The organism is Streptomyces sp. NPDC088732 (genome assembly GCF_044751205.1).
Taxonomy (GTDB): Bacteria; Actinomycetota; Actinomycetes; order Streptomycetales; family Streptomycetaceae; genus Actinacidiphila.
Map to the genome: position 1 here is coordinate 511,956 of NZ_JBIVLI010000003.1, position 48,814 is coordinate 560,769.

35 protein-coding genes and 2 pseudogenes (1 of these 37 running past the window's edge) are annotated in these 48,814 nt (G+C 71.7%); 15 read left to right on the forward strand and 22 right to left on the reverse strand.

All coding sequences use genetic code 11. The annotated features are described in order from the left end of the window. The 5 genes from ACIP9H_RS07715 to ACIP9H_RS07735 all read left to right on the forward strand — a co-directional run. Window positions 1-7,553 carry the final stretch of a non-ribosomal peptide synthase/polyketide synthase gene (locus ACIP9H_RS07715; protein ID WP_401958106.1) on the forward strand. The gene continues 14,290 nt to the left of window position 1, outside the view, so 7,553 of the gene's 21,843 nt are visible here — the last part of the coding sequence; the start codon falls outside the window, past its left edge; it ends in the stop codon at window positions 7,551-7,553. Continuing rightward, on the forward strand, window positions 7,550-7,756 hold the full coding sequence (locus tag ACIP9H_RS07720; protein WP_401582296.1) for an MbtH family protein: 207 nt from the start codon (window positions 7,550-7,552) through the stop codon (window positions 7,754-7,756). The genes ACIP9H_RS07715 and ACIP9H_RS07720 overlap by 4 nt, the downstream gene beginning before the upstream one ends. A gap of 83 nt (window positions 7,757-7,839) precedes the next feature. Next, window positions 7,840-8,220, forward strand: a complete 381-nt coding sequence (locus ACIP9H_RS07725) for a hypothetical protein (RefSeq protein WP_401958109.1) — start codon at window positions 7,840-7,842, stop codon at window positions 8,218-8,220. A gap of 235 nt (window positions 8,221-8,455) precedes the next feature. After that, window positions 8,456-9,046 carry a DUF1062 domain-containing protein gene (locus ACIP9H_RS07730; protein ID WP_401958111.1) on the forward strand — a complete coding sequence of 197 codons (591 nt, stop codon included), beginning with the start codon at window positions 8,456-8,458 and terminating at the stop codon, window positions 9,044-9,046. 558 nt (window positions 9,047-9,604) lie between these two features. Beyond that, window positions 9,605-9,943 (forward strand): YciI family protein, encoded by a 339-nt coding sequence (locus ACIP9H_RS07735; RefSeq protein ID WP_401582304.1) that lies wholly within the window; start codon window positions 9,605-9,607, stop codon window positions 9,941-9,943. Window positions 9,944-9,999: 56 nt separating this feature from the next. Here ACIP9H_RS07735 and ACIP9H_RS07740 read toward each other — a convergent pair whose 3' ends face one another. The 5 genes from ACIP9H_RS07740 to ACIP9H_RS07760 all read right to left on the reverse strand — a co-directional run bounded on the left by ACIP9H_RS07740 (window position 10,000) and on the right by ACIP9H_RS07760 (window position 17,036). Then, window positions 10,000-11,076 carry an iron-siderophore ABC transporter substrate-binding protein gene (locus ACIP9H_RS07740; protein ID WP_401582305.1) on the reverse strand — a complete coding sequence of 359 codons (1,077 nt, stop codon included), beginning with the start codon at window positions 11,074-11,076 and terminating at the stop codon, window positions 10,000-10,002. A gap of 82 nt (window positions 11,077-11,158) precedes the next feature. Next, the gene (locus tag ACIP9H_RS07745) at window positions 11,159-12,946 is read right to left on the reverse strand and encodes an ABC transporter ATP-binding protein (RefSeq protein ID WP_401958116.1); all 1,788 of its coding nucleotides are present in this window, start codon (window positions 12,944-12,946) and stop codon (window positions 11,159-11,161) included. Next, window positions 12,943-14,625: an ABC transporter ATP-binding protein gene (locus ACIP9H_RS07750; RefSeq protein WP_401582309.1), complete on the reverse strand. Its 1,683-nt coding sequence runs from the start codon at window positions 14,623-14,625 to the stop codon at window positions 12,943-12,945. The genes ACIP9H_RS07745 and ACIP9H_RS07750 overlap by 4 nt, the downstream gene beginning before the upstream one ends. A gap of 138 nt (window positions 14,626-14,763) precedes the next feature. Next, entirely contained in the window at window positions 14,764-15,828 is a 1,065-nt protein-coding gene (locus tag ACIP9H_RS07755) for a biotin/lipoate A/B protein ligase family protein (protein WP_401582311.1), read from the reverse strand. Between the two features lie 125 nt (window positions 15,829-15,953). Next, on the reverse strand, window positions 15,954-17,036 hold the full coding sequence (locus ACIP9H_RS07760) for a helix-turn-helix domain-containing protein (RefSeq protein ID WP_401958120.1): 1,083 nt from the start codon (window positions 17,034-17,036) through the stop codon (window positions 15,954-15,956). A 228-nt stretch (window positions 17,037-17,264) separates the two neighbouring features. Here ACIP9H_RS07760 and ACIP9H_RS07765 point away from each other — a divergent pair, with 228 nt between their 5' ends. Both ACIP9H_RS07765 and ACIP9H_RS07770 read left to right on the forward strand, forming a co-directional pair. Beyond that, window positions 17,265-21,224, forward strand: a complete 3,960-nt coding sequence (locus tag ACIP9H_RS07765; RefSeq protein WP_401958122.1) for a S8 family serine peptidase — start codon at window positions 17,265-17,267, stop codon at window positions 21,222-21,224. 264 nt (window positions 21,225-21,488) lie between these two features. After that, the gene (locus ACIP9H_RS07770; RefSeq protein ID WP_401582409.1) at window positions 21,489-22,646 is read left to right on the forward strand and encodes a lectin; all 1,158 of its coding nucleotides are present in this window, start codon (window positions 21,489-21,491) and stop codon (window positions 22,644-22,646) included. Between the two features lie 61 nt (window positions 22,647-22,707). Here ACIP9H_RS07770 and ACIP9H_RS07775 read toward each other — a convergent pair whose 3' ends face one another. Then, complete coding sequence (locus ACIP9H_RS07775) at window positions 22,708-23,736, reverse strand: LLM class flavin-dependent oxidoreductase (protein WP_401582317.1); 1,029 nt, start codon at window positions 23,734-23,736, stop codon at window positions 22,708-22,710. 85 nt (window positions 23,737-23,821) lie between these two features. Then, a complete protein-coding gene (locus ACIP9H_RS07780) occupies window positions 23,822-24,328 on the reverse strand; it encodes a molybdenum cofactor biosysynthesis protein (protein WP_401582320.1) in 507 nt (168 codons plus the stop codon). A gap of 169 nt (window positions 24,329-24,497) precedes the next feature. On the opposite strand from ACIP9H_RS07780, the gene ACIP9H_RS07785 reads away from it, so the two are divergent. Next, window positions 24,498-25,259 carry a polysaccharide lyase family 7 protein gene (locus tag ACIP9H_RS07785; RefSeq protein ID WP_401582323.1) on the forward strand — a complete coding sequence of 254 codons (762 nt, stop codon included), beginning with the start codon at window positions 24,498-24,500 and terminating at the stop codon, window positions 25,257-25,259. A 42-nt stretch (window positions 25,260-25,301) separates the two neighbouring features. Here ACIP9H_RS07785 and ACIP9H_RS07790 read toward each other — a convergent pair whose 3' ends face one another. Beyond that, a complete protein-coding gene (locus ACIP9H_RS07790; protein ID WP_401582325.1) occupies window positions 25,302-25,967 on the reverse strand; it encodes a maleylpyruvate isomerase family mycothiol-dependent enzyme in 666 nt (221 codons plus the stop codon). 535 nt (window positions 25,968-26,502) lie between these two features. Between ACIP9H_RS07790 and ACIP9H_RS07795 the strand changes: the two genes are divergently transcribed. After that, window positions 26,503-30,270, forward strand: a complete 3,768-nt coding sequence (locus ACIP9H_RS07795; RefSeq protein ID WP_401958126.1) for a S8 family serine peptidase — start codon at window positions 26,503-26,505, stop codon at window positions 30,268-30,270. 139 nt (window positions 30,271-30,409) lie between these two features. Here ACIP9H_RS07795 and ACIP9H_RS07800 read toward each other — a convergent pair whose 3' ends face one another. After that, complete coding sequence (locus ACIP9H_RS07800) at window positions 30,410-30,895, reverse strand: GNAT family N-acetyltransferase (protein WP_401582330.1); 486 nt, start codon at window positions 30,893-30,895, stop codon at window positions 30,410-30,412. Between the two features lie 376 nt (window positions 30,896-31,271). Here ACIP9H_RS07800 and ACIP9H_RS07805 point away from each other — a divergent pair, with 376 nt between their 5' ends. Continuing rightward, the gene (locus ACIP9H_RS07805; protein ID WP_401958130.1) at window positions 31,272-33,176 is read left to right on the forward strand and encodes a hypothetical protein; all 1,905 of its coding nucleotides are present in this window, start codon (window positions 31,272-31,274) and stop codon (window positions 33,174-33,176) included. 55 nt (window positions 33,177-33,231) lie between these two features. Here the strand turns inward: ACIP9H_RS07805 and ACIP9H_RS07810 are convergent, their stop codons facing one another. Together ACIP9H_RS07810 and ACIP9H_RS07815 are read right to left on the reverse strand one after the other, a co-directional pair. Further along, the gene (locus ACIP9H_RS07810) at window positions 33,232-33,855 is read right to left on the reverse strand and encodes a TetR/AcrR family transcriptional regulator (RefSeq protein ID WP_401582333.1); all 624 of its coding nucleotides are present in this window, start codon (window positions 33,853-33,855) and stop codon (window positions 33,232-33,234) included. A 54-nt stretch (window positions 33,856-33,909) separates the two neighbouring features. After that, entirely contained in the window at window positions 33,910-34,398 is a 489-nt protein-coding gene (locus tag ACIP9H_RS07815; protein WP_401582334.1) for a carboxymuconolactone decarboxylase family protein, read from the reverse strand. 91 nt (window positions 34,399-34,489) lie between these two features. Between ACIP9H_RS07815 and ACIP9H_RS07820 the strand changes: the two genes are divergently transcribed. Continuing rightward, entirely contained in the window at window positions 34,490-35,470 is a 981-nt protein-coding gene (locus tag ACIP9H_RS07820) for a pirin family protein (RefSeq protein ID WP_401582336.1), read from the forward strand. A gap of 494 nt (window positions 35,471-35,964) precedes the next feature. Here the strand turns inward: ACIP9H_RS07820 and ACIP9H_RS07825 are convergent. Together ACIP9H_RS07825 and ACIP9H_RS07830 are read right to left on the reverse strand one after the other, a co-directional pair. Then, a pseudogene (locus ACIP9H_RS07825) lies at window positions 35,965-36,378 on the reverse strand (ISAs1 family transposase); the annotation flags it as partial. 64 nt (window positions 36,379-36,442) lie between these two features. Next, window positions 36,443-37,963, reverse strand: a complete 1,521-nt coding sequence (locus ACIP9H_RS07830; RefSeq protein ID WP_401582339.1) for an MDR family MFS transporter — start codon at window positions 37,961-37,963, stop codon at window positions 36,443-36,445. A 259-nt stretch (window positions 37,964-38,222) separates the two neighbouring features. On the opposite strand from ACIP9H_RS07830, the pseudogene ACIP9H_RS07835 reads away from it, so the two are divergent. From ACIP9H_RS07835 to ACIP9H_RS07845, 3 genes and pseudogenes are all read left to right on the forward strand, one after another. Beyond that, window positions 38,223-39,464, forward strand: a pseudogene (locus tag ACIP9H_RS07835) (ISAs1 family transposase). A 237-nt stretch (window positions 39,465-39,701) separates the two neighbouring features. Beyond that, window positions 39,702-41,039, forward strand: coding sequence for a dsDNA nuclease domain-containing protein (locus ACIP9H_RS07840; protein WP_401958135.1), 1,338 nt, complete (start codon window positions 39,702-39,704; stop codon window positions 41,037-41,039). Beyond that, a complete protein-coding gene (locus ACIP9H_RS07845; protein ID WP_401582343.1) occupies window positions 41,036-41,608 on the forward strand; it encodes a hypothetical protein in 573 nt (190 codons plus the stop codon). The genes ACIP9H_RS07840 and ACIP9H_RS07845 overlap by 4 nt, the downstream gene beginning before the upstream one ends. On the opposite strand, the gene ACIP9H_RS07850 is transcribed toward ACIP9H_RS07845, so the two are convergent. From ACIP9H_RS07850 to ACIP9H_RS07890, 9 genes are all read right to left on the reverse strand, one after another. Then, window positions 41,557-42,843 carry a hypothetical protein gene (locus tag ACIP9H_RS07850; protein ID WP_401958137.1) on the reverse strand — a complete coding sequence of 429 codons (1,287 nt, stop codon included), beginning with the start codon at window positions 42,841-42,843 and terminating at the stop codon, window positions 41,557-41,559. The two genes, ACIP9H_RS07845 and ACIP9H_RS07850, sit on opposite strands and share 52 nt — an antisense overlap. Further along, window positions 42,843-43,481: a GTP cyclohydrolase I gene (folE, locus tag ACIP9H_RS07855; RefSeq protein ID WP_401958140.1), complete on the reverse strand. Its 639-nt coding sequence runs from the start codon at window positions 43,479-43,481 to the stop codon at window positions 42,843-42,845. The genes ACIP9H_RS07850 and folE overlap by 1 nt, the downstream gene beginning before the upstream one ends. Window positions 43,482-43,533: 52 nt before the next feature. Next, window positions 43,534-44,280, reverse strand: coding sequence for a 7-carboxy-7-deazaguanine synthase QueE (locus ACIP9H_RS07860; protein ID WP_401958143.1), 747 nt, complete (start codon window positions 44,278-44,280; stop codon window positions 43,534-43,536). Then, window positions 44,277-44,690, reverse strand: a complete 414-nt coding sequence (locus ACIP9H_RS07865; protein ID WP_401958146.1) for a 6-pyruvoyl trahydropterin synthase family protein — start codon at window positions 44,688-44,690, stop codon at window positions 44,277-44,279. Before ACIP9H_RS07865 ends, ACIP9H_RS07860 begins: the two co-directional genes overlap by 4 nt. Window positions 44,691-44,754: 64 nt before the next feature. Then, window positions 44,755-45,984, reverse strand: a complete 1,230-nt coding sequence (locus tag ACIP9H_RS07870) for an acyl-CoA dehydrogenase family protein (RefSeq protein WP_401958149.1) — start codon at window positions 45,982-45,984, stop codon at window positions 44,755-44,757. Between the two features lie 121 nt (window positions 45,985-46,105). Then, entirely contained in the window at window positions 46,106-46,663 is a 558-nt protein-coding gene (locus ACIP9H_RS07875) for a GAF domain-containing protein (protein WP_401958152.1), read from the reverse strand. Then, the gene (locus ACIP9H_RS07880; protein ID WP_401958155.1) at window positions 46,660-47,265 is read right to left on the reverse strand and encodes a GTP-binding protein; all 606 of its coding nucleotides are present in this window, start codon (window positions 47,263-47,265) and stop codon (window positions 46,660-46,662) included. Before ACIP9H_RS07880 ends, ACIP9H_RS07875 begins: the two co-directional genes overlap by 4 nt. Continuing rightward, window positions 47,255-47,632, reverse strand: coding sequence for a DUF742 domain-containing protein (locus ACIP9H_RS07885; RefSeq protein WP_401958157.1), 378 nt, complete (start codon window positions 47,630-47,632; stop codon window positions 47,255-47,257). Before ACIP9H_RS07885 ends, ACIP9H_RS07880 begins: the two co-directional genes overlap by 11 nt. Further along, a complete protein-coding gene (locus ACIP9H_RS07890) occupies window positions 47,629-48,108 on the reverse strand; it encodes a roadblock/LC7 domain-containing protein (RefSeq protein WP_401958160.1) in 480 nt (159 codons plus the stop codon). The genes ACIP9H_RS07885 and ACIP9H_RS07890 overlap by 4 nt, the downstream gene beginning before the upstream one ends. A 392-nt stretch (window positions 48,109-48,500) precedes the next feature. Here ACIP9H_RS07890 and ACIP9H_RS07895 point away from each other — a divergent pair, with 392 nt between their 5' ends. Then, window positions 48,501-48,722 carry a hypothetical protein gene (locus ACIP9H_RS07895; protein WP_401958162.1) on the forward strand — a complete coding sequence of 74 codons (222 nt, stop codon included), beginning with the start codon at window positions 48,501-48,503 and terminating at the stop codon, window positions 48,720-48,722. Window positions 48,723-48,814 lie beyond the last annotated feature (92 nt).

Here is a 48,814-nt window from a genome sequence, read left to right on the forward strand (position 1 = left end):
GCGCCCTCGACCGCGCCGCGCTGGAGGAGGCGCTGAACGACCTCGTCGCCCGGCACACCACCCTGCGCACGGTCTTCCCGGCCGTGGACGGCGTGCCGTACCAGCACGTCCTGGCCCCGGAGCGGGCGCGTGCGACGCTCGTCGGCGCCGCTCGGGACGAGCTGCCCGGGATCGCGGCGCGGCCGTTCGACCTGGAGCGTGAACTCCCGCTGCGCGCCGCCCTGTCCGCGACAGGGCCGGACGAGCACGTGCTGCTCCTCGTCCTGCACCACATCGCCACCGACGAGTGGTCGGACCGGGCCCTGCTCACCGACCTCGGCGCGGCCTACGCGGCGCGCGCCGCGGGCCGGGCCCCCGAGTGGGCACCGCTGCCGGTGAGTTACGCCGACTACACGCTCTGGCAGCGCGAGCTGCTGGACCAGTCCGGCGACAGCCTGCTCGCCCATTGGACGGAGACCCTGCGCGACCTGCCCGAGGAACTCGCGCTGCCCACCGACCGGCCGCGTCCCCAGGAGTCCTCGCACGCCGGCGGCACCGTCGGCTTCACCGTCCCGCCCGAGGTGGAACGTGCCCTGCGGGCGCTGGCCCGCCGTGAGGGCGCCAGCATGTTCATGGTTTCGCAGGCCGCCGTCGCCGCCCTGCTGCACCGCCTCGGCGCGGGCGACGACATCCCGCTCGGCTCTCCCGTCTCCGGCCGCGCCGACGAGCGGCTGGAGGACCTGGTCGGCTTCTTCGTCAACTCCCTCGTGCTGCGGACCGATCTGTCCGGCGACCCGGACTTCGCGGAGCTGCTGCGCCGGGTCCGGGCGACCGACCTGGCCGCGTACGAGCACCAGCACCTGCCCTTCGAACGGCTGGTGGAGGCCCTCAACCCGGCCCGCTCCCTCGCCAGGCACCCGCTCTTCCAGGTGATGGTCGTCCACCTCGCCGAGCGCGGCGGCACGCCCGTGCTGCCGGGCCTCACCGTCCGGCCGGAACCGGTCGGCCAGGACACCGCCAAGTTCGACCTCGGCTTCGACTTCGTCGAGCAGGGCGAGGGCAACGGCATCCAGGGCTGGATCGAGTACAGCGCCGACCTCTTCGACCGTCCGACCGCCGAGCTGCTCGCCCGGCGCATGGAACGCCTGCTGGAGCAGGTCGCTGCCGATCCCGGACGGCCGGTGGGCCGCATCGAGACGCTGGACGCGGTGGAGCGCGTCCGGGTGCTGGAGGAGTGGAACGCCACCGCTCACCGCGCGCCCGGGATCACCCTCCCCGAGCTGTTCCGCGCCCAGGCGGCGGCCACCCCGGCCGCGACCGCCCTGCTGGCCAACGGCTCGGCGGTCACCTACGCGGAGCTGGACGCCCGCGTCGAACGCCTCGCCCACGCCCTCGTCGGCGCGGGCGCCGGACCGGAGTCCACAGTGGCCGTGGCGCTGCCGCGCTCGGCCGCCCTCGTCGTCACCCTGCTCGCGGTGCACCGCGCGGGCGGCGCCTATCTGCCGCTCGACACCGGCTACCCGGCGGAGCGGCTGGCGTTCATGCTGGCCGACGCCCGACCGGTGTGCCTGGTGACGGCGGACGGCGTGGCCCTGCCGGACACCGGCGCGCCGCGCCTGCTGGTCGGCACGGACGGCTCGCCCGCGGCCGGCGCCGCCACGGGCCCGCTGCCCGCGGCGTACGACCCGCGCCACCCGGCGTACGTCATCTACACCTCCGGCTCGACCGGCCGCCCCAAGGGCGTCGTCGTGCCGCAGGAGGGCATCGTCAACCGCCTGCTGTGGATGCAGGACGCCTACGGCCTCACGCCGGACGACCGGGTGCTGCAGAAGACGCCGTCGAGCTTCGACGTCTCGGTCTGGGAGTTCTTCTGGCCGCTGATCACCGGTGCGACCCTCGTCGTGGCACGGCCCGAGGGCCACAAGGACCCGGCCTATCTGGCCGAGTTGATCCGGACCCACGGCGTCACGACGGCGCACTTCGTGCCGTCGATGCTGCGGGCCTTCCTCGACGAGCCGGCCGCGGCGGGCGCCACGGGGCTGCGCCGCGTGATGTGCAGCGGCGAGGCGCTGCCCGCGTCGCTCGCCGCCCGCTGCCACGAGGTGCTGGGCGCCGCGGAGTTGCACAACCTCTACGGCCCCACCGAGGCGTCGGTCGACGTCACCGCCCACGCGGTCCCCGCCGGCGCGGCCGCCGTCCCGATCGGGCGGCCGGTGTGGAACACCCGTACCTACGTGCTGGACGCCGGGCTGCGCCCGGTGCCGCCCGGCGTGCCCGGCGAGCTGTACCTCGCCGGCGTCCAGCTGGCGCGCGGCTACCTCGGCCGTCCCGGGCTGACCGCCGAACGCTTCGTCGCCGACCCGTACGGCGGCCCCGGCGAGCGGATGTACCGCACCGGCGACCTGGCCCGCTGGACGGGCGCCGGAGAACTCGCGTACCTGGGCCGGGTCGACGACCAGGTCAAGCTGCGCGGCTTCCGCGTCGAACCCGGCGAGATCGAGGGCGTGCTGACCCACGGGCCGGGCCTCGCACGGGCGGCCGTGGTGCTGCGCGACGAGCGGCTGGTGGCGTACGTCGTGCCCGCCCCGGGGCAGGACGCGGACCCGGCGGCCCTGCGTGCCCACGCGGCCGCCGCGCTGCCGGAGCACATGGTGCCCGCCGCCTTCGTCGTCCTGGACGCCCTGCCGCTCACACCCAACGGCAAGCTCGACCGCGCGGCGCTGCCCGCGCCGGACTTCGCCGCCGAGGTCACCGCGACACAGCCGCGCACGCCGCGCGAGGCCCGGATGTGCGAGCTCGTCGCCGATGTCCTCGGCCTCGAACGCGTCGGCGCGGACGACGACTTCTTCCGGCTGGGCGGCGACAGCATCGTCGCGATGCAGCTCGTCGTCCGGGCCCGTGCGGCGGGCCTGACGATCACCCCCCGCGACGTCTTCCGGCACAAGACGGCGGCCGGCCTGGCCGCGGCCGCCGTGGACACCGTCCGGCAGGAGGCCGCGGACACGACCGCGCTGCTGCCGGACCTCACCGACGCCGAACGTGCCGAACTCGCCGGGACCGGAGGTACGGAGGCGCTGCCGCTCTCCCCGCTCCAGGCCGGCCTGCTCTTCCACGCCTCCTTCGACTCCGGGGACCGGGGCCCCGACGTCTACACCGTCCAGGTGTCGTACGACATCGAGGGCCCGGTCGACGCCGAACGGCTGCGCGCCGCCGGGCAGGCGCTGCTCGACCGGCACGAGTCCCTGCGCGCGGGCTTCCGCTACCTCGCCTCGGGCCGTCCGGTGGCCGTCGTGCCGCGCTCGGTGCCACTGCCGTGGCGCCAGGTGAACACCGCGGCCGACGGCGCGGAGTGGGAGCGCCTGCTGCTCCAGGAACGGCGCCGCTTCGACCCGGCCGAACCGCCGCTGCTGCGGCTGCTGCTGGCCAGGACGGACGACGGCGGCCACCGCCTGGTGCTGTCGCACCAGCACCTGCTGCTGGACGGCTGGTCCGTGCCCCGCCTGATGGCGGAGCTGACCGCCCTCTACGACGGGAGCGCCCCGCCCGCCACCGCCCCCTACCGCGACTACCTCGGCTGGCTGGCCCGGCAGGACACCGGGGCCTCCGCCGCCGCCTGGGCCGCGGCCCTGGACGGGCTGGAGGAGCCCACGCACCTGGTGCCGGCCGACGTCAACCGGGCCCCGGTCGTGCCGAGCACCCACGTCGTCGAGGCCGGCGAGCGGCTGACCGAGGCGCTCGGCGCGCTCGCCCGCCGCCGCGGTCTGACCGTCAACACCCTGGTGCAGGCCGCCTGGGCGATCGTGCTGTCCCGGCTCACCGGACGCGACGACGTCGTGTTCGGAGCGACGGTGGCCGGCCGGCCGCCGGAGCTGGACGGCGTCGAGTCGATGATCGGCCTGTTCATCAACACCGTGCCCGTCCGTGTCCGGCTGCGCCCGCAGGAACCGGTCGGCGCCCTCCTCGACCGCCTCCAGGACGAGCAGGCGCGGCTCCTCCCCCACCAGTACCTGGGCCTGGCCGACATCCAGCGCGGCGCCGGTCTCGGGGACCTCTTCGACACGCTGATGGTCTTCGAGTCCTACCCGGTCGCGGACGACGGCGAGGAGACGGGCCTGCGCCTGTCGGTGCGCGAGCACGAGGACTCCACGCACTACCCGTTCGCCTGGGCCGTCGAGCCCGGTGAACGCCTGCGGCTGACGGCCGAGTTCCGGCCCGACCTGTTCACCCCGGCCGCGGCCGGACGGACGGCCTCGGCCGTGCTCGCCGTCCTGGAGGCGATGGCGGACGACCCCGGCACCGCCGTCGGACGCCTGGACATCCTCGGCGACGCCGACCGGCGCACGCTGCTGGAGACCTGGAACGACACGGCCCTGCTCGCGGCGACGGCGGACGCCACCGTCCCCGCCCTGTTCGCCGCGCAGGCCGCCGCCTCCCCGGACGCGGTCGCCGTCACCGACAAGGCGGTGACGTGGACGTTCGCCGAACTCGCCGCCCGGACCAGCCGGCTGGCCCGTGTGCTGGCGGGCGCGGGCGCCGGTCCCGAGGGCATCGTGGCACTGGCGCTGCCGCGCACCGCCGACCACATCACGGCGATCCTGGCCGTGATGACGGCGGGCGCCGCCTATCTGCCGCTCGACGCCGACCTGCCCGCCGACCGTGTGCGCGACATGCTGGCCGACGCCCGGCCGCGGCTGATCCTCACCACGGACGCCCTGGCCGGCTCCCTGCCGGACACCGCCGTCCCGGTGCTGAGCCTCGACGCCCTCGACGGGCTGCCCGAGGCGGAGCCGCAGGCCCCCGCCCCGGACCACCCCGCGTACGTCATCCACACCTCGGGCTCGACCGGCCGGCCCAAGGGCGTCGTCGTCACGCAGCGCGCCCTGGCCAACCTGTTCCACAGCCACCGCCACGACCTCCACGACCGCGCCAAGGAGCTGACCGGCCGACGCCACCTGCGGGTGGGCCACGCCTGGTCGTTCTCCTTCGACGCCTCCTGGCAGCCGCAGTTGTGGCTGCTGGACGGGCACGCGCTGCACATCGTGGACGACGAGACGCGCCGCGACGCCGAGCTCCTCGCCGCCCTGATCCGGGACGAGGCGCTGGACTTCATCGAAGTGACCCCCTCCCTGCTGGCGCAGATGGCGGACGCGGGCCTGATCCAGGGCGGCCACTGCCCGCTGGCGGTGGTCGGTGTCGGCGGCGAGGCCGTGCCGGACGCCCTCTGGTCCCGGCTGGCCGCGCTGGAGTCGACCGAGGCGTTCAACCTGTACGGTCCCACCGAGGCCACCGTCGACGCCCTCGTCGCCCGCGTCGCCGGCAGCGGCCGCCCGGTCGTCGGCCGCGCGGTCCACAACGCGCGGGCGTACGTCCTGGACGGCTCGCTGCGCCTGGTGCCGCCCGGCGTCACCGGCGAGCTGTACCTGTCCGGCGCCGGCCTCGCCCGCGGCTACCTCGGCCGCCCCGACCTGACGGCCGAGCGCTTCGTCGCCGACCCGTACGGCCCGCCGGGCGCCCGGATGTACCGCACCGGCGACCTCGCGCGGTGGACCGAGGAGGGGCAGCTGGAGTACACCGGCCGTTCCGACGACCAGGTCAAGATCCGCGGCTACCGGATCGAACTCGCCGAGGTCGAGCGGGCCCTGGCCGGACACGACGCGGTCGGCCAGGTCGTCGTCACCGCCCGCGAGGACCGTCCGCGGGTCCGGCAGCTGGTCGGCTACGTCGTCCCCGCCGAGGGCCGCGGCGCCGATCCCGCCGCCCTGCGGGCCCATGTGGCGGCGACGCTGCCCGAGTACATGGTCCCGGCGGCCGTGGTCGTGCTGGACGCCCTGCCGCTGCTGTCCAACGGCAAGCTGGACCGCAAGGCGCTGCCCGCCCCGGACTTCACCGCCGGCACGGGCGGCCGCAAGCCGCAGACCGGCACCGAACGCACCCTGTGCGGGATCGTCGCCGAGGTGCTGGGCCTGCCGGCCGGGGCCGTCGGCACAGACGACGACTTCTTCGCCCTGGGCGGCGACAGCATCGTCGCCATGCAGTTCGTCAGCCGGGCCCGCGCGGCCGGGCTGCGGATCACCCCGCGCCAGGTGTTCCAGCTCCGCGACGCGGCCTCGCTGGCGGAGGCCGCGATCCCGCTCGCCGGGGACGAGTCGGCCCGCACGCACGACGACGGCACGGGCCTGGTCCCGCTCACCCCGATCATGCACGCCCTGCGCGAGCGCGGCGGCCCCATCTGGGGCTACCACCAGGCCGCCCTGCTGCGGACCCCGGCGGACCTGGACGAGAAGGGGCTGCTGGCCGTGCTGCGGGCCGTCGCCGACCGGCACGACATGCTGCGCGCTCGGCTGGAGCGCACCCGCACCGAGTCGTGCTCCACGGGCGGGGCCGATGAGCGGTGGGCGCTGCGCGTGCCCGCGCCCGGCAGCGTGGACGTGGCGTCCTGGCTCGCCCGCGCCGACGTCGCCGGGGCGGACGACACGGGGCTGCGCGAGGCGATCGCCGCCCACGCGGTCACCGCCCGGGCCGGACTCGACCCGGACACCGGCGACATGGTGCGCGCGGTGTGGTTCGACGCCGGGCCGGGACAGCCGGGCCGCCTGCTGCTGCTCCTCCACCACCTCGTGGTCGACGGTGTGACCTGGCGCATCCTGCTCCCCGACCTCGCTGCCGCCTGGGAGGCCGTGGCCGCGGGCCGCACCCCCGACCTGCCGCCGGTGGACATCTCCTTCCGCCGCTGGTCGGAACTGCTCGCCGCCCGCGCCCAGGACCCGTCCCGCGAGGACGAACTGCCCTGGTGGGCCTCGGTCCTCGCGGACGGCGCGGGGCTGCCGCTGGCCCGCCCGCTCGACACCGCACGGGACACCGTCGAGAGCACCCGCTACCTGTCCCTGACCCTGCCCGCCGACGTCACCGAACCGCTGCTCGGCCGGGTGCCCGCCGCGTACGGGGCGAGCGTCAACGACGTCCTGCTGACCGCGTTCGCGCAGGCCGTGGCGGACTGGCGGACCCGCGTCCTGGGCGCGGCGCCCGGCAGCGCGGTCCTGGTCGACCTCGAAGGGCACGGCCGCGAGGAGGAACTGGCCGGCAACGCCGACCTGTCCCGCACCGTCGGCTGGTTCACCAGCGTCGTCCCCGTCCGCCTCGACCCGGGCGCGGCGGGGCTCGACCCGGAGGAGTCCGTCGCCCGGGTCCGCGAGCACCTGACCGCCCTCCCGGCCGCGGGCGTCGGGCACGGCCTGCTGCGGCACCTCAACCCGGTCACGGGTCCCGAGCTGGCACGCCTGGCCGAACCGCAGATCGAGTTCAACTACATGGGCCGCTTCGACGTCCCCGAGGCCGCCGACTGGTCGTACGCCCCCGAGGGCGACGCCGCCGATCTCGACGCCGACCCCGGGATGCCCATGTCCCACGCCCTCACCCTCAACGCCCTGACCGAGGACCGCCCCGGCGGCCCCGAGCTGGGCGCCCACTGGGCCTACGCCGGCGAACTCCTCACGGAGGAGGCCGTCCTGGATCTGGCACACACCTGGTTCCGGGCTCTCCGGGCCCTGGTCACACGGAAGGAATCCACCCGATGAGCAGCAACCCCTTCGAGAACGCCGACGGCGTCTACTCCGTCCTGGTCAACGCCGAGGGCCAGCACAGCCTGTGGCCCGACTTCGTCGACGTCCCCGCGGGCTGGACGGTCGCCCACGGACCGGCGGCCCGGCAGGAGTGCCTGGAGTACGTCGAGACCCACTGGACGGACCTGCGCCCGAAGAGCCTCGTCGAGGGAGCCTGACCGCACACGCCCGGACGCGAGGGGCCGGCCCGCACCGCGCGGGCCGGCCCCTCGCGTTCCCGGCCCACCCCTGTTCTGGACGGATGTTCAATCGACTCGACCTCGATGTGCTGCCGCCGTGCCCCCGATGGCCCGCCCGGCTACGGCTCCGGGTCGACGGTGAGGACGTCGTGGCGGAGGCGGTCGGCGAGGGAGGCCGCGGTCCGCTCGTGGACGAGGCCCTGCCCGCCGACGGGCGCAGTCCGCTCCGGGCCACCGCAGAGGGGCGACGGGTCGTCCTCGGGGAACCCGCCTGCACGGGCGGATGCTGCGGCCGGCTGTCGGTGCTCGTGCGGCGTCACGACGGCCTCGTCGAGTGGTCCGACTGGCAGGTGCCCGCCGGTCAGGTGTGCCCTCCGGCGTTCCACTTCGATGCCGAGGAGTACGACCGCGAGCTGACCCGGGCCTCGGCCGGCCGCCGCTGACGTCCCGTCAAGCACCTTGGCCCGCCCGGTCGGACGGCCGGTGGCGGGGCACGGAAAAACCAGTGGAACGGCGCCGCCCCGCGCCACTACCGTGCTGCCGACCCCGTCGTCGAGGCAAGGACGTCCCGTTGTACACCGTGTGAGACCTCCCGAGCGCTGATCTGTCGCGCGTCGCGCATGCCGTGCGCCGCGCTGCTTCCTGCTGCGGTCTTCTCACTGAAACCGGTGTACTTCTGTGCTCCAGAACTGGGTGGTCATGCCCACCTGCCTGCCGACCGTCCTCCGCCGTTGCCACACCTGCGCGTCCGGACGCTTCCGGGCGAACGGCAAGTTCCGTGTCAACGCCAACCACAAACTCATCGACGCCTGGCTGCTCGTGCTCTGCACCGAGTGCGGGGACACCGTGAAGCTCACGGTCCTGGAGCGTGTGAACGTACGCTCCGTACGGCCCGCGCTGCTGGACCGGATGCACAACAACGACCCCGCCCTGGCGGCCGAACTGCTCCAGGACCCGGTCCTGCTGCGCCGCAACCGCGTCGCGCTCGACTGGGAGAGCGCCTGGCGCCTCGACACCGGCGGACCGGACAGCCCGGACCGCGAGGTGATCGACGTCTCGGTCCGTTTCGCGGCACGCATTCCCGTCCGGCCGGTGCGGCTGATCGCCGAGGGCTGCGGTCTGCCACGGGCCGAGGTCGAACGACTGATCACGGACGGGAGTCTGGTGTCGGCGGTCCGGCTGACCGGCAAGCTCTCCGGCGACTTCAGCTTCTTGCTCAAGCGCCCCGGCGGCCGTACTCCGGATCTCGCTCCCGCGGAGGACTGCTGATGCGCGCCATGACACGTTCGACGGGCGTCCGGCTCGACGGCTGCATGGTCGGGCCGGAATTCACCGCCGGGATCCGCGGGGCGGGCTTCCACCTGCTGCGACGTCGGCTGTACGTCACGACGCTGTACGGGGGGACCGCCGGCCGGCATCCCTGGCTCGAGCAGGACGCGCTCCCGAACCCGGTGGTCTCCACCCGCCGGCGGCGGCACGGGGCCGGGCCCGCCTGGCCTCCGGTCGTCCGGCGGAGGAGGCCGAGCGGTTCCGTCCCGAGCCGGGGGACGGCGACATGGCGATCGGCGGCACGGCGCCCGCTGCCGAGGCGGTGGCGCCGGGTCTGACGGGCGGGTACCGGGCCGGGCTCCGCCCGGTACCGGTCAGCCGTGATGGCCCGTCCTCCCCCCGGCAGCAATGCCGGGGGGACCTCGGCGGGAGCCGCCCCTTCGCCTCGGGGGGCTGCGCCACCGCGTCGTGCGTCGGGGCCCGTTCCGCGAGCCGGGAGGGAGCCGTTCGCCGTAGGGTGAGTGGCGCCCGAAGGAGCAACCGGCCAGGGAGCTACGGATGACGCACTTTCTGATCTCGTTCGACGACGGCACGATGGTCATCCCCGAGGAGGAGTTGCCCGAGGTGGTCAAGGCCTCGCACGCAGTGGTGCGGGCGGCGCGAGAATCGGGCGTGTGGGTCTTCGGCGGTGGGCTGCACACGCAGCGCGCGAGCCACGTGGCCACCGACGGGACCGTCACCGACGGCCCCTACCCGGAGACCAAGGCGGTCCTCGGCGGGTTCTCGGTCATCGATGTGCCCTCGCGTGAGGACGCGCTGAAATGGGCCGCCGAGTTCGCCGCCGCGTGCCGCTGTCCGCAGGAGGTCCGGGAGATCATGTCCGACCCGGAGGCCTGACCGGCGGACGGGGGGCCGGGCGGTGTGCGCCGGGGCGCACACCGCCTGACGGTCACTCAGGAGGCGGGCTGCTCCGCCTTGGTGGCCGGGTCCCCGTCCACCGCCGCCGCGAGCTGCGGCACAAGGCGGTCGAGCACGTAGGGGATGCTGAGCACGGTCGAGAGGGACACGGCGTTGCCGTAGTCGCCGGACTCCTTGACGAAGACCTCGCGGCCCTCCTTCACCACCTTCAGGTCGGCGTACAGCTTGTCCTGGTGCAGCTTGGTGACGGCCGCGGTGGTGTCGGGCACGATCCACACGGCGACGCCCTGGTCGAGGAGGTCGGTGCGCTCCTTGCTGATGTTGGCGCCGAACTGGTCGCCGATCACCTTGTCCAGGTCGGCGGGGAGCTTCAGACCGAGGTCGGCCAGCAGGCGGGAGCGGGCGTCCTGGCTGCCGTAGACGAAGGTGCCCTCGTACGGGGTGGCCATGACCGCGGTGGCCTTGGCGAAGGCGGGGTTGGCCGTCTTGGCGGCGGCGAACTTCGCCTCGACGCCGTCCACGAGCTTCTTGGCCTCGTCGGCCTTGCCGAGCGCCTTGCCGACGGTCTCGGTCTGCTGCTGCCACGGAATGCCGTAGTCGTTGTACTCCTTGGGCTGGGCCACGACCGGGGCGAACTTCGACAGCGTGTCGTACTGGGCCTTGGTCAGGCCGGAGTACAGCGCGAGGATGAGGTCGGGCCTCAGCGCGGCGATCTTCTCGACCTGCGGCCCGGTGCCGGTGTCCTTCAGGACCGTGGGCACGGCGGCCGAGCCGAGCTTGTCCTGGGCCCAGGGGCCGATGGCGCCCTTGTAGCCGCCGATCCACTCGGTGGTGCCGACGGGCACGGTGCCGAGCGCGAGGACGGCGTCCTGGTCGGTGAGGCCCACGGTGACCACGCGCTTGGGCTCGGCCTTGATCGTGGTGCTGCCGTACTTGTGGGTGAGGGTGACGGGGAAGGCAGTGCTCACCGGCGCCTTGGCGGAGCCGGAGGAGTCCGGGGCCGGGGAGCCGGAGGCCGAGTCGGTGGAGCCGCAGGCGGCGACCGCGCCGATGAGCATCATGACGGAGGCGAGCAGTCCGGCGAACCGGGTGGCTCTGGTGGCGCGGGGCATCGCGTGATCCTTCTGTTCGTGTCGATTGGACGTACGGGTCGGACATGGGTCGGGCAAGCGTCGGGCAAGGGCCGGTGGAGGGTTACGGCCGGGCGCCGCTGCGGTGCTCCGCCCAGGCCCGCCACAGGGCGGCGTACGGCCCTCCGGCGGACAGCAGTTCGTCGTGGGTGCCGGTCTCGGCGACACGCCCTTCCTCCATCACCACGACCCGGTCGGCGGAGGCCGCCTGGCTGAGCCGGTGCGCGACGACGAGGGCGGTACGGCCCTCCAGCGCGCGTTCGGCGGCCTCTTCCAGGCGCCCGGCGCCGGCGCTGCCGGCTTCCGCGGTGGCCTCGTCGAGGACGGCGACCGGGGGATCGGCCAGCACCAGGCGGGCGAGGGCGAGTTGCTGCGAGCGGTCCGCGGTCAGCCGGTGGCCGCCCTCGCCGACGACGGTGCCGAGGCCCTCGGGCAGCGCCTCGGCCCAGCCGAGCGCGCCGACCCGCCGCAGGGCTTCGCGCAGTTCGTCGTCGGTGGCGTCCGGCCGGGCCAGGCGCAGGTCCTCGGTGAGCGGGCCGGAGAAGACGTGCACCTCCTGGGTGACCAGGCCCACCGCGGCCGCGCTCTCCGATGGTTCGGTGCCGCCGATGTCGACCCGGCCGGACGACGGCCGGTGGATGCCGACGACGATCTTGGCGAGGGTGGTCTTGCCCGCGCCGCTGGCACCGACGAGGGCGACCTTCTCCTTGGGCCGCAGCACGAGGTCCACGTCGCTCAGCACCGGCCGGCCCGGGACGTAGGCGTGCCCGACGCGCTCCACCGTGACGGTGGGGGGCACGCCCGCGGTGGCGGTGGGCAGTTCATCACGACCGGCGTCCGCGGGCGGCACGGGCTCGTCGACGACGCCGACCAGCCGGGCGAGGCCCGCGGTGGCCGACTGCGCGTCGTCGAGCAGCACCAGCGCGGTGTTCACCGGGCCGAAGAGGCTGTGGAAGTACAGGGCCGCCGCCGTCGCCGTACCGATGGACACGGAGCCGCCGCGCACCAGCAGGAACCCGGTCACCAGCACGGCGGCCAGTCCGGTGTACTCGGCCACGTGCAGCCGGCTGTAGAAGCGCAGCACGAGTTGCACTCCGCGCAGCGTCAGGGCGACCGCCGCGCGGGAACTCTCCGTGACGCGCGCGGTGTGGGCGGTCTCTGCCCGGTAGGCGCGGACCGTGGCGGCGCCGCCGATCGTGTCGAGCAACTGCTGCTGCTGGGCGCCGGTGGCGATGCGCTCCTTGGCGTACAGCGGGCCGGCGTTGCGGACGTACCAGCGGGCGGTGTACGCCTGCACGGGCGCCGCCAGCAGCGCCGCCGCCAGGAACCGCCAGTCCAGGACCGCGAGGGCGGCCAGCGTCAGCACGATCGCCAGCCCTGAGCGGACGAGTTCGGGCAGCGCCGTGCGGATGGCGTCGGCCACCCGCGAGACGTCGCGCGTGACACGGGCGTTGAGGTCGCCGGAGCCTGCCCGCTCCAGCCGGTCCAGCGGGAGCGACAGCGCCCGTTCGACGAAGCGTTCGCGCAGTTCGGCCAGTGCGGTCTCGCCGAGCCGCGACACCAGCGTCATGCCGAGTGCGGTGGCCGTTCCCTGCGCGAGCGCGACCAGGACCAGCAGGACCACGGGCAGCGTCAGTGCGCCCGCGGGGCTCCGCTCGGTCACCAGGTCGACGACGCGGCCCAGCAGGGGCTGTGTCAGCAGCCCCACCGCCGTGGCCGCCACCATCACCGCGGCCCCGCCGGCGGCCAGGGCCCGGTGCGGGCGCAGCAGTTCGCGCACCGCGGCCCGGGTCCTGGCGGGCGTCGCCGTGGGGAGGAGTTCGCGTTCCGGGGACAGGCTCTCCGTCGTCATGCCAGTACCGCCGTCCGGTAGGTCGTGTCGCCGTGCACGAGGTCGCCGTGCCGGCCGTCGGCGGTCACCTGGCCCCCGTCGAGGAGCACGACGCGGTCGGTGACGGACAGCAGCGCGGGGCTGTTGGTGACCACGAGGGTCGTCCGGCCGCGGCGGTGCTCGCGCAGCCCGGCGGCGATGCGGGCCTCGGTGACCGCGTCGACGGCCGTGGTCGGGTCGTGGACGACGAGCACCGGCCGCTCGGCCGCGAGGGCGCGGGCGAGCACGACGCGCTGGCGCTGGCCGCCGGAGAGCGAACGGCCGCCCTCGGTGATCCCGGTGGCGGTGCCCTGGGGGAGGGCCCGGGCGACCTCGTCGGCGCAGGCGGCTGCCAGCGCGCGGTCGGTGTCCCCGGTGCCGCCCAGGTTGTCGGCGAGGGTGCCCTCGAAGAGGTCGGCGTCGTGCGCGGCGACGAGGACCGCGGTGCGCAGGAGGGCCGGGTCGAGGTCCGTCAGGGGTGTGCCGTCCAGTTCGACGACACCGGTCTCGGGGTCCGCGGTGCGACCGAGGCAGTCGAGCAGCGCCTGGGCGGCGGCGGGGTCGGTGCTGGCGACGCCGAGCAGTTCGCCGGGGCGGACGTCGAGGTCCGCCCCGCGGAGCGCGCCGAGGCCGACGCCGCGCAGCCGCAGTGCGCCGCGCACGGGGGCGGGCAGTTCGGCCGGGCCGGCCGGTACCGCGGGTTCCACGGCGAGCACGGCGGCGACGCGGGCGGCGGAGGCCCGGCCTTGGGCGAACTCGGCGTTGACCCAGGCGAACACCTCCAGCGGCCCGAGCAGGAAGAGCGCGAGACCGACGGCGGAGACGAACTGGCCCAGGGTGATGTCGCCGGCCAGGGCGAGCCGTCCGCCGATCAGCGCGACGACGGCGATGAAGACGCCGGTGAGGGTGAGCACCACCCCGCTCTGCCATGCCTCCGCGCGGGCCGCCCGCACCGTGGCGCCCAGCGAGGCGCGGCTGGTGCGCCGGTAGCGTTCGACGGCGGCGGCCTGGGCGCCGATGCCCTTGAGCACCCGCAGTCCCGTCACCAGGTCGGCGGCGACTCCCGAGGCGTGCGCGGCCTGTTCCTGCTCGGCCTCGCTGCGCCGTTCCAGGGGCTTGCTGAGCAAGTGCCCGAGCCAGAGCAGCACCGGTGTGCCGAGGAGCACGACCAGGCCGAGCGGGACGGAGATCCGCAGCAGGGCCACGGCGCTCACCAGGAGTCCGGTGAGCGCCGAAATGCCGGTCATCACGGCCATGTTGACGGCGCCGACGCGCTTGGCGTCCTCCGTCGCGATGTTCGCGAGCTCGCCGGGCAGCCGGCCCTGCTCCGCGCCGCCCGCGGGGTCCAGGACGCGCCGGACGAGGGCGGTCCTGAGCTCGTGCGCGGCCTGTTCCGCGGCCCGTTCACCGGCGCGGGCGCCGAATCGGAAACTGAAGGAGAGCCCGACGTACACCACGGCGAGCACGGCGAGCCAGCCCAGCAGCGCGCCGCTGTCCCCGCCGGCCACGGCCCGGTCGACGACGACGCCGATCAGGACGGGGACCAGCGCCTCCCCGAACTGGTGCCCGGCCCCGAGCACGGCACCGGTCGCGACGTCCCGCCCGCGGCTCCTGACGGTCCGCAGCAGGACGTCACGCCCCGGTGGCACCTTCGTTCGCACTCCGCGCACCCCTCCGGAAACCCGGCCGGTCGCCGACCGGCCCCACCCAGCAATTTAGGTAAGGCTAGTCTAACTAGGAGGGCCGAGGTCAAGCGCGGACAGAGTCACCTGCGCGGAGCCCGGACGGGTATGGGGGGATTACGGCACGCGCGCGGTCCACTCCGCCGTGCCGAACTTCGTCGCGGCGAGCTCCTCGGCGCGGGCGAGTTCCTCTGCGGTGACCTGACCGGTGCTGAGCCCGTAGCGGGTGCGGAAGGAGTCGACCATGCGGTCGATGACCGTCTCGCGGGGCAGGCCGGTCTGCCGCCGCAGCGGGTCGACGCGCTTCTTCGCACTGGCGATGCCCTTGCCGGAGAGCTTCTCGCGGCCGATGCGCAGGACTTCGAGCATCTTGTCGGCGTCGATGTCGTAGGCCATCGTCACGTGGTGCAGCACCGCGCCGGCGCCGCCCTCGGGTCCCACCATGCGCTTCTGCGCGGCACCGGCGATCTTGCCGGCCTCCGTGGCGATGTCGTTGAGCGGCTGGTACCAGGCCTTGATGCCCATGTCGCCGAGCGCCTCCAGCACCCAGTCGTCCAGGTAGGCGTAGGAGTCGGCGAACGACAGCCCCGACACCAGTGACGCGGGCACCGACAGGGAGTACGTGATGGTGTTGCCCGGCTCCACGAACATCGCGCCGCCGCCCGAGATGCGCCGTACCACGGTGATGCCGTGCCGCTCCGCGCCCTCGGGGTCGACCTCGTTGCGCAGCGACTGGAAGCTGCCGATGATGACGGCCGGGGCGCCCCACTCCCACACGCGCAGGGTCGGCGGCCGCCGGCCCGCCGCGACCTCGGCCGTGATGACCTCGTCCAGCGCCATGTGGAGTTCGGGCGACTGGGGGGCCTCCCGGATCAGCTGCCAGTCGTAGTCGGTCCAGTCCGTCGCCTGCGCGACCGCCCGGCGCACCGCGACGGCGATGCCCTCGGCCGTGAGCCCGTACATCACGGTGCCCTCGGGGAGCGCGGCCTCGACGCGCGCCGCGATCCCGGCGGCGTCGGTGGTCACCGGCGTCCCTTCCAGGGCCCGGTCGATCGCGAGGATCGCCTCGTCGGGCTCCAGGAAGAAGTCGCCCGCTACCCGGACGTCCCTCAGGACTCCGTCCCGCTCCTCGAGGTCGACCAGCACCAGCTTGCCACCGGGCACTTTGTACTCGCCGTGCATGACGTTCCGCCTTGATCATCCGTAGTCCGCTGTCACGGTACCGCCCAGGCGGACCGCCCCCCTGCTGACCCGCAACGCTTCCGGCACCGGACCGATTCCGGACCCCGCCGGTGGCGCCGGGGGCCTCAGGCCCGCACGGCGGGTGCCGGGCCGGCACCCGCTCCCGTACCCGGCGGGCCGGGGCGGCGGTCGAGCCAGCCGCGCTCCGCGGCCAGCAGGGCTATCTGGAAGCGGGTCCGGGCACCGAGCGCGGTACCGGCCTCGCTCACGTGCTTCTGGACGGTGCGGCGGCTGACGCCGAGCACCCGGGCGATGGCGTCGTCCTTCATCCCCGTGGCCATGAGGTGCAGGATCTCGTGGGTGCGCTCGTCGATGTCCGCCTCACGCGTCTGGCGCGCGACCGGCCAGTCCTGGCGGCTCTCCAGCGACATGGGCACGGCGCGCTCCCACAGCCGCTCGAACAGCGCGACCAGTACGGCGACCATGGCCGGGGCGTGGATCACCAGCGACCCGGCCGCGGGGTGGTCGCTGTCGACCGGCAGCAGGGCGGTGGTGCCGTCGAAGACCACGAGTTTGACGGGGAGGCCCGAGCTGAGCCGCAGTTCACCGCCGCCCGCCGTGCCGCGCAGTGCGGTTTCGAGCGACATCTCGTCGGTGAAGCCCTCGGTGTCGTAGACGGAGCGCAGCCGCACCCCGTCCTGGACGGCGGCCTCCCCCGCGGCCCGTTCCCGCCCTTCGCCGTAGGCGGTCTCCGTACCGGTCACATAGGGCGGCTTCGCCAGGTGCAGCACCTCGCGGCGGCTGGCCCTGAGGAGGTGGGCATAGCGTGCGGCGACCTCCTCGGCGCGCTCCAGGACCTCCACGAGGTGCGGGGCGTGCGAGCCGGAGACGGCACGGTAGACCTCGTGGAGCTGCTCCATGTACAGCTCCGCCTGGGCGAGTTCACCGCGCCTGCGGGCGAGCAGCGACCCGAGGGACGAACGCGGCGGGCCGGCCCGCCAGCGGGTCGGTCGGCCCGCGACGCGGAGGACGAGCAGTTCGTCCTCCAGCGTCCGCAACGCGCGTTCGGCGTCCTCGACGGGTACGCCGACGCCCTCCGCCACCGCCTCGGCGCCGGCCGCGGGGTGGCCGACCAGGAACTCCAGAACGCGGCCGCTGAGCGGGTCCAGGCCGGTACCGGTCCATGGGCCGCCGGAGGTGATGTCCATCTGGCCTGCCCATCCGTCGATCGGGGAACGCCCGTTGATCGTACGCCCCGCATGTTTCCGCGCGTTGTCCGCCGGTCGCCCGCCGTTCGGTACGGCGCGCATGTGTGCAACTGCGCGAACCCGCGTCCGCGGACGCTTGTCCGTGCTGACGGGGCACCGACAAGGTGATCTCCGCCCCGCCAGTCCCGACGACGCAGCTGGCCCTGCACACACCCAGAAGGGCGTTGCATGTCCTCACGCCTCAGACGCACCCGGTTGACCACCCTCGCCGCTCTCCTCCTCACCCTCACCGCGACCCCGCTCGCCCACGCCGCCCCCGACGGCCCCGCCCCGCAGCGGGGTTCGGCACCGGCCGCGCACTCCCTCACCCTCGCCGACGGCTCGGTGGTGCACTGGTCCGACGACGGGACCGGCACCCTGACCCGGAAGGACGGCACCACCCGGGCCTTCCCCGTGCCGCAGCCGCAGGGCCGCACCGGGCTCGGCGAGCCGCTCGCCCCGTCCGCCGCGGTCCTCCAGCGCCGGGCCGACGCGGCCGCGCTGACGCCCTACACCCTGGGGGCCGCCTCCGGCGGAGCCCGTTCAGCGGTCCGGCCGCAGACCATGAACTCCGGCCCCGTGGCGCTGACGGACACCGTCCGCGCGTCGATCGACGGCCTCGGCTCCCGCCGCGGCGCCCGCGCCGCCGCACCCGCGGCGGCCGGGGCCGTGCCCGCCAACGAGGGCCTGACGACGTCCTTCCAGTCCTACCTCAACTCCGGTGGCGTGAACGTCGTCGGAGCGTTCCAGGACTCCGCGGACCTCCTGCACGCGCTGCCCGGCGCGGGCCAGATCATCACCAACGTCTCACTGGGCGACCTCACCGACCAGTCCATGGCGGACGCGGGCGACGACTACGTGCGCGGCTACGGACCCACCACCGTGGTCAAGGACGGCCAGCGCTACCTGGACTACCCCTCCCTGCCGCTGATCCCGACGTACACCAGCGACAACGCGGGCAAGCTCGACCCGACCGGGTCCATCGAGGGCCAGGACCCCAACCTCGGTGAAGTGCTCCTGGACTTCTCGATGATGGCGCCGCTGCCCCACGACCGGCAGCGCCCGGAGGCCACCGGGAGCGGTGCCACCGACCTGCTGGGCATCGCCCCCGGGGCGCAGTACCGGCTCGTCGTGCCCGAGGAGCCGTCGGCCGAGGGCATCGCGACGGCGCTGCGCGCCGCCGCCGCGCAGAAGCCGCGCCCGACCGTGATCACCGCCAGCCTGGGCTTCGGCACCGACGGGTCGATCGGCTTCCCGTCGCGGTGGCTGGAGGACGACCCGGCGGTCCGGGACACCCTGCGTGCCATCGTGGACTCCGGCATCGTGGTGGTCGTCTCCTCCAACGACGGCACCCGGCTCGGGCTGCCGGTGTCGGTCGGCCCGGACGGCGGCAGCACGCCGACCGACCTGACGTCGAGCACGCACGCGCAGACGAGCATCGACGACGTCGCCCCGACCACGACCCCGTCGCTGGTCCGCGACACCGGGGTGATCGGCGCGGGCGGCACCACCGTGGACGACACGCTCAGCTCGGACGACGTGCGCACCGCCGTCTACCCGACGACCCGCTACAACGGCTCGGCCGGCTACTCCTCCGGCTTCGGCACCCGGATCGACCTGGCCGCGCCCGGCGACAACCTGCCGTCGCTGTTCCACACGTCGGACGGCCCGCAGGTGGTGCTCAACGGCGGCACCTCCGCGTCGGCACCGATGATCGCCGCCGCGGCGGCCGACGTGCTGGCGGCGGCCGAGGCGACGGGGCAGAAGTTCACCCCGCGCAAGGTGCGCGACCTGCTGGTCGCCACCGGACGCCCGATCGCCCAGCCCCCGCAGGCGGACCGGGAACTGCACATGGGCACCCAGCTGGACGTGACGGCCGCGGTGGAGAAGGTGCTCTCCAAGCGCCACGACCTCTCCCCGTCGGCGGTGCGCCTGTCCGTCGCGCAGCGCCAGGTCATGTCGGTCACGCCCAGCACCTCGTTCGTCGAGGCCACCGACCCGTCCGCCATCGACCTGGCCGGCCCGACGGGCAGCTGGGACGGTGTGCCGACGGGCGAGAACGCGTTCGCCCCGCTCACCTTCGGGCTCGATCTCACCGGCGCTCACGAGGATCTGACGTACCGTCTGCGGGTCGGCGAGCACGGCGTGATCCCCTCTGCCGGTCCGAGCCTGCGGGTCCTGCCGCGCGAACTGCTCGGCGCGGCGGGTCTGCCGCTCGTCTCGTCGGAGGCACGCAGCCTCCAGGTGACGTTCGAGGCGCTCGACGGCGGCAAGGTCGTCGCCTCGGCCGGCCGCAGGCTCACCCTGAGCGCGACCGACGGCACCCACCTGCAACCGCAGGCGCCCACCGCGCCCGGCGCGAGCCCGCTGGGGAAGCCGGTCACCGTCCACTACGACCTGACGGGTCTGCGCGACACCACCGACCCGGAGCTGGTGCTGTCCTCGGTCGGCCACTGGACGCCGTTCACGACCAGCGACAAGTGGCGTGCCCAGTGGCGCACCCCGCTCACCGGCACGAAGGGCTCGGTGACGATCCCCGCCTCCGCCTTCGCGCCGGGCGGCGCCGGTCTCTACGGCGTCGGGATCACCCTCTACGACGGCCAGGTCTTCGGTGACTTCCGGGCGCTGCGCGTCGGCCCCGGCGCCGACGAGCGACCGGAGGCGCCCCTGCTCGGCAACGGCGCGACGGAGAAGGCGCACGCCGTCGAACTGACGCGCTCCGACGCGCGGCTGACGGTCAACTGGGACGCCACGGCCGCCGGGCACGCCGACGGCGCGGCGATCGAGTTCCTGACCCCGGCGCCGACCCTGTACGGCGCGCTCAACACCGCCACGAACCAGAACGGCAGCGGCCGGGACGACAACGGCGTGGACCACGCGTCGACGCTGTTCCGCCCCCTGCCGTCGGTGAAGGGGAGGACGGTGCTGGACCTGAAGGCGCTGGGCCTGCCCACCGGGCTCCAGTACCCGGTCCGGATCATCGCCACCCGGGCCGGCGAGCCCGTCGGCCAGGCCTCGCCCACCTCCTTCGTCCAGTACCTCGACGGCGAGACGGTCTCGGGCACCCTGGAGAACATCGAGGTCAGCGGCGGAACCGCGCTGCTGGCGACCGATGACTTCGCGGAGGGGGACGACGGCTGGCTCCATGTCAGCGGCTCGGCGACGACCGCGTACGACCTGGCCGACGGCACCCTCGGGACCGTGGTGTCCCGCGACACCAACGGGATGATGTCCGAGGTCCTCGGGGCCGACCGCGGCACGGGCCGCACCCTGATCGCCCACCAGCCCTTCGAGGGCGGCACGTTCCCCGAGGTGGCCCTGCGGGACACCGCCACGGGCGCCGAGGTGCGGACGACCGCGCTGCGCGCGGAGGGCGGCTCCACGTCGGTCTCCTTCATGGGCGGGGCCGTCGACACGGCCCGGCACCGGGCGGCCGTGGTGACCTACGACGGGGTGTCCGGGGTCGACAGCCTCTGGACGGTCGACATGGCCACCGGCCGCGTCTCGGACCCGCTGCCGCTCAACGCCGCCCAGCCGGGGCGCGCGATGGGCAACGTCTCGGTGGACTCCTCGACGGGCACCTTCTTCGTGGCGACCTCCGGCACGATGGGGCCCTGCCTGTCCGGGCGCGTCCCGTACTTCGCGGTCTCGGTCGACCTCGGCGCGCGCACGGTGTCGCCGCCGGCCGCGATGCCCGCCTGCGTCGCCGGTCTGCTGCCGGACGGCAAGGGGGACAAGGTGTACGTCGCCGCCGGGCCCGTCACTCCCAACTACAACAGCGGCGAGTTCCCGACGAGCACCTGGCGCTCCGCGTCCCAGTCCACCCTGGCCGCCTCGTCGCCCGCGGACCTCGGGACGAGGGGCGTCATGTGGCCGGCCCTCGACGCCGACCACGGGGTCGCCCTGGTCGCGCACCTCTACGAGGAGGCCACCACGGGTGACAACAACGCCCTGAGCGAGATCACCGTGCTCGACCCGGACACCGGGAAGGTCCTCGCCCGGCATCCGGTCGCCAATCTCGTCAGCTCCACGCTCTCCACGTCCAACTTCGACTTCACCGGCCGCCGGGGCCTGTTCCTCGACACCGCCCACCGCACGGCGTACGTCGTGAATCCGTGGGCGAACGGCCTGGAGCGCTTCACCTACTAGACCCGGACCGAAGGATCCCTTCGAGGGGCGGGCCCGGCGGCCTCACCGCTGCCGGGCCCGCCCTTCGGCGTTCACCGGCGGGCAACCGCCCGCGCCCTCCGCATCGTTCACATGGTTGACGTGGTCCCGTCATCCTGTCATGGTCTAGACCTGACGAGGCGTTGTACCCGGACCCCGACCCGGGCGCGGCACCCTCCCCCCGCAGCTCCCTCCCCCACCGTCACGGCCGTGAGCCGTGTAAGGAGCGATGCCCCGATGGCCCTGATGTCCTGGTCCACCAGACCTGCCCGACGCTTCTCCTTCCGGCGTGCCGCCGTGGGACGTTCCCTGGTCACGGCCGTGCTCACCGCGATCCTCTCGGCACTGTTCGTGGCCGCGCCCCCCGCCCACGCGGCCGACGGCCAGATCTCCGGACTGGCCGGCAAGTGCGTGGACGTGGCCGGCGCGAACAGCGCCAACGGCACCGCGGTACAGCTCTACGACTGCAACGGGACCAACGCGCAGCGCTGGTCGAACTCCGGCGACGGCACCCTGCGGGCACTCGGGAAGTGCCTGGACGTCGTGGACCGCAGCACCGCCGACGGCGCGGCCGTCCAGTTGTGGGACTGCGCCGGCAGCGCCAACCAGCAGTGGGTCGTCACCGCGGCCCACGACATCGTCAACCCCGCGGCCAACAAGTGCCTGGACGTCCGCGAGAACAGCTCCGCCAACGGCACCCGGCTGCAGATCTGGACCTGCACCGGCGGGGCCAACCAGAAGTGGAACGCCCCCGCGGGCGGCGGCGGCAACCCGGGCAACCCGTCCGGATTCGTGGTCAGCGAGGCCCAGTTCAACCAGATGTTCCCGGGCCGGAACGGCTTCTACACCTACAGCGGCCTGGTCGCGGCCCTGTCGGCTTACCCCGGCTTCGCCAACAGCGGCAGCGACACCGTGAAAAAGCAGGAGGCCGCGGCCTTCCTCGCCAATGTCAACCACGAGACCGGCGGCCTGGTCTACGTGGTGGAGCAGAACACCGCCAACTACCCGCACTACTGCGACTGGGGCCAGCCCTACGGCTGCCCGGCCGGGCAGTCCGCGTACTACGGCCGCGGCCCGATCCAGCTCAGCTGGAACTTCAACTACAAGGCCGCCGGCGACGCTCTCGGGATCGACCTGCTGGGCAACCCCTGGCGCGTCGAGCAGGACTCGGCCGTGGCCTGGAAGACGGGCCTGTGGTACTGGAACACCCAGAGCGGCCCCGGCACCATGACGCCGCACAACGCGATGGTGAATCAGGCCGGCTTCGGCCAGACGATCCGCTCCATCAACGGCTCCCTGGAGTGCGACGGACGCAACCCCGCACAGGTCCAGAGCCGCGTGAGCGCGTACCAGCGGTTCACGGGGATCCTCGGGGTCAGCCAGGGGAACAACCTCTACTGCTGACCGGTACGGCGAACTCCCGCCCGTGGGCGGCCCGGAGCCACCGGGCCGCCCACGGGCTCCGTCACACGGCGGCGGGCCGGCCCAGCGCCGGCGCGAGGCGGGTGGCGATGTCCGTGAGGATCTGGACGTAGTCCTCGTGCTCGAAGCTGAACGGCAGCGCGAACGCCACCTCGTCGACCTCGCGGAAGGCCGCGTGGGCCGTCAGCCGCTCGGCGATCTCGTCGGAACTGCCCACCAGGTCCGGCGCGAACATCAGGCGCGCCGGCCCCTGCGGCGCTGCCGTGCGCGGCAGCCGCGCCTCGGCGTAAGCGGCGTACTTGGCCCGCTGCTCCGGCGTGGCGCTGTCGGTGGGGATGACGACGAGTCCCTGCGAGACGCGGGCGCCCTCGCCGTCGGGGTGGTGGGCCCGGTAGGCGCGGATCTGAGCGAGCTGGATCCCGGCGAAGTCGACGGCCTGCTCGCTCCCCTCGGCCTTCACGACGCTGCTGGTCAGGAAGTTCATGCCGTGCTCACCGGCCCACTGGGCCGACCGCAGGCTGCCGCCGCCGTACCACATGCGGCTGTGAAGCCCCGGGGAGTGCGGCTGGACCCGGTCGGAGAAGACCTCGATGCCCTCGACACCGCTGAAGTCGGTCGCGGGCTTGCCCCGGACGAAGTCCAGCAGGCGTTCGACGCGGCGGTATCCAAAATCCTCGTGTTCCGCCGTGTCGGGGTACAGGGCGTGTTTGACCTGGTCGTAATGCATGGGCGGGCCTACGCTGACGCCCGGGTTGAGGCGGCCTCCGGAGAGCAGGTCCACCGTGGCCAGGTCCTCGGCCAGCCGCAGCGGGTTCTCCCAGCCCAGCGGGATGACGGCGGTGCCGAGTTCGATGCGGCTGGTGCGCTGCGAGGCGGCCGCCAGAACGGCGACGGGCGAGGAGATGCCGTACTGGAGGTGGCGATGGCGCACCCAGGCGCTGTCGAAGCCCAGCCGCTCCCCCAGTTCGATGATCTCCAGCGTGGACTGGTGGCCGCGGCGGGGATCCGCCTCGTCGAACAGCCCGATGGTCAGGAAGCCCAGCTTGCGCAGCGGCCTGGACGTCGGCGGCACGGCGTTTCCTCCCTCGTACGCGATGTCCGCGGCACCCGAGGCCGCGACTCCGTGATTGTGCCCGCCGCCGCGCGCGGGCGGGAGGTCACCCCTGCGCCGAGGGTGCCACGACCGTGAACTCGGCGGGGCCGACGGCGAGTTCGCCGTCGGTCAGCGGGGTGCACCGGACACCGCCCTTGCCGCGCAGGGCGCGTTGCGCGCCGGGGCCGATGACGGCGTCCATCCACGCGCACGGCCGGGCCGGGCGCCGTACCGCCAGCAGGACCGGGCCGGTGCCGGTGTCGAGCGACACCGTCGCGCCCACGAGCGCGTCGATGTCGACGCCCCGGAGCAGGACGTTGCGGCGCGTCAGACGGAGGTCGACCGCCGGGTCGATGTCCACGGGAAGGTTCTCCGCGGCCATGAGTGTGACCGCGGCGTCGCGATGGGCGGGACGGCCGTAGTAGCGGTCCCCCACCAGGCCGAGGTTCGCCCGCACCTGGGCATGGAGGACGATTTCGCCGTCGTGCGCCGGGGACGGCCCGTCGGACGGCCGTCCCATGTACCGGTGCACGGGCGAGACCAGGAGCTGGACGACTTCCACCGCGGACATGATGGCCACCAGCCTACGGCCGGCCAGGCCCGGACGGTACGCCCATTGGTACAGACCTTGACGTGACCACGCCACGGGCCTACCGTCTCGACGTAACCCGACGTTCACGTCCACACACATCGTTCATGTAAGTGAACACGAATACCTTGATCCCGCAGGAGGTCCCCCCATGCGCACGCGTACGCTGCTCGCCTCCCTCGCCGTCGCCACCGTCGTCCTCGGCACCGGCCCCGCCTTCGCCGCCGATCCCAAGGTCGCGCCCGGCGGCAACTTCGACCTCTCGGTGTGGCAGCTCCAGGAGCCGGTCGGCTCCCCGGGCTCGCCGACCACCATCTCCTCGTCCCGGCTCCAGGGCCCGAACGGCTACCAGGACGCCTACTTCTACACCGACACCCGCGACGGCGCGATGACCTTCTGGGCGCCGGAGAAGGGCGTCACCACGCCCAACTCCAACTACGCCCGCTCCGAGCTGCGCGAGATGAACCGCAGCGGCAGCGCCGCGGACTGGCCGCTCAGCGGCACCCACCGCATGAACGCGACCCTGCGCGTGGTCTCGGTGACCTCCAACGTCTGCGTCGGGCAGATCCACCTCGGCTCCGGCGGCTCGTCCACCAAGCCGCTGCTGGAGCTGTACTACCGCTCCAGTGGCGACATCGTGCTCGGCACGGAGAACTCGCCCGCCGGCGGCCAGACGCTGCACACCGTCGGCCACGTGTCCGTCGGCAAGACGTGGACGTACACCATCGGCGTCTCGGGCGGCCACACCATCGACCTCACCGTCAACGGCAGCACGACGCACTACGCGATCCCGTCGTCGTTCAACCCGTACAAGCAGTACTTCAAGGCCGGCTCGTACAACCAGTCGTCCTCCGACAGCACCACCCGCGGCGCGCGCGTCGCCTTCTACGGCCTCACCGTCTCGCACAGCTGAACTCCCGCTCCCGCCGCGGGCCGGGCGCCCGCGGCGGGACGCTCACCCCTGCGGGCAGCGCTCACGCAGGACCGCGACCCCGTCGCCCGTGAGGTCGTCGCAGTACGCCGCGCGCCCGGTCATGGCCATCACGAGCGAGAGCGTCGGTCCGGACACCAGCGCCCCGGAGCCGCAGGTGAACGGGCCGTCGTCCGCGACGAGCCGCAGGCCGCCGATGCGGCCCTTGGCCAGTACCACCAGGTCGGAGCCCCCGTAGTAGCCAGCGACGTGGGTAAGCGTCCCGACCGGACGGTCGCGGCGCAGCCCCAAGGGGCGCCGGATGTCCTCCCCGTGCACGATCACCTCCCCGAGCAGGGCGACCACGGGCAACGGCGGCTTGGTCCTGCTGGACACCGTCCCCCGGAACCGCTCCAGCGTCTCCGCCGGGGTCGCGCCCAACTGCTCCGCGAGCCGGACGGCGACCATCCGGTCGAAGTCGAAGCGGCAGCGGATCACCCCGGCCATCCACCGGGCGGGATTGAGCCGCGCCGACGCGGTGAGGTGCGCCAGCACCTCCCGCACGGTCAGCCCCTCGCACAGCGACGGCGTCGCCCACCCCTTCTCGTCCAGGCCGGCCAGATCGGCCGCCAGCGCCGTCCGCTCGGCCTCGACCAGGGGCCACAGCCCGGCGCCCCTGCCCCGCTCCGCCGTCGTGTCCTTGCCGGTCATCGTGTGGAGGTCTCCCGCCGGGCCGCCCTTGCCGCGACCGGCCGGACGCCGGTCACCGTAAGGGTAGGACCGCCGGCCCGGCACGAACTCATCGCGCCGCGGAGCACGATACGCCGCGAGGACGGACACCCCCGTCAGGGATGCGGACAGGTGGCCGGGCCACCCCGCCGAGCCGCGCATCGACGGCGCCGGGTGGAACGGGCGCCCACCCTGGGCGGCCGCCGGGAAACGCCGGGCGATCGCGACGCGCCGTGACGCCGGGGACGCACTCCGCGCCGAAGTCATCACCATGGGGTGGTCGTCACCGCCGCGCGGTCAGGACCGGATTCCGGACCGCGGCGGTGCTCGCCGTGACAGCGGCGGGGCTCCGGAGCCTCCGGTGAACCCCGCACTTCGCGGAGATGTCTGCTTTGCGAACCGCGGACGCTGGCGCAAAGGTGCCATGGCCATGAAGTGACAACCCGGAACCGCCATCTGGGGCCCTGCCTGGCTGATCATCAGGTGCCTGATTCTTCAGTCGCCGTGAGGAGTAGCTGTGCCCAGCATTCCCATACCCAGACCGGGCCCCGTCGCGCTCGCCGCCGTCGCCGCCCTGACGTTGGGGGTCGTACCGGCCGCCGCCGTGACACCCGCCGGCCAGGCCGCTCCGCGGCTGCCCGCCCGCGCGGCACATCAGCCGGCCTCGCAGACCGTCACGCTGATCACCGGTGACAAGGTGACGGTGACCACCGATGCCCAGGGCAGGGTCACCCGTTCCGTCCAGGGCGCGGACGGCCGGCTCACCGGCGCCACGACCTTCAAGGTCGGCAACGACATCTACACGTACCCGGACGCCGCCCTCGCGTACGTCGCCGCCGGAAAGCTGGACCGTGAACTCTTCAACGTCACCAGGCTCCTGGCGGACGGTTACGGGGACGAGCAGCGCGCCGGCCTGCCCCTGATCGTCACCTACACCGACGCCGCTGTCCGCGCGCGGACCCAGGGGGTGCCGGCCGGCGCCGCCAAGACCCTCACCCTGAGCAGCATCCAGGGCGCGGCGATCTCCGAGTCGCGGTCCAAGGCCGGTGACTTCTGGGAGTCGCTCACCGGTGGAACCGCGGCGGCGAGCGGTCGCAGCGCCGCCGCCAAGCCCCAACTGCACGGCGGAATCGCGAAGGTCTGGCTCGACGGCAAGGTCAAGGCCGCTCTGGCCGACACCACCGCGCAGATCGGCGCGCCGCAGGTGTGGGCGGGAGGTGACACCGGGCAGGGTGTGGACGTGGCCGTGCTGGACACCGGTGTGGACACGCAGCACCCGGACCTGGTGGGCCAGGTGGCCGCAAGCGAGAGTTTCGTACCCGACCAGGACGTCGAGGACCGCAACGGCCACGGCACCCACGTCGCCTCGACCATCGCCGGCACGGGCGCCGCCTCCGACGGCAAGGAGAAGGGTGTCGCTCCCGGCGCGCGCCTCCACATCGGCAAGGTGCTGAACAACGAGGGCAGCGGCCTGGACTCCTGGGTCCTGGCCGGTATGGAGTGGGCCGCCCGCGACCAGCACGCCAAGGTCATCAGCATGAGCCTCGGCGCCGGGCCCACCGACGGGCACGACCCGCTGAGCGAGGCCGTGAACGAGCTCAGCGCCGAAACGGGCGCGCTGTTCACCATCGCGGCCGGCAACGACGGCCCGCACACCGTCTCGACGCCCAGCGTCGCGGACGCCGCGCTGTCCGTCGGCGCGGTGGACACCGCGGACACCCTGGCCGAGTTCTCCAGCACCGGCCCGCGTCAGGGCGACGCCGGTCTGAAGCCGGAACTGACGGCGCCCGGCGTCGATGTACTGGCGGCCCGCTCGCAGTACGCCGAGGACGGCAGCGGCTCGTACCAGACGCTGAGCGGGACCTCCATGGCCACCCCGCACGTCGCGGGCGCCGCCGCGCTTCTCGCCCAGGTGCACCCGGACTGGACCGGGCAGCAGCTCAAGGACGGCCTGGTCAGCACCACCCACGCGACTCCCCAGTACACCCCGTACGAGGGCGGCAGCGGCCGCCTCGACGTCGCCGCCGCCGTGAAGAACACCGTGTTCGCCACCGGCACCGTGTTCGGCGGCTACCGCGCCCCCTCGGCGCCGGCCGGCGGAAAGACCGAGAAGGAGGTGACCTACACCAACACCGCCGATGCCCCGGTCACCCTCGACCTGGCCGTCCAGGTCCCCGGTGCCCCCGCGGGCGCCTTCTCGCTCTCCGCACAGAAGGTGACCGTCCCCGCACACGGCAGCAGCAAGGTCACTCTCACCACGGACTTCGACCTGGTGCAGCCCGACACCATGACCCCGGGCCGGATCGTCGCCTCCGACGCGTCCGGCACGCCGCTGGCCCACACCGTGATCGGCGCCTACGTGCAGGCCCCGCGCTTCACCCTCACGATCAAGGGCAAGGACCGCAGCGGCCACCCGATGGGCGGCGAGGTGTTCCTGATGAGCGACAAAGTCACCATGGGCCCGCTGCTCCTGGACGCCTCGGGCACCGGCACGGTCGACGTGCCTGCCGGCAAGTACCTCGTGCACCTGGAGAGCGATGTCCGGGGCACTCACGGGCCGCACTCCAAGGGCAAGGCGATGCTGGCCGCTCCGGAGATCGTCGTCGGCAAGAACACCACGGTGTCCCTGGACGCGTCCAAGGCCAAGCCGGTCTCCGTCCGGACGCCGCAGGAGAGCACCCTTGCCGACCTCCGCACCGACCTGTACCGCGGGTTCGCGAACGGGAACTGGCTGTTGATGCAGCGATGGCCCGCCAGTGAGTACGACAGCATCTGGGCCCTGCCCACCAAGCCGGTCACCACGGGCACGTTCGGGTTCGGCGGCGACTGGCGCATGACGGCGCCGGCCCTGAAGGTCGCGTCCGGCACGCGCGGCTTCGACGATCTGATCGTCATGCGCGGACGGACCCCGCTCAAGAAGGGGACGGGCCAGTACACGGCCGTCTACGCCGGGCAGGGAGACGCCCCCGCGTACATCGGGCTCAAGGCCGCGGGCAAGGTCGTCGTGGTCCGGCGCAGCGATGCCGTCGGGCCTGCCAAGCAGGCCAAGTACGCCGCCAAGGCCGGTGCGAAGCTGCTGCTGGTCGTCAACGACCGTGACGGCCGGCTGAACCCGTGGGACAACGACCTCGACAACCCGTACGCCGAGACCGGTAACCCGCCTCCCCTGACGGTGGCCTCGCTCACCGCGGACGAGGGCAATGAGCTGATCGCCAAGATCAAGAAAAGCCGGGGCACCGCGCTCAAGGTGAGCTCGCGCCCGACCACGGACTACCTCTACGACGTCTCCAAGCACTGGGCCGCGATCCCGGCGGACCCGACCTACCGGCCACGGAGCAGTGACCTCAACCGGGTGCAGGTCTCCTTCCGCAGCAACCGGCCCGCGCGGGCCCTGGAAACCCGTTCAGCGGTGTGGCAGACCTTCTACGGATCGAACCCGCTGCCCACCCCCGCCCAGGCCGAGCGCACCGACTGGGTGTCGCGCAACACGGACTGGGTGGAAGAGGCCCAGATCAACCAGCAGCTGCAGATCAGCAGCGACTCCGTGAAGCGGTACCCGAGCGGCACCACTTCGCACCTGGCCTACTTCGGGCCGATCCAGCGTCCCCGGTCGAACGGCACCTTCGTTCCGGTCCGGGTGGGCGACCAGGTGCTGGCGGTCATCCCCGGCTGGGCCGACTCCGAACCGGGGCACGTCGGCAGGACCCTGAACAACACCGGTGTCCGCAACAGCGTGAAGATGTACCAGGTGCTCCCCGACGGCGATCCGCTGCTGCTCAGGGACTCCACCACCGACACCCTCGGCAGCCCCCGGTACCCCCTCACCCTGGACAGTTCCGAGAAGCTGCCGTACCGCCTGGTCTCGGAGAACGCCCGCGACTTCTGGGAGAACGACTACTCGGTCACGACCAGGACCGAGTGGGGCTTCACCTCCGGGCGGCCCGCGGCCGGCACCTATGCCGTTCTGCCGCTGATCCAGCTCGACTACACGGTCAAGGGCATGAACAGCGCCGGCAGGACCGACCGCCGGGCCGCTGTCACCGTCACTCCCTCGCACCTGGCGGGCGGTCCCCGCTCCGACACCATCAAAACGGTCCGCCTCGACGTCTCCTACGACGACGGCGCCACCTGGAAGCACGCGGCTCTCACCCGCACCTCGGCCGGCTGGAGCACGCACCTCAACGCTCCCGCCAAGGCGCAGTTCGTGACCCTGCGCACCAGCGCCGCCGACAGCAAGGGCGACACCGTCACGCAGCGGATCAGCCGGGCCTTCGGCCTGAGGTGAGTCCGCATCGGATCAGCCCTGGCTGACCGATCCCGGGGCGGGGCCGCTTCCAGCGGTCCCGCCCCGCTTCCGTTCCCGGCAGCGGGGCGGGACCGTCACGGGCGCGCCGGTCCGCCTCCGCGGCGTGCCGACGAACGCGTCACGTCGCGCGGCGGCGTGCCGGTCCGTGCACGATCGCGGCGACATCGGACGTCATCCCGATCAGGCGCTCGCCGTTGTGCTCGAACCCGTGTCGGGTGACCATGCCCGTCCGCTGGTCGAAGCCCTCGGCGCGGGGCTCCGCGCCGACGCCGAGCACGCGTGCGCCCAGCGCGGCAGCCCGCCGGACCAGGTCGCCCCGGAGCAGGCGCCCGACACCGGTGCCGATGAACGGCCGGTCGACCAAGAACAGGCCGATCCCGAGGTAGTCCGCGTGCTCGTTGAGGGTGTGGAAGCCGACGGGGTCGCCGCCCCTCTCGGCGACCGTGGTGTGCCGCGTCGTGATGTCGGCCACCGTGAGCTTCGGCGTCAGGGCCGGAACGTCCTCCGCACGGCCGCCCGTCCAGTGCGACTTCGACCGCTGGACCAGCGCGTCGAGGAACGGCGGATCCACGGGCCGGGCCGGACGGATCGAGACACCCTCCATGCCGCGAGGGTGGCGGGAACCGGCCCCGGCCTCACCTGTTGGCCACTAGCGGAGCACGTCACGCGGTACGGCACCACCGGCCGCCGAAGCGGCCCCGGACCCTCAACGTCCGCTATTGGTACGAACCTTGGGCCGCACAACCGTAGCGCGAGCACCCGTTCGCCCAGTAGAAACTTCAAGCACGCTCGGCTTGCCGGGAGCGGGCGATCCCGGGCGGTCCGTCGCCCGCGGTGTCCGGTCCCGGCGTCCCTGGGGAGGGGTGTCCGCGATGACAGGGGGTCGGTCGTACCCGCCGAGAGAGCGCTCTCACTTCCCCCATGGACCCGCCTGCCCCACCCACTTCGCTCCGCGCCGCCCAGCGGAAAGGACGAACTCCATGACGACCCTGCCTCCCGGCACCGCGGGTCACCCGTCCCAGCGCCCCGCCCGCCGCCGCCTCGGCCGGGTGTTCGCGCTCGCCGTCGTCCTGGCCACCTGTGTCATGACGACCGGAACAGCCGCCGTCGCCGGGCCTCCGGGCCCAGGCGCGGCGGACGCCGGATCGACGGAACTCGGGCCCAACGTCACCGTCTTCGACCCGGGCATGCCGGTCGGCGACATCCAGGCGACCCTCGATGCCGCGAACGCCGCGCAGGTCGGCAACGAGATGGGCACGACGCGTCACGCGTACCTCTTCAAGCCCGGCACGTACGGCACGGCCCAACACCCGCTCCAGGTCAAGGTCGGCTACTACACCGAGATCGCCGGCCTGGGCGCCTCGCCCACCGATGTCGTCATCAACGGCAAGGTGGAGGTCTACAACCGCTGCCTGGACGGCGGCGGAACGAGCAACTGCATCGCGCTGACCAACTTCTGGCGGACCCTGTCCAATCTGTCGATCAGGATCAACGCGACCGGTCAGGGCGGCTGCCAGGCGTCGGCGAACTTCTGGGCCGTCTCCCAGGCGGTGTCCATGCGCCGGCTGGACATCAGCGGGGGCAACCTCTCGCTGATGGACTACTGCAGCGCCGGTCCGCAGTACGCCAGCGGCGGCTTCATCGCCGACTCCAAGCTGCCCTCCGTCACCAGCGGATCGCAGCAGCAGTGGCTGACCCGCAACACCGAGATCGCCGGCTGGTCCAACGGCGTGTGGAACCAGGTCTTCTCCGGTGTCGTCGGCGCCCCCGCGGAGACCGGCTTCCCGAACCCGCCCTACACCACGCTCGACACCACTCCGGTGAGCCGCGAGAAGCCGTACCTGTTCGTCGGCGCGGACGGGACGTACAACGTCCGCGTGCCGTCCGCCCAGAAGAACAGCCGTGGCGTCTCGTGGTCCGGCGGCATCACACCGGGCCGCACGATCCCGCTCGGCGACTTCTTCGTCGCGACCCCGTCGGACTCCGTGCACGACATGAACAAGGCGCTGTCGCAGGGCAGGAACCTGCTGCTCACACCCGGCGTGTACGACATCGCCTCGACCATCAGGATCAAGCGCGCCGACACCGTGGTCCTCGGCCTCGGGCACGCGACGCTCACCGCGGTCGGCGGCGCGACCCCGATCCAGGTCTCCGACGTCCCCGGAACGGTCATCGCCGGTGTCACGATCGACGCCGGGACGAAGGAGTCGCCGGTGCTCCTGCAGGTGGGCAAGAAGCCCGGCAACAACCACAAGAGCTCGCCGGACGACCCGACGACCCTGTCCGACGTCTACTTCCGCGTCGGCGGCCCGCACGTGGGCAAGGCCGACGTCGCGCTCCAGGTCAACAGTGACGACGTCCTCATCGACCACACCTGGGTCTGGCGGGCCGACCACGGGGTGGAGGGCCTGACCGACACCCAGCGCTGGAACACCAACACCGGCCTCAACGGCGTCGTCGTCAACGGCGACCACGTGACCGCGACGGGCCTGTTCGTCGAGCACTTCCAGCAGCACAACACCGTCTGGAACGGCGACGACGGCACGACGATCCTGTACCAGAACGAGTTGCCGTACGACCCGCCGACGCAGGCGGACTGGATGAACGGCGACGTCGAGGGCTGGGCGGCCTACAAGGTCGCCGACGACGTCAGGACGCACCGCCTCTACGGCGGCGGCGCCTACGTCTACAACCCGAACAACCCGGCCGTCCACACCGAGAACGGCTTCGAGGTCCCGCAGACCCCGGGGGTCAGGCTGCACCACATCATGACCGTCAACCTCGGCGCCGGGACGCTCGACCACGTGGTCAACGGCCTGGGCGGTCCGGCGGACACGACGAGAGTCGGTTCGCCGGTGTACGTGACGGACTACCCCGCCCCGTAGGGCACCGCACAAGGGACCGCCCGCTCCGGTCGGCACCGGGGCGGGCGGTCCCTTCTCACGTCCCGCAGGGGACGGAGGGCGACGACGGCTCCGTGCGGAGCTGCGCGATGCCCAGGTCGAGGGCGGCCTCCAGATGCGTGAGCGAGCCGGTGGCCATGAGGATCGAGACGCCGCCCTGGATGCCGGCGAGCAGGGCCGCACCCGCCCGTTCGGCGTCCTGCGAGGCCGGGATCTCCCCCTGGTCCTGCATGCTGCGGATGCCGGCGGTGATGTCGGCCTGCCAGGCGGCCAGCAGTTCCCGGGTCACGGCCTGCGCGCCGGGCGTCGTGCGGCTCAGTTCGGACGTGAGCACTCCCAGCGGGCAGCGCGGCCCCTGCTCGCGGTAGCGGTCGACGACGGCGTCGCGCCAGCGCTGCCAGGCCTGCCAGGAGCTGAGGTTGCCCAGGTGCGGCTGCTGGTCGGAGAGCACGCGGGCCGCCTCGTGGGACGCCACCGCGAGCAGCAGGTCCTCCCGGCCCCCGGGGAAGTAGTGGAAGAGCTGGCTCTTGCTGGTGGCCGTGTGGGCCCGGATGTCGTCCAGGGTCGTGTCGCCGACGCCCCGCTCGCGGATCACCGTGGCGGCCCCCTCGATGATCCGCTGCCGGGTGGCGGCGCCCTTGGCCGTGAGTCGTGACGTCATGGCGTCATTCTCCGCCGGGCTTTTTGGACACGCCAGTCCAATCCCCGGTGGGGGTCACTGCCCGTGCGGGGCGCGGACCGGGTGCTTGCTCATGATGGACACGCGGTTGAACGCGTTGATGGTGATGGCCACCCAGATCACCGCGGAGATCTCGTCGTCGGTCAGCACCTCGCGGGCACCGGCGTAGGCCTGGTCCGCGGCGGCGGTGTCGGCCGGGGTGGTGGTCGCCTCGGCCAGGGCGAGCGCGGCGCGTTCCCGGGGGGTGAAGAGCTCCGTGTCCCGCCAGGCGGGCAGCACGCCCAGCCGCTGCGGGTCCTCGCCGGCGTGCAGCGCGGCCCTGGTGTGGGTGTGCAGGCAGTAGGCGCAGGCGTTGATCTGGGAGACGCGCAGATTGACCAGTTCCACGAGAGAGCGCTCGAGCCCGGCGTCCGCCGCGGCGCCCCGGATCGTCTCGGCGGCGTCCCGCATGGCGCGGTAGGCCTGCGGTGTCTGCTTGTCGATGAATATCCGCCGGCCCTCGGTGGCCTGCGTCACCTCGCTCACCTGGGCTCCTTCGGGGTGCTCTGCGCGTTGTCCTCTACGATCGAGGATGATAGTTGAACGTGGAACTTTGCGCCGAGAGGGGCGTCACACAATGAGCAGTACCGAGGCCGACCTCACCGCACCGCACCCCGAGCCCGGTGCGGAGGGGAACGGGCGTCCCGCGTCGCCGATCGACGTCCTCACCCCGAGGAACGTCCCCCTCGGCGGCCCGCGCGCGATGACCGTGCGCCGGACGCTGCCGCAGCGGGCCCGGTCCTTCATCGGCGCCTGGTGCTTCGCCGACCACTACGGCCCGGACAACGTCGCCGACAGCGGCGGCATGGACGTGGCACCGCACCCCCACACCGGTCTGCAGACCGTCAGCTGGCTCTTCAGCGGCGAGATCGAGCACCGGGACAGCCTGGGCACCCTCGCGTACGTGCGCCCGGGCGAGCTCAACCTGATGACCGGCGGCCACGGCATCTGCCACTCCGAGGTCTCCACGCCCTCGACCACCGTCCTGCACGGCGTCCAGCTGTGGGTGGCACTGCCCGAGGCCGACCGGAACGCGCCCAGCGCCTTCCAGCACCACGTCCCGCGTCCCGTCGCCCTCGACGGCGGCGAGGCGAGGGTCTTCCTCGGCTCCCTGGCCGGCGACACCTCGCCCGTCCCCACCCACACCCCGCTGCTCGGCGCCGAACTCACGCTGCTCCCGCACGCGACCGTCACCCTCGCCGTCGACCCCGCCTTCGAGCACGGCGTGCTCGTGGACCGGGGCGAGGTGCGGATGGCCGGAACGGCGCTGCGCCCGGCCGAACTCGGCTACCTCGAACCCGGTCACGCGACGCTGACGCTCACCAACACCGGCGACACCCCGGCCCGGGCGGTGCTGCTCGGCGGGACCCCGTTCGGGGAGCAGATCGTGATGTGGTGGAACTTCATCGGCCGATCCAGTGAGGAGATCGTACAGGCGCGAGAAGACTGGGAGAAAGGCGCCTCGCGATTCGGTCAGGTGCAGGGGTACGACGGAGACCGCCTCCCCGCGCCGGAGCTCCCCTCAGTCCCTCTGAAGCCCCGCGGACGGGCGCGCTGATCTGTGAAAACGTCCCGTGAGGGGCGCGCGCGTCATCACTGATCCGGATCGTTTGGATGCCCTGTCCCGCTCCTTGGACGGGGGCGGTTCATGGTCACGTCGGCCATCTGGAGAGCGGCCCGCGACGTCTCGCTGAGTCTCATTGTTCGGACGTGTCTGTCAGGGTCCGATCGGATCGATGCTGACCTTTTGCTGACTGTCCTGATGCAATGTCAGTAAATCTTTTCTTGATCAGTTGACTTGCCGACCGTCGGCGAAAAGGGCCGCGCACCAACTCCAGGACGGCGAGCAGCGAAGCGGGTACGGTCGGGTCCGGAAGCATCGGAGGGTCCCTCCCCGATCCGATGCTTCTTTGCTGTCCCGCTCCGCACTGGCCTGGCGACGCCACATCACCCATCTGAGCGACCGACACGACGATCAACGAAAACGTCGAAAGCCGAGTGACCCAGGGCCCCGGCGAGTGCCTGGATCGTCCGGTTTGATCATGTGATGCCTTAAAGGGCAAGGACGCGGGGGCGCTCGGTTTGGGCTCGTCGTCCGGCGGCGGTGTTGACGTAGCCGGCGAGCTTGAGCGCGCTGCGGATCAGGTCGCGGAGGGCAGCGAGTACGGCGGGCGCGTTGTGGGTCCTGACTTGGGACTTGTCCTCGTTGAAGGTGACATCTCGACACCAGTGGACGGTATTTTCCACGGTCCAGTGCCCGCGAGCCCAGGACGCGATCTCGGCTGCGTTCGCTTCCTCGACGGGCAGGTCGGTGATGGCGTAGACGGTCTCGACGGACCATTTTTTCGCCCCGTAGAGACGGCGACGGCGCTGGATCCGCAGGACCTGGGCCGCGTGCGGGAAGAGCCGGCCCTCGACGGTGACGACCTGCACGAGCCGTTGCTCGTGACGGCCGTGGCCCCGGGCTCGCCGGACCCTGAGCAGGTCCACGATTAGTTCGGTGATCTGCTCCTCTGGTATAGGTCCACGATCATCTGGATGAGCTATTTCCCAACGCATCGCCCCCTCCTCTCTCTAGATTAGTCCCTTTCCCGCCGCCCTGCGTTCTTCGCCGCCGCAGAGGCAACTCCCGAACTCTCAGCGCTATCAACGAGGCCACAAAGGCCACCATAGCCCCGCTTACGAAGACGTGATGCAAGGCTGATTCAGATGCCCTCGCGAACTCCACCCGCAGCTGAGGTTCCACTGAAGCCAAATCGCTTCCCGCAATACCAGCCCCCTTTTCAGAGAAGCGATCGACGGCATCTGTCGAAACACTCTTGCGTAAGCCGTCTACGAGAACATTCGAGTAGATCGCACCAAGCACGGAGACTCCGAATGAGGCCCCGATGGTGCGGCTGAAGGTAGTCGTTGAAGTTGCAACCCCGAGATCCTCCGGTGCCGCCGCATTCTGTGCTGCCAGAACCAGCACCGAACTGTTCATCCCGAGGCCGGCGCCGATGACCACCAACGTTACGGCCAGTAAGGCATACGAGGTCGTCGCGCCCTGAAAGGAGAAGGAGAGCAGACCGCACCCGAGGAGGAAAGTACCGGTGACCGGAAGCCTACGGTAGTGGCCCGTCGCTGAGATAAACCGGCCGCAAAGCGCGGACGAAAGCCCCCAGGCCAGCCACATCGGAATCATCCGCAACCCCGATGCGGTCGGTGTCGCACCGTGGACGGTCTGCAGGAACAGTGGCACGAACGTGGTCCCGCCCAGGGTTGCGAAGCCAGCAACGAATGCAAGCGGGGTGGTCAGCCGGATCACCTCGTTGCGAAAGAGACGCAAGGGCAAGACCGGCTCCGGGGACCTGCTCTCGATGAAGAAGAAGCACGTCAGCAGCAGCGCCGCAGCACCAGCGAGGCACAGCAACTCCGGCGATCCCCAGGGGAACGTGTTGCCGCCCCAACTGACCACGAGAACCAAAGCGGTGACGCCGGAAGAAAGCAGCCCCGCACCAAGCCAGTCGATGTGCCGTGCCTGCCGACGGTGTGGAGTTGCAGTCAGCCTGATGGTGAGGGTAAGCAGTGCGACAGCACAGACCGGGACGTTGATGTAAAAGACCCAGCGCCAACCGAGGTGCTGGGTCAGGAACCCGCCGATCAGCGGGCCAGTGATAGTAGCCAGTGCGAAGGACGACTGCATGTATCCCTGGTAGGGCCCCCGCTCGGCCGGGGGGATCAGGTCTCCGATGATAGCCTGCGAGTTGACGATCATGCCGCTTGCGCCGATGCCCTGCAGCGCCCGGAAGAACACGAGTTCGGTCATTCCATGAGCAACGCCACATAACAAGGAACCGACCAGAAATGCGGCCAGAGCAAACTGCATGAGCCGTTTTCTGCCGAAGAGATCTCCAAGCTTTCCGTGCAATGGCGTCGACACGCTGATCGAGAGCACATACGCCGTCACTACCCACGATAAGTGGGTCAGGCCGCCGAGATCCGAAACAATGGAGGGAAGTGAGGTGGCGACGACAGTCTGATCAAGCGCTGCAACGAAGCTTGCAAGCATCAGCCCCGGGAAGACGATGCGCGCTTCGGGGCCCAGCCCCGCCCTCCCACTTGGCGATCCCGCCAAACCGGCCCCCCGCGAAGACGATGACGAAGACAGGATAATCAGGTATTCAACCGTAGCCTGCCGTCCAGGACCCGGGGAGTGCCTGGATCGTCCTGGCCTGGAGTGTTGATGTCGGTGGTGGGCCCCGGAAGCAGGTGAACACGGCACCTGTGGATCATGTAGTTCTCTACGCTGCAAGATCCACGAAGGTGCCGTGTTCGTTCCTCCAGCATCCCCTGTCGCTGTCTCCGTGCCTCATGCACCCTGCCTGGAAGCCCTCGGCGAGGGTGCCGCCAAGGGGCAAGTCCACTGCCTGGTCGCCGAGTTCGAGTCGGTCACCGATCCGAGAGGGGCTTGCGGAGTGCGGTACCGGCTCTCTTCGCTGCTGGCCCTGGTGGTCTGCGCGATGACCCCGTCCGGCCACGACTCGATCACCGCGGCGGCGGAGTGGTGCCGACGTGCGACGCCGAAGGAACTGGCGGCCTTCGGTCTGCCCCACCACCCACTCCTTGGCCGCTACCGGGTGCCGAGCGAGAAGACCCTGCGCAGCGTCCTGGGGCGGCTCGATCCCGGTGAGATCGGCGCGGCCGGTTACGACTACCTTCGGCCTCAGCTGTCCACACAGCCGCGCCGGCCGGAGCCGGTGATGCCCGACGGTGGCACCGAGCGTGAACAGCGCCGGGCCCACCGGGCGGCCGCCCGTGCCGAGCCGGTACGACTGCGGCGGCGGGCGATCGCGGTGGACGGCAAGTGCCTGCGTGGCGCGAGGCGCCCGGACGGTAGCCGGGTCTTCGTCCTGTCCGCCGTGCGTCACGGCGACGGTGTCACTCTCGCCTCCCGCGAGATCGGCGCGAAGACCAACGAAATCCCCGAGTTCGCACCTCTCCTCGACCAGATCGACGACGCGGATCTCGCGGGGGCGGTCGTTACCGCCCACGCCCAACGCGACCACGCCACCTAGCTGCGCGAACGCGGCGCTCACTACCTGCTGACCATCAAGAACAACCAGCGCGGTCAGGCCCGTCAACTCCACGCCCTGCCCTGGAAGGAGATCCCCGTGATCCACCGCGACGACGCCCGGGGCCACGGCCGTCACGAGCAACGGCTCGTGCAGGTCGTCACCGTCGAGGGCCTGCTCTTCCCGCACGCGGCCCAGGTCCTGCGGATCCAGCGCCGTCGCCGTCTCTACGGGGCGAAAAAATGGTCCGTCGAGGAAGCGAACGCAGCCGAGATCGCGTCCTGGGCTCGCGGGCACTGGACCGTGGAAAATACCGTCCACTGGTGTCGAGATGTCACCTTCAACGAGGACAAGTCCCAAGTCAGGACCCACAACGCGCCCGCCGTACTCGCTGCCCTCCGCGACCTGATCCGCAGCGCGCTCAAGCTCGCCGGCTACGTCAACACCGCCGCCGGACGACGAGCCCAAACCGAGCGCCCCCGCGTCCTTGCCCTTTAAGGCATCACATGATCAAACCGGACGATCCAGGCACTCGCCGGGGCCCTGGCCGAGTCGGGGATCGTGGGGGGCGCTGCGATTTGCCGTACTTCCGGTGCGCAGAATCGTTACGGTAACGGCTGTGATCAATCGATTACATACCGCATGAGCCTTGTGGTAGTCCTGGGTTTCTTCCACCCTTACGGCCGCCCTGGCCGACGCGGGGCCGGTTGAGGGGCAGGGGGCGCGGTGGTCGACGTGGCAGTCGAGACGGCAGGGAGCCGGGAGGGGTTCGAGGATCCGATCTTTCGGCTTGCGCCGAAGGAGGACGACGGCTCCAGGACATCGGGCCTGTACCGCTACCAGGCGGAGGTCGCGGCGCGTTTTTGCCTGGCGATGCTCACGCAGGAGAGCGTCGACTACATCGTCTGCGAATGGCACGAGGACTTCGTGATCGCCTTCTGCGACGGTGCGGTCGAGCTGGTCTCGGTCAAGCACCGCCAGCACGATCAGGGCCCTTGGACGTTGAGTCAGCTGTTTCAGGACGGGGGTCTTGCCCACTTGTTCGATCGCTGGGTGGGCTGCGATCGCGCAAGCAACGTGCGTCTGCGTCTGTTCACCAATGCTGCGCTGAAGCCAGCCAGGGACAACGCGCGTGGCCTTGCCAGGATGTGCGGCCCGCAGCCGCCGCTCACCGAGGGCAGCGACGCGATGGTGAAGAACGTGGCAAGGCAACTGCTGAAGGTCCGGTGGAAGCAGCCGTACGACAACATTCCCGAGACGCCCCAGGTGAACGTTACTGACATCATCTTTCCCGAGGGCTTCCTCGACCAGGTCAGTGGCTTCCTGGCGGTACTGGCCATCGACCACGACCAGTCCGCGAATCACTCGATCACGGACACCAACATCCAGCAGTTCCTGCTGCCAGCCATCGCCAGCCTCGAACTGGTCGACGTGGACACCGAGAGCACCTACCGGGATCTGGTCAATCGCATCGAGAAGGCGAACCGGGACGAGAGTGACCGCGGGCAGCTCGCCTCCTACATCGTCGACCCTGCCCGGGTCCTGAACAACAAACAGATGTCCGCACGCATCGCCAGGCGCAGGCTGCGCCGCGCCACCGTCCTGGACGGGTTCGCCTACCTGCGCACCGTTGTGCCGACGTACGTGCGCGGCCAGGTGCCGATCAAGGCCCCCGGAGGCACGAGGCTGGGGCGCAAGCTTGCCCACGGCCAGGTGCCCTCGGACGAGGCTGCCCACGCTGAACGGCTGCGCTCAGCGTGGTATGTGACCTGGTCCCAGCAGCGCTCGGGCCTAGTAGGAGATGCCGCAGACCTGGAGAACCTGAGCCTTGAGGTGACCGACACCACTTTCGAGTGCCGTGGAAGAGCAGAGCAGGAAACTGAGCCCGGCACGGCGTACGGCCGGCGGATGAATCAGCTCCTCATCCAGTACCTGACTCCCGAGACGGTGGCAGCAACGCCCCCGTTCAAGGTCAACAAGCAGCATCTTCGCGGCCTGGCTTACCAGCTGGCCGACGAGTGCCACTTCTACTTCTCCGAGCCGTTCGACGCCTCCGCCGAGGGCGCCCCGTGACCAACAGCACCGAGCAGGCCGCGGCCGCTAGACGGATCAGGACCGAGGGCCGCCAGGAGGAACAGCGTGAATCTCACTACCACGAGGCTCGCGTGCTGCTGCTGATCAGCCAGTTCACCACGGCGAAGAAGGGTCTGGACGGCCTGACGAAGCTGGCCAAGCTCGACTTCCTGCTCCGCTATCCAGCCCTGCTCGAACGCCTCCTCAACGAGCGGAACCTGTCCTGGCCCCCAGGTGCGGAGCCCACGGGATTCGAGCGGATCGCCGTGGAGAGCCGCATGACCCGCTACAAATACGGCCCCTGGGACCAGCGCTACTACAGCGTCCTTGGCTCTCTTGCCGCCCGTGGGCTGATCACCTATGCCGGAGGCGGCCGTGCCGAGTTCCGCGTTACCGCCACGGGGGCGATCGCCGCTGACACCCTCGCCTTAACCGACGAGTGGGCTGTCGTTGCCGTGCGGATCACCCTGCTGAAAAAGCACTTCAACAAGACCGAGTCAGCCCTGAAGACCCTCATCTACGAACGCCTGCCCGACGCGGTGGACAGGCCCTGGCGGACGGAAATCTGATGGCAGTCCACGTCCGCTTCCTCTCCCTGACGGTCACCACCGCTACTGCGGAGAAGACCTACCGGTTCAACCAGCCGGCCACCGTCATCAGCGGAGCCAGCGGCTCCGGCAAATCCAGCCTGCTCATGCTGCTCAAGCACACCATCGGCGGGTCCGCCCGGCTGACGACCACCGTGCGCGACCACGTCCACTCGGTGCGCGCCGACGTCGTCATGGGCACTCAGCACATGATCCTCAAACGGACCATCAGCGACGAGCGCTCCGACCACGTCGACATCCTCGACCCCGACACCCTGACGCTGCTCCACAGCCTCGCTGTGCGGTCCGCCAACCGACGCGAGACGCTCTCGGACTACCTCCTGCAGGCCACCGGTTTCCCCCGCGCCTCCATCCCGAGCACCCGCGACGGGAACGCGCAGTCGCTGGACCTGACGTTCAGCAACCTGTTTGCCTACACGTACATGGAGGCCCACAACATCGACAGGGAGGTCGTGGGCCACCGCGACACCTGGTTCAACCGCAAGCGCAAAGAGCTGTTCAAGCTCATGTTCACGCTGACCGATAGCGCGCGCAGTGTCCTCGACCACGGACAGGACGGGGTCCTCAGCGAGATGGCACGCATCAACGTGTGGCTCCGCGACTACCTCGCCTCCCGCGTGCCCCGTCCGGCCCAGGCCGAGCAACCGGTAGACGATCAGGTCGTCGACCAGGCCACGGCCCTCCAGGTAAGCGGTCGCCGCCCAACGGGTGCGGCACAGTTGCCCCTCGGGATCAGGGCGACGCGAGGCCGGCAGCGCGATGGCTCCCGCCCAGCCGCTGGTCACGAAGGTGTCGTAGGTGCGCAGCCACTCCTCATCGTCCGCAGCGTGCAGGACCGCGCACAGCCGGAACGCGTCTCCGGACAGCTCCCGGATCTCCCGCGCGGCCTGCTCACTCGCCGCCAGGGTCGCGGCCCCGTCCCGCATGACGTCCGGAAGAATGATCTCCCTCGCGGACACAGCCATTGCGGCCTCGACGAGTCTGGCCGCGGGCAGAGCACGGCCCAGGTCGAAGAGCCCGTTGTCGACGATGATCTCGGCGCCGCGCTCAGCCTCGCGCGCGAAGAACGCCCGGTAGACCTCATCGGACAGCACCCTCTGGGCGGCCACATGGTGGACGCGGGCCGGCTCCTGGGCGACGAAGTCCTCGAGGTAGGCGGGCGGGGCGATGACGGAGAAGTCGATGCCCTCGGCCATTACGGCGCCCCCCACTGCGCGGCGGTGACGGTGAGGAACTGCTGGGAAAGGACCGCGTCTGTACGGAAGCATCCGCCCGCGTGGACCGTGGTGGTGCGGGCCTCCTCCATCCGAACCCCGCGCATGCTCATGCACAGGTGCACCCCGCGTACGGCGACAGCCACGTCCTCGCGTCCGATCACATCGGTGAGGTACTCGGCGACCTGGCGAGTGAAGCGCTCCTGGACCTGGAGCCGGCCGGCGAAGTGCTGGGCGATCCGTCCAAACTTCGACAGGCCCACTACCTCTCCGTCCGGCATGTATGCGGCCGTGACCTGCAGGTGCATGGGCAGCATGTGGTGCTCGCACAGCGACCACGTACTCATGCCGCCCACGACGACCATCTGGCCACTCAACTGGGTCTCGGTGAAGCGCGTGGCCGTCGCTGTGCCGTCCGGGGACAGGAAGGCGCTCCACCAGGCCGCGACGCGGTCGGCGGTGCCGATGAGCCCTTCGCGGGTGGGGTCCTCGCCGAGCTCGATCAGGAGCTGGGTGATCAGACTGCCGACCCGGCCGGTGTCAATGCCCTTGGCAGGTCGGCCGAACACCGGGTCGGCGGTGCACAGAGCCGCCGCAGGATCGGCGACAGAGGTCGTCATGGGTTTCTCTCGCTTCCGGGGAATGGAGAACGGATGAGGATGGTGGGTGCCGTCAGCGACCTCGGGTGTCCGCGAAGGCGAGCACGTGCAGCCGCGTGGTGAAACACCAGTGGCGGGCCGCAACCTCGCCTGCGAGTGTTCGAAATGTCGCCGTGATCGCCTCGCTGGAGGTGCCCTCCGGCATCACCCACACCGGCGCCAATCGGTGGGCGGCGGCAAGCTCGGCGATCCGGTCGAGGTCAGCCGCCGAGGACGCGACGAACTTGAACACCGCCCGCCCGGATCCCGCGAAGGCTTCCAGCGCCGGGGCCACGATGCTCTTGGCCTCCTCCGCACCGAAACTTGCGAGTTTGGGCGAGACGTTGAACCGGACGCCGTCGACCATCAGCTCGGTAGCGGGGACGATGGTGCCGTTCGTCTCGAACTCGACCCGCTTACCGGCGGCCAGCAGCCCTTGGACGAGGGGTGGCAGGCGTGCCTGCTGGACCAGCGGCTCGCCACCGGTGATCACGACCAGCTCGACCGGCGAGGATGCGGCCCAGGCCACCAGGTCCGCCACTGCCCACTTCGTCGATTCCTCGCGCGGGTCGAACCGGGACCAGTCCCAGCTGTAGGGCGTGTCGCATTTCGCGCATGCCAGGTTGCACCGCGACAGGCGGATGAACAGGGCAGGGTGCCCGCAGCTCGGGCCCTCGCCCTGGAAGGTCGGTAGGTCGACACCGAAGCACTCCGCGACGATCAACCGGATTCCGGCGTCGCCGATGCCGGGTTCAACCCTGGACGGCTGATGCGCGGTCACTGCCCCTCCCCCACGTCGAACCGGGCCCAGCTGCTCCCGGTCTCGCGGACGAGAACGGCGACCAAGCGGCCGGAGATCGTCGGCTGCAGGTTCTGGGTGAACCAGCCGGCCAAAAACTGGGCCAGGTGTTCCGAGGTCGGTTCGACGGGGAGGATCTCGTGCAGGTTGCGGTGGTCCAGCTCCGTGTCCAGGAAGTCCTTGAAGGGTGCGAGCGCTCCGAAGTCCGTGACGAAGCCGGGCCCCTCCAGCAAGGGGGCGGTCAGGACTACCTCGACCTGGTAGCTGTGGCCGTGCTGTCTGGAGCACTTGTGGTCAGGCGACAGTGCGGCCAGCCGGTGGCCGGCCTCGAAGCCGAAGCTCTTGCCGATGGTGAACACGCCGGACGGCAGCGGAACGGTCGCGGTGTCCATGAACGTACCTCTCGAAGTTGACGGCGCCTACGGGAGGGGGCTGTGCGACGACAGCCCCCGGTGATCACACCGCTGCATCCGCGGTGTGCGGGGCTCTGTCGGAGCGTGCCTCCCCGACCGCGTCGGCCAGTTCCTCGGACCACTGGGCTTTGCCAAGACCCAGAGCAGCTTCGCCGAGCCTGAGCAGTTGGATGTCCGAGGTGCCGGCCGGAGCGAGGAGGTGCAGCGCGTCGCGCAGAAAGCGCTCCAGAGGCCGGTTGATGAGCAGGCCGGCGGCGGCTTCGATCTCCATGGCTGCGCGGGCGGAGTCTATGGCGAGTTCGGTGTTGACGAGCTTGGCGTTCATCAGGTCGGCGTCGCAGGGCCGACCGGTGTCGAGCAGGTGGGCCGCGTGGTACGCGGTAAGGCGGGCGGTCATCAGCCGCGAGGCAATCTGCCCGACCTTCAACTTGATGTTGGCCAGGTCGTGCAGGTGTCTGCCGTAGCGGTGGCGCTCGGAGGTGAAGGCCGTGACCTCCTCCATGACCGCCTGGTGGATGCCGAGGGCGACGGCTGTGAGGTTCGGCCGGCCGTACAGGACGCTTGAGGAGTAGGCCACGGCAAGTCCGTCGCCTTCCTGGCCGATCATGTTGGCGGCGGGGACCGGGCAGTTGTCGAGGATGACCTCGCCGAAGGAGAAGCCGTGCAGGCCCAGCGCGGGGACCTCCGGGGCGAGGGTCAGGCCCGGGCGGTCGGCTTCGACGAGGAATGCGGTCAGGCCGCGGCTGCCGGGGCGGGTTCGGACCACGATGCCGTGGAGGTGGCCGATGTGACTGTTGCCGACGTAGACCTTCCGGCCGGTCAGCACGTAGTTCCTCCCGCGGCGTCGGCCGGTGGCCCCCACACCCAGGACGTGGCTGCCGGAGCCGGGCTCCGTGACCGCGATGGTGGGCAGGCAGTCACCGCTGGCGATCTGCGGAAGCCAGGTGCGCTTCTGCTCGTCGGTGCCGTAATGGATGATCTTCGCGGTGCCGAGCTGGGAGGCCTGCACCATGGCGCCCATGGCGCCGCTGACGCGGGAGATCTCCTCGATGATGATCGTCTTGGCGAGATGTCCCGCGCCCATGCCGCCGTAGGCGCGGTCGATGGTGGCGCCGATCCAGCCCTGCCGTGCGATCAGCGTTGCCAGTTCCCGATCGGCCGACCCTCGGGCGCCTTCCAAACCCGGGACGGCCGCGGCGATCTCCGCCTCAGCGAACTTCCGCACGTTTTCGCGCAGCCGTACGTGGGCGTCGGTCAGATGTGGATCGGACACCGTCGTACTCCCATCTCCCGCCGGATTCGGGGCTCCTAGGCGTCTGTGTCCGGAAGCACCGGTCTGCGGCCTGCTGGATGTCGTGCTGCTCGTACGTGAGAACAGGGACACGGTCGTCTCCCTACTTCCGCGGCGTGCGGCCGGCGCGCTCGTAGACGCGGGCCATGACGGCGTCGCGGTGCTCTTTGATCACGTCGAGGGTGCGGTTGCCGGTGGACAGGGGCTGAGGGGCGGGGCCGACAACGCAGACAGTCCCGAGGACCGTGCCTGTGGGCTGATGGACCAGCGGGGCGCCGGCATAGGTGCGGATGCCGATCTGGTCGACCACCGCGTTGCCCGCGAAGCGCGGGTAGGCGAGGACGTCGGGCAGGACAAGAGGAGCACGGCGGTCCAGGACGTCGGGGCAGTACCCGTGGTCCCGGGACATGGTCCGGCCCACCGGCGGCGCGTCCCCGCCGCCGTTCCCGGCGGGGCCGTGGAGGCCGACGAAGACCTGCTCGTCGGTGATGAGGTTGACCATCGCGTACGGGGTGCCCGCGGCGCGGGCGAGGTCGGCGGCGTACTGGTCGAACTCCGGGTCCGCTTCACCCAGGCCGAGTTCGGCAAGCAGGCGCCGGCGCTGTTCGAGTTCGTCGTCGGGAGCCGGGGTATAGAGGCCGGCGTCGGTGTCGAACTTCACGGGGAGACTCCAGAAGTGGAACGGGCCCGGGTGAGGGCGTAGCGGACGAGGGTGATGAGGACACCGGCGGCCGAGGGGGTGCTGCGGGCGTCGCACAGGACGACTGGGACGGCGTCGGGCAGGTCGAGGGCGCGGCGGACCTCTTCGGCCGTGTAGCGGTGCTCGGCGGTGGCGAACTCGTTGACCGCGACGACGAACGGCAGACCGCGCGCCTCGAAGTAGCCCAGAGCGGGGAAGGAGTCCTGGAGTCGGCGGGTGTCGGCCAGTACGACGGCACCGACCGCACCGGCGACCAGGTCGTCCCAGGTGAACCAGAAGCGTTCCTGGCCGGGGGTGCCGAACAGCAGCAGCCGGATCGGTTCGGGAGCGGTGAGGGTGCGGCGGCCGAAGTCCACCGCCACAGTGGTGGTTGTCTTGGCCTCCACCCCGGTCAGGTGGTCGGTGCGGACGCTGGCGTTGGTCAGGTACTCCTCCGTGTTCAGTGGCTCGATCTCGCTGACCGCACCCACCAGCGTGGTCTTCCCGGAGCCGAAGCCTCCGGCCACGACGATCTTCAGGACGACCGGGGCGGGTACGGACACCGCTGCGGGGTCAGGCAGCATCAGGGAAGGACTTGCGCAGACCGACAAGGAGTCTCTCCAGGATGTGTACATCGGGGTCGCCGGCCGCGGACGCGGCGAGGGTGAGCGCACCGGAGTCCAGGAGGTCGGACAGCAGCACCTTGGCGACCTGGACCGGCTGCCGGAGGTGGGCGGCGATCTCGGCGACCGATTGCGGCTCCCGCGCACACAGGTTGAGAGCCCGCTCGGCCTCCGGTCCCAGCCGTCCTCCCGGGGACACCGGGCCCGCGGCAACGAGGGAGACCAGACGCAGGGCGTGGCGGGGACGTGTACGGCCACCGGTGATCGCGTACGGACGTACGTCCTGGGCGTCGTGTTCGGCCCAGACCGGGCCGCGTCGGCGGTTCACCGGCCCTGATCGGGGCCGCGGCGGGTGTCGGTGACCAAGTGCTCGGCCACGCTCCGGATCATGGTGGCCATCTCGTGTCCGATCAGGCCGACGTTCGCCTCCGGGCCGGCCATCACGCCCAGCACGCTGCTGGCCTTGCGCGGGTCGGCGCCGTACTGCACCGACACCCCCTGCGGCAGTCCGTCGCCCGCCACCGTCAGGAACATGGTGGCTGAGTCGAGTTCGATGACCACCTGCCGTACCTTCACGTCCGTGCTCGGGCGCGGGGTCAGCCGACCTGCACCCCGGGCCAGGGAGTACAAGGACGCCACCACCGCTGCCGCGGTCTCGGGCTGCTGGCCGGACAGACCGCTCGCGGCCAGCTCGATCCCGTCGCTGGACGCAAGGAAGGCGCTCTGCACGCCGGGCACACGCCGGACGAAGTCGTTCAGCAGCCAGTCCAGGCCGGGCATGGTCGAGGTCACGTCAATCGTCATGGTGAAGTCTCCGTAGGTGTGGGGAAGTACAGGGGTCGGAGATCCGGACCGTCCGGTGCGCCGCACTCCGGTGTTCCGGCGGCACGCGCCCCACGCTGCCCCTCCGCGAAGGCAGCCACCAGCCCCGTTGTCGGCGGTGCGGACGGCCGCTCGGCAACGGCTTCAGGCAGCGGCGTGGGCGAGGCAAAGGGAGCGTCGCCGCGCCGCGGGAGGTCCGGTCGGCCGGCCTCGGATCCCGGGGGCCGTTGCCCCGCGGTCGCCGAGGAGGCGGCCGCACGGGACCGGCGGGGCGAGGTGACTCTTTGGGAGGCAGGCAGGCCCGTATGCGGTACCGGCGCCTCGGTGGGCCGCGCCCCCGCGGTCCGGGGCTCCTCCGGCGCGACCAGGAGTCCGTGGGGCAGAACTACGACTGCTTGAGTTCCGCCGAGCAGGCTGGTGCGCAGTTCGACCCGGATGCCGTGCTGCTGCGCCAGTCGCGCGGTGACCAGCAGACCGGTCTGGCCGGCCTCCAGCTGGGACCGCACGTCCACCGCGTCAGGCATGCTGAGCAACTGGTTCATCGCGGCCAGCCTCTGCGACGACATGGCCAGGCCCCGATCCTCCACCTCGACTGAGGTTCCCCCGCTGTGCGGGAGTGGCTGACTAGCTGGTCAGGGCGGGTTGACGTGATTTCAGGTTCACCGGTTCGGCCGCTGCCTGGTCGGCG

Coding starts and splice junctions, on each gene's coding strand:
- ACIP9H_RS07720 (WP_401582296.1), top strand. CDS start 7,550: ATGAGCAGCAACCCCTTCGAGAACGCCGACGGCGTCTACTCCGTCCTG.
- ACIP9H_RS07725 (WP_401958109.1), top strand. CDS start 7,840: ATGTTCAATCGACTCGACCTCGATGTGCTGCCGCCGTGCCCCCGATGG.
- ACIP9H_RS07735 (WP_401582304.1), top strand. CDS start 9,605: ATGACGCACTTTCTGATCTCGTTCGACGACGGCACGATGGTCATCCCC.
- ACIP9H_RS07740 (WP_401582305.1), bottom strand. CDS start 11,076: ATGCCCCGCGCCACCAGAGCCACCCGGTTCGCCGGACTGCTCGCCTCC.
- ACIP9H_RS07745 (WP_401958116.1), bottom strand. CDS start 12,946: ATGACGACGGAGAGCCTGTCCCCGGAACGCGAACTCCTCCCCACGGCG.
- ACIP9H_RS07755 (WP_401582311.1), bottom strand. CDS start 15,828: ATGCACGGCGAGTACAAAGTGCCCGGTGGCAAGCTGGTGCTGGTCGAC.
- ACIP9H_RS07760 (WP_401958120.1), bottom strand. CDS start 17,036: ATGGACATCACCTCCGGCGGCCCATGGACCGGTACCGGCCTGGACCCG.
- ACIP9H_RS07765 (WP_401958122.1), top strand. CDS start 17,265: ATGTCCTCACGCCTCAGACGCACCCGGTTGACCACCCTCGCCGCTCTC.
- ACIP9H_RS07770 (WP_401582409.1), top strand. CDS start 21,489: ATGTCCTGGTCCACCAGACCTGCCCGACGCTTCTCCTTCCGGCGTGCC.
- ACIP9H_RS07780 (WP_401582320.1), bottom strand. CDS start 24,328: ATGTCCGCGGTGGAAGTCGTCCAGCTCCTGGTCTCGCCCGTGCACCGG.
- ACIP9H_RS07785 (WP_401582323.1), top strand. CDS start 24,498: ATGCGCACGCGTACGCTGCTCGCCTCCCTCGCCGTCGCCACCGTCGTC.
- ACIP9H_RS07790 (WP_401582325.1), bottom strand. CDS start 25,967: ATGACCGGCAAGGACACGACGGCGGAGCGGGGCAGGGGCGCCGGGCTG.
- ACIP9H_RS07800 (WP_401582330.1), bottom strand. CDS start 30,895: ATGGAGGGTGTCTCGATCCGTCCGGCCCGGCCCGTGGATCCGCCGTTC.
- ACIP9H_RS07805 (WP_401958130.1), top strand. CDS start 31,272: ATGACGACCCTGCCTCCCGGCACCGCGGGTCACCCGTCCCAGCGCCCC.
- ACIP9H_RS07810 (WP_401582333.1), bottom strand. CDS start 33,855: ATGACGTCACGACTCACGGCCAAGGGCGCCGCCACCCGGCAGCGGATC.
- ACIP9H_RS07820 (WP_401582336.1), top strand. CDS start 34,490: ATGAGCAGTACCGAGGCCGACCTCACCGCACCGCACCCCGAGCCCGGT.
- ACIP9H_RS07830 (WP_401582339.1), bottom strand. CDS start 37,963: ATGCTTGCAAGCTTCGTTGCAGCGCTTGATCAGACTGTCGTCGCCACC.
- ACIP9H_RS07850 (WP_401958137.1), bottom strand. CDS start 42,843: ATGGCCGAGGGCATCGACTTCTCCGTCATCGCCCCGCCCGCCTACCTC.
- folE (WP_401958140.1), bottom strand. CDS start 43,481: ATGACGACCTCTGTCGCCGATCCTGCGGCGGCTCTGTGCACCGCCGAC.
- ACIP9H_RS07865 (WP_401958146.1), bottom strand. CDS start 44,690: ATGGACACCGCGACCGTTCCGCTGCCGTCCGGCGTGTTCACCATCGGC.
- ACIP9H_RS07880 (WP_401958155.1), bottom strand. CDS start 47,265: ATGCTGCCTGACCCCGCAGCGGTGTCCGTACCCGCCCCGGTCGTCCTG.
- ACIP9H_RS07890 (WP_401958160.1), bottom strand. CDS start 48,108: ATGACGATTGACGTGACCTCGACCATGCCCGGCCTGGACTGGCTGCTG.